Origin of the sequence: Harryflintia acetispora (assembly GCA_004340125.1) — a bacterium.
Taxonomy (GTDB): Bacteria; Bacillota; Clostridia; order Oscillospirales; family Ruminococcaceae; genus Harryflintia; species Harryflintia acetispora.
In genome coordinates, this window is record SLUK01000003.1 from 112806 (window position 1) to 167386 (window position 54581).

59 protein-coding genes and 1 tRNA gene (2 of these 60 cut by a window edge) are annotated in these 54581 nt (G+C 59.9%); 31 read left to right on the forward strand and 29 right to left on the reverse strand.

Annotation, left to right across the window (positions count from 1 at the left end; translation table 11 throughout):
- From EDD78_RS05165 to EDD78_RS05185, 5 genes are all read left to right on the forward strand, one after another.
- Positions 1 to 257: the end of a class I SAM-dependent DNA methyltransferase gene (locus EDD78_RS05165; protein ID WP_132084201.1), read on the forward strand. Its footprint begins 508 nt before the window's first position; 257 of the gene's 765 nt are visible here — the last part of the coding sequence; its start codon lies beyond the left edge, outside the window; it ends in the stop codon at positions 255 to 257.
- A 20-nt stretch (positions 258 to 277) separates the two neighbouring features.
- Complete coding sequence (gene hslO / locus EDD78_RS05170; RefSeq protein ID WP_132084202.1) at positions 278 to 1147, forward strand: Hsp33 family molecular chaperone HslO; 870 nt, start codon at positions 278 to 280, stop codon at positions 1145 to 1147.
- A gap of 158 nt (positions 1148 to 1305) precedes the next feature.
- A tRNA-Lys gene (locus tag EDD78_RS05175) sits at positions 1306 to 1381 on the forward strand.
- A 205-nt stretch (positions 1382 to 1586) separates the two neighbouring features.
- The gene (locus EDD78_RS05180; RefSeq protein ID WP_132084203.1) at positions 1587 to 2450 is read left to right on the forward strand and encodes a hypothetical protein; all 864 of its coding nucleotides are present in this window, start codon (positions 1587 to 1589) and stop codon (positions 2448 to 2450) included.
- A gap of 216 nt (positions 2451 to 2666) precedes the next feature.
- Positions 2667 to 3620: a M14 family metallopeptidase gene (locus tag EDD78_RS05185; RefSeq protein WP_132084204.1), complete on the forward strand. Its 954-nt coding sequence runs from the start codon at positions 2667 to 2669 to the stop codon at positions 3618 to 3620.
- 43 nt (positions 3621 to 3663) lie between these two features.
- Here EDD78_RS05185 and EDD78_RS05190 read toward each other — a convergent pair whose 3' ends face one another.
- Positions 3664 to 4644 (reverse strand): class B sortase, encoded by a 981-nt coding sequence (locus tag EDD78_RS05190; RefSeq protein ID WP_165873115.1) that lies wholly within the window; start codon positions 4642 to 4644, stop codon positions 3664 to 3666.
- 241 nt (positions 4645 to 4885) lie between these two features.
- Between EDD78_RS05190 and EDD78_RS05195 the strand changes: the two genes are divergently transcribed.
- On the forward strand, positions 4886 to 5437 hold the full coding sequence (locus tag EDD78_RS05195; RefSeq protein ID WP_132084206.1) for an inorganic diphosphatase: 552 nt from the start codon (positions 4886 to 4888) through the stop codon (positions 5435 to 5437).
- A gap of 40 nt (positions 5438 to 5477) precedes the next feature.
- Here EDD78_RS05195 and EDD78_RS05200 read toward each other — a convergent pair whose 3' ends face one another.
- A complete protein-coding gene (locus EDD78_RS05200; protein WP_165873116.1) occupies positions 5478 to 7811 on the reverse strand; it encodes a bifunctional diguanylate cyclase/phosphodiesterase in 2334 nt (777 codons plus the stop codon).
- 207 nt (positions 7812 to 8018) lie between these two features.
- Here EDD78_RS05200 and EDD78_RS05205 point away from each other — a divergent pair, with 207 nt between their 5' ends.
- Both EDD78_RS05205 and EDD78_RS05210 read left to right on the forward strand, forming a co-directional pair.
- Complete coding sequence (locus tag EDD78_RS05205) at positions 8019 to 8741, forward strand: hypothetical protein (protein WP_143533557.1); 723 nt, start codon at positions 8019 to 8021, stop codon at positions 8739 to 8741.
- 1 nt (position 8742) lies between these two features.
- Complete coding sequence (locus EDD78_RS05210) at positions 8743 to 9294, forward strand: NUDIX hydrolase (RefSeq protein ID WP_117507795.1); 552 nt, start codon at positions 8743 to 8745, stop codon at positions 9292 to 9294.
- A 60-nt stretch (positions 9295 to 9354) separates the two neighbouring features.
- Here EDD78_RS05210 and EDD78_RS05215 read toward each other — a convergent pair whose 3' ends face one another.
- Positions 9355 to 10632: a hypothetical protein gene (locus EDD78_RS05215; protein WP_132084209.1), complete on the reverse strand. Its 1278-nt coding sequence runs from the start codon at positions 10630 to 10632 to the stop codon at positions 9355 to 9357.
- A 432-nt stretch (positions 10633 to 11064) separates the two neighbouring features.
- Here EDD78_RS05215 and EDD78_RS05220 point away from each other — a divergent pair, with 432 nt between their 5' ends.
- From EDD78_RS05220 to EDD78_RS05235, 4 genes are read left to right on the forward strand one after another with little or no spacing between them, the layout of a single operon-like run.
- On the forward strand, positions 11065 to 11922 hold the full coding sequence (locus tag EDD78_RS05220) for a putative manganese transporter (RefSeq protein WP_195282808.1): 858 nt from the start codon (positions 11065 to 11067) through the stop codon (positions 11920 to 11922).
- A 12-nt stretch (positions 11923 to 11934) separates the two neighbouring features.
- Positions 11935 to 12348 carry a Fur family transcriptional regulator gene (locus EDD78_RS05225; RefSeq protein WP_079698946.1) on the forward strand — a complete coding sequence of 138 codons (414 nt, stop codon included), beginning with the start codon at positions 11935 to 11937 and terminating at the stop codon, positions 12346 to 12348.
- Positions 12349 to 12390: 42 nt separating this feature from the next.
- Entirely contained in the window at positions 12391 to 12924 is a 534-nt protein-coding gene (locus tag EDD78_RS05230) for a MarR family winged helix-turn-helix transcriptional regulator (protein ID WP_286170743.1), read from the forward strand.
- Positions 12925 to 12930: 6 nt separating this feature from the next.
- Positions 12931 to 13698, forward strand: coding sequence for a sulfite exporter TauE/SafE family protein (locus tag EDD78_RS05235; protein ID WP_079698947.1), 768 nt, complete (start codon positions 12931 to 12933; stop codon positions 13696 to 13698).
- Here the strand turns inward: EDD78_RS05235 and EDD78_RS05240 are convergent.
- From EDD78_RS05240 to EDD78_RS05265, 6 genes are all read right to left on the reverse strand, one after another.
- Positions 13695 to 14513: a hypothetical protein gene (locus tag EDD78_RS05240; RefSeq protein WP_132084210.1), complete on the reverse strand. Its 819-nt coding sequence runs from the start codon at positions 14511 to 14513 to the stop codon at positions 13695 to 13697. The two genes, EDD78_RS05235 and EDD78_RS05240, sit on opposite strands and share 4 nt — an antisense overlap.
- Positions 14510 to 15385 (reverse strand): hypothetical protein, encoded by an 876-nt coding sequence (locus EDD78_RS05245; protein ID WP_079698949.1) that lies wholly within the window; start codon positions 15383 to 15385, stop codon positions 14510 to 14512. The genes EDD78_RS05240 and EDD78_RS05245 overlap by 4 nt, the downstream gene beginning before the upstream one ends.
- Positions 15386 to 15479: 94 nt before the next feature.
- On the reverse strand, positions 15480 to 15773 hold the full coding sequence (locus EDD78_RS05250) for a hypothetical protein (RefSeq protein ID WP_132084211.1): 294 nt from the start codon (positions 15771 to 15773) through the stop codon (positions 15480 to 15482).
- A gap of 11 nt (positions 15774 to 15784) precedes the next feature.
- The gene (locus EDD78_RS05255) at positions 15785 to 16306 is read right to left on the reverse strand and encodes a hypothetical protein (protein ID WP_132084212.1); all 522 of its coding nucleotides are present in this window, start codon (positions 16304 to 16306) and stop codon (positions 15785 to 15787) included.
- Positions 16307 to 16324: 18 nt separating this feature from the next.
- Complete coding sequence (locus tag EDD78_RS05260; protein ID WP_132084213.1) at positions 16325 to 17470, reverse strand: phage major tropism determinant; 1146 nt, start codon at positions 17468 to 17470, stop codon at positions 16325 to 16327.
- Between the two features lie 169 nt (positions 17471 to 17639).
- The gene (locus EDD78_RS05265; RefSeq protein ID WP_132084214.1) at positions 17640 to 18020 is read right to left on the reverse strand and encodes a winged helix-turn-helix transcriptional regulator; all 381 of its coding nucleotides are present in this window, start codon (positions 18018 to 18020) and stop codon (positions 17640 to 17642) included.
- 358 nt (positions 18021 to 18378) lie between these two features.
- Between EDD78_RS05265 and EDD78_RS05270 the strand changes: the two genes are divergently transcribed.
- From EDD78_RS05270 to EDD78_RS05300, 7 genes are all read left to right on the forward strand, one after another.
- Positions 18379 to 19545 (forward strand): galactose ABC transporter substrate-binding protein, encoded by a 1167-nt coding sequence (locus EDD78_RS05270; RefSeq protein WP_079698953.1) that lies wholly within the window; start codon positions 18379 to 18381, stop codon positions 19543 to 19545.
- Positions 19546 to 19711: 166 nt separating this feature from the next.
- Entirely contained in the window at positions 19712 to 21211 is a 1500-nt protein-coding gene (locus tag EDD78_RS05275) for a sugar ABC transporter ATP-binding protein (protein WP_079698954.1), read from the forward strand.
- A 14-nt stretch (positions 21212 to 21225) separates the two neighbouring features.
- Positions 21226 to 22287, forward strand: a complete 1062-nt coding sequence (locus EDD78_RS05280; protein ID WP_132084215.1) for a galactose/methyl galactoside ABC transporter permease MglC — start codon at positions 21226 to 21228, stop codon at positions 22285 to 22287.
- Positions 22288 to 22424: 137 nt separating this feature from the next.
- Complete coding sequence (locus EDD78_RS05285; RefSeq protein ID WP_132084216.1) at positions 22425 to 24035, forward strand: response regulator; 1611 nt, start codon at positions 22425 to 22427, stop codon at positions 24033 to 24035.
- 36 nt (positions 24036 to 24071) lie between these two features.
- Positions 24072 to 25886: a sensor histidine kinase gene (locus tag EDD78_RS05290; protein ID WP_132084217.1), complete on the forward strand. Its 1815-nt coding sequence runs from the start codon at positions 24072 to 24074 to the stop codon at positions 25884 to 25886.
- Entirely contained in the window at positions 25883 to 26836 is a 954-nt protein-coding gene (locus EDD78_RS05295; protein ID WP_165873117.1) for a substrate-binding domain-containing protein, read from the forward strand. Before EDD78_RS05290 ends, EDD78_RS05295 begins: the two co-directional genes overlap by 4 nt.
- Positions 26793 to 27851 (forward strand): galactose ABC transporter substrate-binding protein, encoded by a 1059-nt coding sequence (locus EDD78_RS05300; protein WP_117507805.1) that lies wholly within the window; start codon positions 26793 to 26795, stop codon positions 27849 to 27851. Before EDD78_RS05295 ends, EDD78_RS05300 begins: the two co-directional genes overlap by 44 nt.
- 77 nt (positions 27852 to 27928) lie before the next feature.
- On the opposite strand, the gene EDD78_RS05305 is transcribed toward EDD78_RS05300, so the two are convergent.
- From EDD78_RS05305 to EDD78_RS05330, 6 genes are all read right to left on the reverse strand, one after another.
- Positions 27929 to 28324: a DUF2752 domain-containing protein gene (locus EDD78_RS05305; RefSeq protein WP_132084219.1), complete on the reverse strand. Its 396-nt coding sequence runs from the start codon at positions 28322 to 28324 to the stop codon at positions 27929 to 27931.
- A complete protein-coding gene (locus EDD78_RS05310) occupies positions 28321 to 28671 on the reverse strand; it encodes a DUF4234 domain-containing protein (protein ID WP_079698960.1) in 351 nt (116 codons plus the stop codon). The genes EDD78_RS05305 and EDD78_RS05310 overlap by 4 nt, the downstream gene beginning before the upstream one ends.
- 113 nt (positions 28672 to 28784) lie before the next feature.
- Positions 28785 to 28940 carry a FeoB-associated Cys-rich membrane protein gene (locus tag EDD78_RS05315; RefSeq protein WP_132084220.1) on the reverse strand — a complete coding sequence of 52 codons (156 nt, stop codon included), beginning with the start codon at positions 28938 to 28940 and terminating at the stop codon, positions 28785 to 28787.
- Between the two features lie 26 nt (positions 28941 to 28966).
- The gene (feoB, locus tag EDD78_RS05320; protein WP_132084221.1) at positions 28967 to 31126 is read right to left on the reverse strand and encodes a ferrous iron transport protein B; all 2160 of its coding nucleotides are present in this window, start codon (positions 31124 to 31126) and stop codon (positions 28967 to 28969) included.
- A 96-nt stretch (positions 31127 to 31222) separates the two neighbouring features.
- On the reverse strand, positions 31223 to 31444 hold the full coding sequence (locus EDD78_RS05325) for a FeoA family protein (RefSeq protein WP_132084222.1): 222 nt from the start codon (positions 31442 to 31444) through the stop codon (positions 31223 to 31225).
- Between the two features lie 12 nt (positions 31445 to 31456).
- Entirely contained in the window at positions 31457 to 31666 is a 210-nt protein-coding gene (locus tag EDD78_RS05330) for a FeoA family protein (protein WP_181966696.1), read from the reverse strand.
- 247 nt (positions 31667 to 31913) lie between these two features.
- Between EDD78_RS05330 and EDD78_RS05335 the strand changes: the two genes are divergently transcribed.
- The 4 genes from EDD78_RS05335 to rapZ all read left to right on the forward strand — a co-directional run bounded on the left by EDD78_RS05335 (position 31914) and on the right by rapZ (position 34566).
- On the forward strand, positions 31914 to 32288 hold the full coding sequence (locus EDD78_RS05335) for a metal-dependent transcriptional regulator (protein ID WP_079698965.1): 375 nt from the start codon (positions 31914 to 31916) through the stop codon (positions 32286 to 32288).
- Between the two features lie 91 nt (positions 32289 to 32379).
- A complete protein-coding gene (locus EDD78_RS05340; protein ID WP_079698966.1) occupies positions 32380 to 32769 on the forward strand; it encodes a metal-dependent transcriptional regulator in 390 nt (129 codons plus the stop codon).
- A 141-nt stretch (positions 32770 to 32910) separates the two neighbouring features.
- Positions 32911 to 33612, forward strand: coding sequence for a cysteine hydrolase family protein (locus EDD78_RS05345; RefSeq protein WP_132084223.1), 702 nt, complete (start codon positions 32911 to 32913; stop codon positions 33610 to 33612).
- A gap of 84 nt (positions 33613 to 33696) precedes the next feature.
- Positions 33697 to 34566: an RNase adapter RapZ gene (rapZ, locus tag EDD78_RS05350; RefSeq protein ID WP_079698968.1), complete on the forward strand. Its 870-nt coding sequence runs from the start codon at positions 33697 to 33699 to the stop codon at positions 34564 to 34566.
- Between the two features lie 46 nt (positions 34567 to 34612).
- Here the strand turns inward: rapZ and bilS are convergent, their stop codons facing one another.
- Positions 34613 to 35119, reverse strand: coding sequence for a flavodoxin family protein BilS (gene bilS / locus EDD78_RS05355; protein WP_132084224.1), 507 nt, complete (start codon positions 35117 to 35119; stop codon positions 34613 to 34615).
- Positions 35120 to 35397: 278 nt separating this feature from the next.
- On the opposite strand from bilS, the gene EDD78_RS05360 reads away from it, so the two are divergent.
- Positions 35398 to 37719: an AraC family transcriptional regulator gene (locus EDD78_RS05360; RefSeq protein WP_165873118.1), complete on the forward strand. Its 2322-nt coding sequence runs from the start codon at positions 35398 to 35400 to the stop codon at positions 37717 to 37719.
- Here EDD78_RS05360 and EDD78_RS05365 read toward each other — a convergent pair.
- The 5 genes from EDD78_RS05365 to EDD78_RS05385 all read right to left on the reverse strand — a co-directional run bounded on the left by EDD78_RS05365 (position 37716) and on the right by EDD78_RS05385 (position 43407).
- Entirely contained in the window at positions 37716 to 38606 is an 891-nt protein-coding gene (locus EDD78_RS05365) for a carbohydrate ABC transporter permease (RefSeq protein ID WP_079698971.1), read from the reverse strand. The two genes, EDD78_RS05360 and EDD78_RS05365, sit on opposite strands and share 4 nt — an antisense overlap.
- A 17-nt stretch (positions 38607 to 38623) precedes the next feature.
- On the reverse strand, positions 38624 to 39622 hold the full coding sequence (locus tag EDD78_RS05370) for an ABC transporter permease (protein ID WP_079698972.1): 999 nt from the start codon (positions 39620 to 39622) through the stop codon (positions 38624 to 38626).
- A 98-nt stretch (positions 39623 to 39720) separates the two neighbouring features.
- Positions 39721 to 41385 carry a type 2 periplasmic-binding domain-containing protein gene (locus tag EDD78_RS05375; protein WP_132084226.1) on the reverse strand — a complete coding sequence of 555 codons (1665 nt, stop codon included), beginning with the start codon at positions 41383 to 41385 and terminating at the stop codon, positions 39721 to 39723.
- 424 nt (positions 41386 to 41809) lie between these two features.
- A complete protein-coding gene (locus EDD78_RS05380; protein ID WP_132084227.1) occupies positions 41810 to 42607 on the reverse strand; it encodes an HAD family hydrolase in 798 nt (265 codons plus the stop codon).
- The gene (locus tag EDD78_RS05385; protein WP_132084228.1) at positions 42604 to 43407 is read right to left on the reverse strand and encodes a hypothetical protein; all 804 of its coding nucleotides are present in this window, start codon (positions 43405 to 43407) and stop codon (positions 42604 to 42606) included. Before EDD78_RS05385 ends, EDD78_RS05380 begins: the two co-directional genes overlap by 4 nt.
- A 195-nt stretch (positions 43408 to 43602) precedes the next feature.
- On the opposite strand from EDD78_RS05385, the gene EDD78_RS05390 reads away from it, so the two are divergent.
- Both EDD78_RS05390 and EDD78_RS05395 read left to right on the forward strand, forming a co-directional pair.
- Positions 43603 to 44040 (forward strand): hypothetical protein, encoded by a 438-nt coding sequence (locus tag EDD78_RS05390; protein WP_132084229.1) that lies wholly within the window; start codon positions 43603 to 43605, stop codon positions 44038 to 44040.
- A gap of 129 nt (positions 44041 to 44169) precedes the next feature.
- A complete protein-coding gene (locus EDD78_RS05395; RefSeq protein WP_079698977.1) occupies positions 44170 to 44313 on the forward strand; it encodes a molecular chaperone GroEL in 144 nt (47 codons plus the stop codon).
- On the opposite strand, the gene EDD78_RS05400 is transcribed toward EDD78_RS05395, so the two are convergent.
- Positions 44314 to 44559, reverse strand: a complete 246-nt coding sequence (locus EDD78_RS05400; RefSeq protein ID WP_079698978.1) for a hypothetical protein — start codon at positions 44557 to 44559, stop codon at positions 44314 to 44316.
- A 194-nt stretch (positions 44560 to 44753) separates the two neighbouring features.
- Between EDD78_RS05400 and EDD78_RS05405 the strand changes: the two genes are divergently transcribed.
- Positions 44754 to 44954, forward strand: a complete 201-nt coding sequence (locus EDD78_RS05405) for a hypothetical protein (protein ID WP_132084230.1) — start codon at positions 44754 to 44756, stop codon at positions 44952 to 44954.
- 110 nt (positions 44955 to 45064) lie between these two features.
- Here EDD78_RS05405 and EDD78_RS05410 read toward each other — a convergent pair whose 3' ends face one another.
- The 5 genes from EDD78_RS05410 to EDD78_RS05430 form a co-directional block, all read right to left on the reverse strand.
- Positions 45065 to 46381, reverse strand: coding sequence for a redoxin domain-containing protein (locus EDD78_RS05410; RefSeq protein ID WP_132084231.1), 1317 nt, complete (start codon positions 46379 to 46381; stop codon positions 45065 to 45067).
- A 37-nt stretch (positions 46382 to 46418) separates the two neighbouring features.
- Entirely contained in the window at positions 46419 to 47105 is a 687-nt protein-coding gene (locus tag EDD78_RS05415) for a TlpA family protein disulfide reductase (RefSeq protein WP_132084232.1), read from the reverse strand.
- A gap of 83 nt (positions 47106 to 47188) precedes the next feature.
- Positions 47189 to 47497 (reverse strand): thioredoxin, encoded by a 309-nt coding sequence (trxA, locus tag EDD78_RS05420; protein ID WP_079698982.1) that lies wholly within the window; start codon positions 47495 to 47497, stop codon positions 47189 to 47191.
- A 211-nt stretch (positions 47498 to 47708) separates the two neighbouring features.
- A complete protein-coding gene (locus EDD78_RS05425; protein ID WP_132084295.1) occupies positions 47709 to 48341 on the reverse strand; it encodes a flavin reductase in 633 nt (210 codons plus the stop codon).
- A gap of 254 nt (positions 48342 to 48595) precedes the next feature.
- Positions 48596 to 49228, reverse strand: coding sequence for a hypothetical protein (locus EDD78_RS05430; RefSeq protein ID WP_132084233.1), 633 nt, complete (start codon positions 49226 to 49228; stop codon positions 48596 to 48598).
- Between the two features lie 144 nt (positions 49229 to 49372).
- On the opposite strand from EDD78_RS05430, the gene EDD78_RS05435 reads away from it, so the two are divergent.
- The 4 genes from EDD78_RS05435 to EDD78_RS05450 all read left to right on the forward strand — a co-directional run bounded on the left by EDD78_RS05435 (position 49373) and on the right by EDD78_RS05450 (position 53567).
- Positions 49373 to 50623, forward strand: coding sequence for a Sapep family Mn(2+)-dependent dipeptidase (locus EDD78_RS05435; protein WP_132084234.1), 1251 nt, complete (start codon positions 49373 to 49375; stop codon positions 50621 to 50623).
- A 259-nt stretch (positions 50624 to 50882) separates the two neighbouring features.
- The gene (locus EDD78_RS05440) at positions 50883 to 52799 is read left to right on the forward strand and encodes an OPT family oligopeptide transporter (protein ID WP_079698986.1); all 1917 of its coding nucleotides are present in this window, start codon (positions 50883 to 50885) and stop codon (positions 52797 to 52799) included.
- Between the two features lie 64 nt (positions 52800 to 52863).
- Positions 52864 to 53226 (forward strand): PqqD family protein, encoded by a 363-nt coding sequence (locus EDD78_RS05445; RefSeq protein ID WP_242942142.1) that lies wholly within the window; start codon positions 52864 to 52866, stop codon positions 53224 to 53226.
- A complete protein-coding gene (locus tag EDD78_RS05450; protein ID WP_079698987.1) occupies positions 53226 to 53567 on the forward strand; it encodes a hypothetical protein in 342 nt (113 codons plus the stop codon). The genes EDD78_RS05445 and EDD78_RS05450 overlap by 1 nt, the downstream gene beginning before the upstream one ends.
- Positions 53568 to 53648: 81 nt before the next feature.
- Here the strand turns inward: EDD78_RS05450 and EDD78_RS05455 are convergent, their stop codons facing one another.
- Both EDD78_RS05455 and EDD78_RS05460 read right to left on the reverse strand, forming a co-directional pair.
- The gene (locus EDD78_RS05455) at positions 53649 to 54479 is read right to left on the reverse strand and encodes a TIGR03915 family putative DNA repair protein (RefSeq protein ID WP_132084235.1); all 831 of its coding nucleotides are present in this window, start codon (positions 54477 to 54479) and stop codon (positions 53649 to 53651) included.
- Positions 54461 to 54581, reverse strand: the 3' end of a protein-coding gene (locus EDD78_RS05460; protein WP_079698989.1) for a putative DNA modification/repair radical SAM protein. The gene runs 1196 nt beyond the window's last position; the window shows 121 of its 1317 coding nt (coding positions 1197–1317); its start codon lies off the right edge, out of view — the gene reads right to left on this strand; the stop codon is at positions 54461 to 54463. The genes EDD78_RS05455 and EDD78_RS05460 overlap by 19 nt, the downstream gene beginning before the upstream one ends.

Here is a 54581-nt window from a genome sequence, read left to right on the forward strand (position 1 = left end):
GGCAGAACGGGCAATGTGACCGGGGCAGGATCGACATCAGCCTAGACATCTTTGAGCTTGGCCGGGAAGGCTCCTGGGAGCGGTATGAGGAGCATTTTTGCGAGCAGGCCTACACGTATGAGGAGCTGCAAGAGGTTGGGGAAGAGGCAGGGTTCGAGCTGGTTGCGTGCTATCACGAGGACAGCTTCGAGCCGCCGCGCGAGGATTCTCAGCGGCTGGTGTATGTGATGAAAAACCGCACGCTCCATCACACCTGAAAGGAAAGGGTTACGGTTAAATGGGAAAGGTTATCAGAACGATTTCGCAGGATGGGGGCGTAATGTGCTGCGCCGTGGATTCGACCGACGCCGTTGCGCGCGCCGAGCAAATCCATCAGACCTCGGCCACGGTGACGGCCGCGCTCGGGCGGCTTTTGACCGCGGCCTCCATCATGGGGATGCAGCTCAAGGGCGAGGGTGACAGCGTGACGCTGCGCCTGGCCGGGGACGGCCCGGCGGGAACCCTGCTGGCCGTGTCGGACAGCAGCGGCAATGTGAAGGGCTATCCGCAAAACCCGGTGGTGGAGATCCCGCTCAACCGCTATGGCAAGCTGGACGTCGCCGGGGCGGTGGGCAAAAACGGGACCCTCTATGTCATCCGGGACATCGGGCTTCGGGAGCCGTATATCGGACAGACCCCCATCGTTTCGGGGGAGATCGCCGAGGACATCACCCACTATTACGCCGTGAGCGAGCAGATTCCGACCGTCTGTGGGCTGGGCGTGCTGGTGGAGCGGGATCTGAGCGTGCTGGCGGCGGGTGGGTACCTGGTGCAGCTGCTGCCGGGTGCGGACGAGGCGTGCATCGAAAAGCTGGAGGAAAACATCAATCGAATGGCGCCGGTCTCCACCCTGATCCATGAGGGGAAAACGCCCCAGGAGATCGCCTTCATGGCGCTGGACGGCTTCCTGCCGCAGGTGCTCGACGAGGGGAGGATGGAATACCGCTGCGACTGCTCGCGCGAACGGGTGGAACGGGCGCTGATCAGCCTTGGCAGGGACGAGCTGCTGGCGATGGCTGAGGAGCAGCCGCTCACCGAGGTGCGGTGCCACTTCTGCCCGCGGGTGCACCGCTTCAGTCCGGATGAGCTGCGCGGATTGGTAAAGTAGGGGATACCGGGTAAAAAACTGCATACAATATTCCTGTCTGCCGGCGCTTCGAAAAAGAAACCAGGGGATAAAATTGGGAGAATTGGTTGACAAGCTTTTCTTCCCTTGGTATAATAAATAAGTGCCTGGCGGGGCGTTGGTGCCCGGCAGGATGTTACGGTCCATTAGCTCAGGTGGTAGAGCACTTGACTTTTAATCAAGTTGTCCGGAGTTCGAATCTCCGATGGATCACCAGCTTAAAACCCCGTGAAACCGTTTTGTTTAGCGGTTTCACGGGGTTTTTTATTGTTTTTGTGAAAGGCGCTTTCATGTAGAATTAAAGTGGCACTTAATCTTTAGGTAGAAAAAAATAAGCGTCAGCGGTTATTTTTTGTCTTCTGTCTTCCACTGGTTGGCGGGCAAGTCTTACCCGTACAACTATATTTTGGAGGAGATTATCTTGTCAAGTACCAATAAAACCGAAATGGGGTTCAATCAGTGGTCTTTGGCTGACAAGCCTACGATGGAGGATTTCAACGCGGACAATGCGTTGACGGAACAGCTGCTGGGGGAGCGATATACCAAAGCTGAAATTGACCAAAAAATCAGAGGGGCCGATGCCGTCCCCACCTCATTAATTTTAAACAATTATCTGTATATTAACCAGCGAGGACAATCCAGTTATACTATTACGTCCGACAAGTGGACTTATTTTGCCGACCGGTGGCGGGCAAAGACAGCGAGCGGCACTGCCACTATCACCAGGAATCCCAAGGGTCGATGGGATATTCCAACCGGTGTCACGGTCCAGCAGGTGGTGGAAACAAATCAATCAAACTATTATAAAAACCGTACCGCTGTGCACGGTAGCATCATCAATGGGAAGTTCATCATCGAGCCGTTTACGATTACCGGTCCTGTGTTTTACGAGCATACGTTTGATTATGCTGCAGAATTGGCCTATGCGGACGTTATACTTGGGGAAACCATGACACAGGCTCTGCCTATTACAACCTGGAAAGATCAGTTTTGGTGTCAAAGATACTATCATCCTGTATATGCACACATTCCTGGATCCCCTGTCCTTGCCAATCAGACATCCTTTTTCCATGCTACTCCGATCGAAATGAGGGTTACGCCTGTTTTTATCGGGACTACTCAGCTCGTTGATTTAAATTGGACCAAAAAGGTTACCGATTACACATTGAAAATTATAAAAAATTACAATTATATCCGTTTTGATACAATAAAGAGTGATGGACTTGGTATTACGACAGCCAATTTAATTCCACAAGGTGCCTTGGATGCGGAAATTTATGACTAGGAAGAGTTTAGCGGGTAAAGAGCGCTGCGAAAGCCTCAATGGCTGCCCAATAAAGTATGAAACGGCACCGTAAATGCGACTGTTTTGCGGCTCTTAGCGTTATCACTACAATTTTTAAGGCGTTTTTGGTCACACCGTCCTCCCAACCCGTGCTATAATGGGTTCGGACCAGCGGTTGCCTATGGCAAACCGCAATTTACTTAGGGAGGGCTTGTTATGCAGCCATTGACGATCGCCTCGATCACCGCGCAGCCGGGGGAGAAAAAACAGCAGATGCTGGATGTGCGGGGTACCGCATTGAGTATGCCGGTTACTCTGATGTGCGGGGCGAAGGAAGGGAAAACGGTGCTCATCAGCGCGGGGGTGCACGGCGCGGAGTACCCGGGGATTCAGGCGGCCATCGAGCTTGCGCAGGAGCTGGACCCGAAGGAGCTTTGCGGAAATATCGTGTGGATCCATCCGATCAATACCCAGGGCTTCAAGGCGCGGGTCTGTTCCATTGTCCCCGAGGATGGAAAGAATCTCAACCGGGTATTCCCAGGTGATGAAAACGGCAGCACAACCGAGCGGCTCGCCTATATGCTGTGTCAGGAATTTTACAAAAAGGCCGACTTCTATCTCGACCTGCACAGCGGGGACATGCACGAAGAGCTGCACCCCTATGTCTATTTCCCGGGCAAGGCGGAGGAGTCGGTGACCGAGCGCTCCCGCGCGGTGGCGCAGCTTCTGGATATGGATTATATGGTTCGCTCGGGCGGGGTGAGCGAGGCCTACAACGGAGCGGCCGCCCTGGGCTGCCCCAGCCTGTTGATCGAGCGGGGTGGCCGGGGGCTGTGGAGCCGCGACGAGGTGGAGGCCTATAAAAAGGACGTACGCAATGTTCTGCGCCATCTCGGCGTGCTGCCTAGCGCTCCGGAGCCGGTCTCCCGCCATCCGCGGGAAATCGCCAAGGCTTATTATCTCAATGCCGGCGAGGGCGGTTGCTGGTACCCGCAGGTCAAGGCGGGGGAGAAGATCGCCAAGGGCCAGCTGCTCGGCACGGTTAAGGACTATTTCGGCAAAGAGATCGATTCCTTCTACGCCGAGGCGGACGGGGTGGTCCTCTATTTGACCGTTTCGCTCGCGATTAAGGACAAGGGTTCGCTGATTGCTTACGGCGAGCTCGATTAAAAAGAGCCCACAGCTTAAGCTGTGGGCTCTTTTAGCTTTACAATTAGAACTGCGGTTTTTTGAAGTTCACATTCTCGGTCGCGTTGACCGTCAGCTTTTCTCCCTTGCGCACCTTGCGCGCCATCACGACGAACCGCTGATCCGCGCGCTTGCCGTAGGCCCTGGTGCAGGTCGAGAGGGTAAGGATCTTATCGCTGCTCTTGACGTCCACCGAGAAGTTGTGCATGCTGCGGCTCATGGCCTCCTTGGCCAAAGAGACCACGTTGGCATCGGTCTTGATGTAATCGAAATGCAGGTCGGTGTAGAAGGCCGCGAAGATGGCCCAGTTGGCGTTGCCGTTCTTGTCGGCATACTCGATGACGGGATGTTCCTTCGCGAAATCGAGGTAGTGATAGCTGGTCAGCTGGCCGAACATCACATCGCTGGGATTGCCGATCCGGGGCGTGGCGGAATAGTTGGTCCAGTTGTGCCCATAGAGGATGGTGTTCTTCGAGCTGGCGGTGACGTCCTGGTCCGCCCAGATGACGCCGTTGTAGCTGTACTGCTTGTCGTACCCCTTTTCGAGGTAGTAGTCGTTGGTCGGGCCCTGGACCACGGCGTAGTCGATGTTGGTGCCGGGCACGGTGAGCCAGCCCATCACGTCGCTGTTTTTCTTTTTCCACTCCAGCATGCTGTCATAGCCGCCGCCCGATTTGAGCTTTGTGGGGGCGCTGATCTTGAGCGCCGCCTTGGTGGAACCGGAACCGCTCTTGGCGCCCACCTTGGCCGAGGCGACCTCGCCGCTGTCCTCATCGTCCACGATCCTCACGTTGAGGACGGGCTCCCCGGAGGAGGAGACCTTTTTGCGGGTCTGGCCGGATTCGATCCATTCCTCGCTCTGGGAGGAGTCCTCCTGCGGGGCGGAGCTCTCATCGCCCGCCGCGAAGGCGGGGGAGGCGCTCATGGTAAGCCCCATCAGCACGGCCAAAAAGCCGGACGCGAAGGGGATAAATCTTTTTTCGAGTGCGGGGATCGGGTTTGCCATTCGCATGTTCACACCTTTAAACCAAATTTTTACGCGGGTACGCCCCATTTTGGGCGCAACTGTCACCGCAACCATAAACCTGTTTTCATTATAGCATAAAAAAACCGGTCTTGTCCGCAAAAATACCAGATATTAGGAATAGAAATTTGTACAAATAATTTCCTCTCTCTTGTTAAAAACCACGAAACTATGGTATGATAGAAAAAATCATCCGCAACATCATACGGAGGAGACGATTGACATGTTCAATATATGGCACTCTATCGCAGAAGAGCGGATCAGCCGGGACGACTTTATCGCGGTGATCGAAATATCCAAGGGCAGCAAGAAAAAATACGAGCTGGACAAGGAGACCGGGATGATCATCCTGGACCGGATCCTCTATACCTCCACGCACTACCCGGCCAACTATGGCTTCATCCCCCGCACCTATGGGGATGACCAGGACCCGCTGGACGTGCTGGTGCTCTGCAGCGAGCCGCTCGAGCCGCTGACGCTGGTGCGCTGCTATCCCATCGGGGTGATCTCGATGATCGACAACGGGCGAAATGATGAAAAGATCATCGCCATCCCCTATAGCGACCCGACCTACAACGGCTACACGGGGATCGAGGAGCTGCCGGGGCACATCTTCGACGAGATGTCCCATTTCTTTAGGGTCTACAAGGAGCTGGAGAGCAAGGAGACGGCGGTCAACGAGGTGATGGGCCGGGACGCGGCCCGCAACGTCATCCAGTGGGCGATCAAGAGCTACCGCGAGAATTTTAAGGACGGCGTAAAGATCGGGAAATAACAAAGGGCTGCGAAGAACATGTTCTTCGCAGCCCTTTTCATTACTGGCGGGGAGCGCCGGCCGGGGCCGCGGGGGCTTCCGGTTGGGCGGGGGCGCCCAGCTGGGCGATCCACTTGCGGCTGCTCTCGGTATAGGCCGCGCCGGTGCGCACGTCGCGCGAAAGCAGCAGGTGGTAGAATTCCTCGGCGGGCATCGGCCTTGCAAAGACATAGCCCTGCGCCAGGTCGGAGCCGATCCCGCGCAGGAAGTTGGCCTGCTCGAAGCTCTCCACCCCTTCGCTGACCACGGTGAACTGCAGCTCGTGCCCCAAGGCCACCATCATGCGCACGATGCTGCGGGAGCGCTCGTCGGTCTCGATCCCGCTGAGGGCCTCGCGGTCGAGCTTGAGCACATCGACGGGCATCTTCTTGAGCATGTGCAGCGAGGAGTAGCCCACGCCGAAGTCGTCCATCGCCACGGTGAAGCCCAGGGTGCGCAGCTTGTTCATGATTTCGATCAGGTAATCCAGGTTGTCGTAAAAGGCGCTCTCGGTCAGCTCGAATTCGATCATCGAGGGGCTCAGTCCATGCCGTAGCACGGTGGTCTGGATAAAGGGGACCAGATCCTTCTGCCCGAGCAGCACCCGCGAGAGATTGAGGGAGATGCGCGGCACCGTCAGCCCCCGGTCCAGGTGTTCCCTGATCTGGCGGCAGATCTGCTGCAGCATGAAGCGGTCCACCTTGTTGATGAAGCCGTTGCGCTCGAACAGCGGGATAAACTTGCCCGGCGGGATCAGCCCCTTGATGGGGTGGCTCCAGCGGATGAGCGCCTCGGCGCCCACGATCTGGCCGGTGTGAAAATCAATCAGCGGCTGGTAGAAGGGCACGAACTGCCCGGTGCGCAGGGCGGCCTCCATCTCGCTCTCCAGGCTGGCCTCCTCGAGCAGGGTGCTGCGCGCCTGGTCCGAGAAGAAGGCAAACCGGCTCTCGTGCGAGCCCTTGGCGTTGGTACGCGCCATGCTGGCGCGGTTGATCATGTTGTTGATGTCGGTCTCGTTCTCCTGCACGCAGTAAATCCCCACCGCCAGGGTCAGGTTGAAGGCGGAGAAGTTGTTGATCGAAATGCGCCGCACATGGGAAAAGAGCCGCTCGACGAGCCCGACGATGTCCGCTTGCAGGTTGCTGTAGGAGGTCAGGATGACGAAGTGGTCCCCTGAAATATGCCCGAAGGGCTGGTCGGGGCGCAGGATTTCCCGCAAAATCCCGGCGATCTCGCAGAGCATCCGGTCGCCGATCTGGTGCCCGAAGGAGTCGTTGATCAGGCGGAACTTGTTGATGTCGAAATAGATCAGCGCGTAGTGGCGCTTGCCCCGGCGCTCGAGCAACGGCTCGGCGTCCATGATGAACTTGTTGGAATTGGGGCACTTGGTGACCGGGTCCTCGAGCGCCGCTTTGAGCATCAGCTTGCGGGTGCGGCTCTTCTGGGCCACCACCGAGATGACCAGCAGCAGGCAAGCCACCAGGATGAACAGGCAGGCGTAGAACGAGATGGTGATGATGTCGGTCGCCTGGCTGGCCACCGCTTCGCGGGAGACGGCCGAGATGATATACCAGCCGTTCACGTCCTTGATCGGCACATAGCCGAGATAGACGTCCTCCCCGTTGAGGCGGAAGGCGGCGATGCTCGACTTGCCGTTGAGGATGTCGATCGAGAAGCGGCGCACCTGCTCGGGGCTGGCGCTCTCGTCGATGAGCTGTAAAATATTTTTTGAAACCATCTGCGGGTCGGAGTGGAAGATGATCTCCCCGTTCTGGCTGACGACGTAATAGGAGCCCATCCCGTTTAAAAAGCTGCCGGAATACCGTGTGGAGACGACGCTGATGTCCTGGGTGCACATCAGCACCCCCTTGATGGCGCCGCCCTCTTTCATCGGCACGCTGTAGGTGACCGCCGCGTTGCCGGCGGTGTCCTCCACCTGGGGCTTGGACATGTTGGGCGTCCCCTGCAGGGCCTTGAGATAGTTGCGGCTCTGCGACAGGTCGACCGTCTGCCCGTCGCTGGTGTAGCCGCGGCCCGCGGTGTCGGTGATGGTAATGCGCGAATAGCCGTCGCTCGCGGCCTGCTTGCGCAGGAAGCCGGTCAGCTCCTCGTTGGGGGATTGCAGGTCGGCCGCGCCCAGGATCGAGCTGGCCAGCGACCCCACCCGGCGCAGGTCGGCCTGCACGCTCTGGGTGACCGCATCGGCGTTCTGCTCGGCGACCTCCAGAATGTGGGACTTGGTCTGCTCGGTGACCAGGGTATTGATTTGCGATACGTATGCATAGCTGAGGAAAACGATGATCCCCAACAGCAGGAGCATGGCAAAAAAATGGAATACCCGTTTAACCGCCTTCAAATACCCACACCCCCCAAGATGTTCGAATGCCGTGATTAAGCAGGTTCCTCACGAAAACCATCATACACGAATCCACGAGATATTGCAATTCCCTGCGGCAACTCTGTCGAAAAAAGATATTCGGCGCGGCGCGGCTTCGGTTTACAAAACGGGCCAAAAAAGGTATAATTATTACATCAAATGAAAAACAGGATGGGGGCGGACTGTATGGCGGCAAAGAAAAAACGGAAATACCATCTCAAGCCCGAGGCCAAGCGCCGTTATCTGCGGCTGCTCTGGTGCCTTGGCGGGGTGCTCGTACTCTGCCTGCTGCTGCGCCTGACCGTATTCCGTTCGACCTATACCCTGGGGGACTTCGATCCGAAGCAGCCCTTCAATGTCGCCAGCCAGGTGATGGAGGTCATCGACCCGAAGAAGGACGAGGACCTGGTGATTGTGGACGTTTTTATCAATACCGACAATAAATCGACCCTCACCTCGGTCCAGGTCCAGCTCACCGAGCTGATCTCGCAGAAGAAGTGCCGCGAATGGACGCTGGACATCGGCAAAAGCAAAGCGCGCCTCACAAAGGGGGAGACGCTCAAGGCGAACCTCTCCTCCCAGCGCGGGCGCTTCCCGCCGCTGGAGGAGAGCCTTAGCACCCTTTCGCGCATCCCGTTTCTGACCATCGCCACCTCGACCGACGCCAGCTCCAAGGAACACTATGAATACAACACCAAGAGCTACCGGCCCAATGTCAACCCCTCCTTCAGCGACCATGCGCAGGAGAGCGGCGCGTCGGTGATCTGGGTTTCCCGCACCGGGGCGGTCTCCAACTCCGACCCGACCTACATCCCCATTTCGGACTACATGGCCATCGACTGCTATTCGGCGATGAACGACGGCTCGGGTGAGCCGCGCCACCGGTTCGTCATCCTGCTGGAGCGCTAGGATGGATTACCGGGAAGCGATCATGGCCTTCGTCCCCGGCTGCGAGCAGGAGGCGGCGGACAAGCGGGTCATATGCGAGGCGGCCGGCCGCTGCGGGCGCACGATTCTCAGCAGGGAGTGCGAGGCTATGCACCTGACCGCCTCGGGTCTGGTGCTCGACGAATCCCATACGCAGGCGCTGATGGTTTGGCACAATCTCTTTAGCGCCTGGAGCTTCCCCGGCGGCCACGCCGATGGGGAAGGGGACCTTCTGGGCGTGGCGCTGCGCGAGGCGGTGGAGGAGACCGGGATCACGCGGGTGCTCCCCCTTCGGGAGGGGATCGCCTCGCTGGACATCCTGCCGGTCTTCGGGCATGTGCGGCGGGGGCGGTATGTGCCTGCCCACCTCCACCTGTCGGCGAGCTACCTGCTCGTCGCGCCGAAGGGCCAGTCGCTGCGGTATAAGGAGGACGAAAACAGCGCGGTGCGCTGGTTCCCGCTCGGAGAGCTTGCCGCGGCCAGCGGCGAGCCGCACATGGCGGCGGTCTATGAAAAGCTGATCGAACGTATATAAGAGTACAAGCAGGCCGCGCAATTAAAAATTGCGCGGCCTGCTTTTGCAGCCGGACGGGGACTAGCCGAGCTCCTCGGGCCGGTAGAAGATGTGCAGCAGGGGATGGTTTTGGTTGGGCTCCCACACCCAGGGCTTGGCGGGGTTATAGGGGCCGGTGACATTGGCGAAGGCAAAGCCTTGGTAGGTGGATTGCACCGTCATTTCGGCCGCCGGCTTGGCAAAGGTGCCGGGCGGGTTGTAGTTCCAAATGACCGAGGAGGGGCTATCGCTGCTCCACCACTCCTGGACCGCACTGCCGGCTCCGCGTCCGGTCTCCCAGTAGACGTTTTGGAAGGCGGAAGCATAGGTCCCGTGCCCCGAGATCCCGCCCAGGGAATCCTCGCCGGCGACCGTGTTGATCGCGTAGCAGCGGGCGAGACTGCCGGTAAAGTTCCCGCTGAGCCCGCCGGCATTGGCGGTTTTGGCATAGATGCTGCAGCTCGAGGAGAAGGAGTCGCGCACTGTGACGCCCACGGCCGTCGCGAAGAGCCCGCCCGAGCAGACATTGGCCCTCGTGGTGCCGTTGGCCGCCAGACACTGGTCGAGGGTGACGTTGCTTGCCGCACGGATCAGGCCGGCATCGTACTCCCCACCGGTACAGGTGAAGGTGTTGACGCCGAACCGCCGGAGGGTGGAGTTGGTCAGGTTCCCGAAGAGGGCGTTGCCGCTGCTGTGCCCGGTGCTGGTCAGGTTCCAGACATAGTGCCCGCAGCCGTCGTAGTTTATGCCGTCCGCGTCGATGGGGGTCCAGTTCCCCCAGGAGGAAAGGTCGATGTCCACGTTCTGGCGGAAATAACTTCCGGGGTGCTCCCGCACATGGGAGAGCTGTTTTGCGTTCTGGATGACGTAGGGGTTCCCCGCGCTGCCGTCGCCCAAGAGGTAGCCGCCCTGCGCCTCGGTGTGCCGCCCGCCGCAATATTGGGTGGTATAGGGGAAAGTGCGGCTGTCCTCGGTGTCCAGCCCGGCGCGCCGCGCGTCGGGCTGCGCCGTCACCCGGATGGTGTAGCGCTCGGCATGCTCGAGGTCGAAGGCGAGCGGGAGATAGAGCGTCTGCGTCACGCCGCCGGACAGGGAAGCCTGCGCGCGCACCAGGGGCGGCTGTGAGGTGTTTTCCCCCCGGAACACCTCGAAGGTATAGTCCGCCGTTCTCGGCGAAGGCGTGAAGGGCAGCTCGATCCCATAATCGGCGGTGTAGCCGTTATCAGGTGTTAAGTTCACCCGCCCGGCGGCGTCCGCCGGGAGTATGAGAGCAGCCAGCAGCACCCCCAGTGCGAGCGCGCAGCGTAGATGGTATTTCATCACGATATTCCCCCCGTGTCATAATCAAATAAAAATGACCAGCAGATAAGGCAGCTAACGGTCATCGGCCGGGGAGGCGGAAGAAGAAAATACCGGTTTTTCCTTGCAAAGGGCGGAAAAAAAGGATATAATTAGGACAGGACTGGAAGAGACTGGGGATTTTGCCCTGCTTTCTTCCCGAAAAGAGCGAAAAAGTGACCGTTAGCTGCCTTAGCTAACGGTCATTTTCATTCGCACTTGCCAGCCGCAAAAGCCTTCCTCTTCCGTGAAATGGAAGGGAAAACCCGGGAGGGCATGCCTTCTTTTGCCGCCTCGGGGTATGAGCGGGGCGCGGCTTGTCCAAACTGCCTGTAAAGGCAATTCTTGACAAAAAGTAAAAAACGCTTATAATTAGTAAATGCAAATAATTCGCATTTAGGAGGACCCCGAAATTTGGAAACCCTGTTTGAAATTATCCAGGACGCCCTGATCGATTCGCTGAAGATGCTGCCCTTCCTCTTCGGGGCCTACCTGCTCATCGAGTACCTCGAGCACCACTCCTCCGAGCGCATGGAGCGGCTACTCGCCGGTTCGAGCCGCTTCGGCCCGGTGAGCGGCGCGCTGCTCGGCTGCGTGCCGCAGTGCGGTTTTTCGGTGGCGGCGGCCAACCTCTACAGCGGGCGGATCATCACCCCCGGCACCCTGGTGGCGGTCTTTCTGTCCACCTCGGACGAGGCGCTGCCCATCCTGCTGGCGAACCCCGGAAACCTGGGCGTGATCGGCAAGCTGATCGCGATCAAGGTGGTGCTGGCCATTGCAGTCGGGATGGGGTTGGACCTGCTGCTGCGCGCCCGCCGCGGGAGCGGCGCCGGCGAACGCCGGGCGCATATGGAGCGCCTCTGCGAGCACTGCCACTGCGAGGAGCACGGGATTTTGCGCTCGGCGCTGCGCCATACGGTGGAAATCTTCGTTTTCGTGCTGATCGTTTCGATCGTCCTCGGCGGGGTGGTCGAGTGGCTCGGCCCCGAGCGGCTCTCGGCGCTGCTGCTGGGCGGCAGCCTGCTGCAGCCCGCTGTCGCGGCGCTGCTCGGCTTTATCCCCAACTGCGCGGCCTCGGTGCTGTTGACCAGCCTGTACCTCGAGGGGACCATCAGCTTCGGGGCGGTGGTCGCCGGGCTGTCCACCAGCGCGGGGGTGGGCTTCCTGGTGCTTTTTCGGGTCAACCGGGATCTTAAGGAAAATCTCAGGCTTTGCGGGGTCGTCTATCTCGCCGGGTTCGCGGCGGGGACCCTGATCCAGCTGCTGGCTTAGGAGGGGAGCGGGATGTCCGACAATCTGCTGCTGCGCGCCCATCTCAAGGAGACGCCCGGCCGCCGTGCGATCCTGCGGGTGCTGCGCGCGGCTGACGGCCCGCAAAGCGCCCAGGAAATCTGGGAGCGCTGTGGGGACAGCCGGGTCAACCTTTCGACCGTCTACCGCTTTCTGGGACTGTTGTGCAAAAGCGGTTTGCTGGTGCGTACCGCCCGGCAGGACGGTGCGGTGGACTATCAGCTTACCGGCGGCAGGCACCACCATCAACTGGTTTGCGCCCTGTGCGGCGAGGAGGTGCCGCTCGAGGGCTGTCCGCTGGGGGAGATGGCAAAGGAGCTCGAGGCGCGCACCGGGTTCGCGGTGACCGGCCACAGCCTCCAGTTTACCGGGATCTGCCCGCGCTGCCAGAAAAAAAGAAGCGACTGAAGAAAAAAACCCCGGCTTTGATAAGCCGGGGTTTTCTTGACAATGGCAATCATAATAGTTATAATTATAACCGTTCTGTTTATAACAAAGGGGGCGGCCGTTCTGCAATCCCACATCCTTGACTATGCCAACCATTTCAAGCGCTTCTATTCCCGGATGTTTCAGCCGCTGGCGCAGCGCTACGCGCTCACCCAGCTGGAGATCGACGTGCTGCTCTTTTTGCACAACAATCCGCAATACAACACGGCGCGGGACATCGTGGAAAAGCGCGGGGTGGCCAAGTCCAACGTCTCCGCCGCCGTCGAGGCGCTGCGGGAAAAGGGGTACCTCACCTCGGGCCCGGACCCGCAAAGCCGCAAGGTGCAGCGCCTGAGCCTGGCGCCGGAGTCGCGCGTGGCGCTCTCTGAGCTCGCCGCGCGGCAGGAGCGCTGCTTTGCCGTCCTGTTCGCGGGCTTTGGCGATAATGAGCTCAAGGAGCTGCGGCAGCTTTTGCAGCGGCTTGATCAAAACGTGCAGGCGGCGCTGCGGGGGATGGACGCGCTGCGGGCGGATTTCCAGACGGATCAAAAGGAGTAGAAAGATATGCTTTATGCAGTAGCCATCTGTTTTCTGGCGGGCCTCGGCGCGGGGCTGGGCACCGGATTTGCCGGGATGAGCGCGGCGGCGGTGATCAGCCCCATGCTGATCACCTTTCTGGGGGTGGAGCCCTATATGGCCGTCGGGATCGCCTTGGCGAGCGACGTGCTGGCCAGCGCCGTCTCGGCCTATACCTATGGGAAGAACAAAAACCTGGATATCAAAAACGGACTGGTGATGATGATCGCCGTGCTCTGCTTCACCCTGGTGGGCAGCTTTGTTTCCAGCCTGGTGCCCAGCACCGCCATGGGCGGGTTCTCCACCTTCATGACCCTGCTGCTGGGCATTAAATTCATTCTGCGCCCGGTGATGACCACCAAGAGCACCATGCAATCGGTCAGCGTGCGCAAGCGCTTCTGGCAGTCGGTGGTCTGCGGGTCGGCGGTGGGCTTCATCTGCGGCTTCGTGGGAGCCGGCGGCGGGATGATGATGCTCCTGCTGCTCACCAGCGTGCTGGGGTATGAGCTGAAAACCGCGGTGGGCACCAGCGTCTTCATCATGGCCTTCACCGCCTTCACCGGCTCGGTGAGCCACTTCGCCATCGGCGGGGCGCCAAATATGTGGTACCTGCTGCTCTGCGTGCTGAGCACCCTGCTCTGGGCGCGGATCGCCGCCAAGTTTGCCAACAAGGCATCTCCCGTCACGTTGAACCGGGCCACCGGTGTGGTGCTCACCGTGCTGGGGCTGGCGATTCTGGCGGTCAATTACCTCTAGAGGCCGCCAAAAAACCACAGCAGGAACGCCCCGGCGGGCAGTGCGAAGACCGCCCCGATCAGGGAGAGGCAGGCGCACATCCCCTTGAGCCCCTGGGACACTCGAATATAAGCCCTTTTGCGCGCGGGATGGTAGAGCAGCTCCAGCGTGTCGCCGGGGTGCAGGTCCATCCGGCCGAGGATCTGCACCGGCACGATGGCCTGTTCCTGCCCGGTCAGCTGCGCCTCATAGCAGGTTTTGGGCCGGATGACCGCAGTGATCCGGCCAATTTCGCGGTGCGCGCCCAGCCGGGGAAGATAATGAAGCAGGAAATAATAAGAGAAGGCCAGGAGGCAATAGGCACCGAAAAACAGGCACCAGTAGGCCACCTGCCGCGGCTGCGCCGAAAAGTACCCCATCAGGGAGGGGTAGCCCGACAGCCTGCCCCAGAGCGCACAGGAAAGGATGAGCAGGTCGGCCGCCAGCAGGAGGACCAGGGACGCGACGCTCTTGCCCTCCTTGAGCATGATCCTTTCGCTGCCCGGCTCCCAAAAGATGGTCTTTTCTTCCCCGACGGTCAGCCCGTCCCACTCGGTGCCCTTGACCTGGCAGCGCTTTCCTGCATGGGTGAAGGCGAAGATCGGGGTGGATTCGGTCCAGGATATTGGCGGGTGGTAGGTCCCGTCCGGGTCGTAATAATCCTTTTCCTTGTGTGTGGTACGGATTACCTTGACGATGGTGGCCTGCACCTCTATGCGCCCTTTGTGCAAGCGCGCGCGGTGCAGAAGAAAGATAATGAGGCAAAGCGCGGCGGCGATCAGGATGGAGAGCGTCATGCGGCCACCTCCTCATCCTTCGGGGCGCGCACCAGAACGTAGGTCCCGATAAACAGGAGCATGACGCCGATCACGCCGGTGACGAACAGCAGGACGCAGGACGAATCAGCGTCGAGCATGACGGCCGCCCTGCCCGCCGCGGGACTGTAGTAAAAGTTGTCCCGCAACCCCGGCAGATAATCCTCGGTGAAGATACCGCCAAGGTCGGTGACCTGGATAGGTTCCCCACCTTCGCCGGCGTCGAGCGGTAAAACGAGATACTCCCGGCCCGGCCGCACGACTTCGGTGACCTCGGCAGAGATTTCCCGGGCACCGAGCCGGGGCAGCAGCTGGGTACAAAGTGTGAAGGAGCATATTCCCAGTAGAAGAAGCCCAACCAGGCAGACGATGGTTCCATTCGGAGTGCCCTTCATGTCTATGCTGGCACTGGCGCTGTAGGACCGGAGCCCCCTTGGCGGCCGGTGGACGGATACCTTCACCTTGGTACCCCTGAGCAGGAAGAAGAGCCCCCATCCGCCGAGCACGAGCGTAAAGGGGAGTAGAAAGAAGATCAGCCCCCAGAAAGGTGGGTTGCTGCGCGGCCAGAGGGAACCGGTGCGCGGCAGGTAGTAGCCGAGCGCGGTCATCCCGGGGTAGTCGCCGTCCCGCTGCCCGGCGGCCTCCCGGCGCAGAGTACCGTCGTAGGTATACGCCCAGACGAGGGAACCAGTATCCTCATCCTGCACGGCGGTGATTGTCACCGGCTCGCCGGCGAGCTGCGGATAGAGCAGCTCCCGCCCCATGAAGAAGATGGCGATCCCAAAGGCGACGGCACACAGCAGCGGGAAAATCCCGAAGCCGAAGGTGTTTAGAAACCGATGCAGCCGCGTCATCCCAGATTCCCCCTGAATAAACAATTTTTCCCATTATATCACAAAAGAGAAAAACTTTCTAACAAGAAACATGCCTGGGGCGGAAGTGCTTTTATTAACTCAGGTCTTTGATACATTGAATCAGTCTTTCTTTGAGGGAATCAAACTCTTTCCTTAGTTTAATGTATTTTTCCCGATAGCTTTCAGTGCCGGCCTCCAGAGCCGTATGGTTTGCGGTATCTTCTTGATTCGCATCCCATACTTTCATGATTTTGTTGACGATTTCATCGGGCTGCTCGGCTTGTAGTGCCTGGCGGCCTGTCTCGCTGTTTTCATACGCTCGGGTTCCGTATTTGTCGGACTGGATGGATACAAAATCCTTGGTCAGCGTTCCTGTAAGTATTTCCATTTTTGTCCTCCTTAAGAATTAGTTATATACATTGCGGAAAAATTCGTAAAATAAAAATTGTCATTGATTTCCGACGCTTGCAATGAACCACCTGTCGTGTTGCTGGACTGGATGATTGCCAGTGAGGTGTAGTTTGCTATAGTTCCGGTAATGATGTGGCCGGCTGCAAGATTCGTATCGCGTATGACTGCAGAGGGCTGTGAAAAGCTTCTGATAGCGGCGAAAGGCAACCCGCCGATTTTTAAGGCGCCGCTCATTCCGCCTTTGCTTGATATCACAATCGAGCCTTTACATACAACAAGGGGACCAATTTTACAATAGAATCCGTCCCGCGCGGTATAGGTCGGATTACCCTCCGTTGTGCTGCCGTATAAAAAAGGTGTCCACTCCCCGGAACTGATAATGGATTTGTCTAATTTCTCTTCTAATATTTGGTCCGCCAGCAAATTATCCGCGTTGAAGTCCTCCATGGTCGGCTTGTCGGACAGGGACCATTGGTTGAAGCCCAATTCTGTTTTATTGATACTGGACAAAATAGCAAGTCTCCTTTCTTAAAGGCTGTTGCAGGCACAGCGGGTTCCAATTTCCTTATTTAAACCCCACGGATAGTAATTCATGCTGACGCTACGTGCGCCGCTGTTTTCCCCCCAGTTAATACCTCCACCAGCAAGCAATAAAGCGAGAGATCTATCATTGTATTCGTAGATATTTCCATGCCCTTCGGGAAATGGCGAAACTTTATCAAAACCCCAAGCACCATCATTTGTTGCATGAAAATGACCATTGCCATCGGTGTACGCCTTCCCAACGCGCGCACCGTCATCATAAGGAAATTTTCCACTTCCATTGAGCTTTGAATGCTCCGCGCGGGTAATAAATTCATCCAGCCACTCCCAAACATTCCCCACCGCGTCCCGGCAGCCGATGGAAGAGACCGCATTTGCTACATACCCGGTTTTCTGCCGCCCACTATTCGTCTTCGCCGTCCAGGCGTTTTCGTTGCTGTCGTCAAGCCCGCCGGGGCTTCCAAATGCCATCTGGCAAAACTCCTGATAGGTCAGCAGCCGTTTCCCCACCACGAGGGCGCGCTCCACGAATCCGTACCAGTTGAGCCCCTCCGTACCGGTCAACGGCAGTTGGTTGTAGGCCGATAGCAGACCTCCGTCCCCATCGTCGCTGGATTGGTAAATATCGACCCAGGTCCCGTTTCCCAGGTACACCATTCCCTTCGGGTCGCAAGCCGGGCGGTGCCCCTTGTACCATACGCTGCGAGGCAGGATGCCGTTGTAGACGTTGCTTTCCCACCCTTCGCCGCGAACCTCTCCCGCCAGATTGACCGGCCGCAGCTTTTCATCGACGCGGCGGCAGGTACCATAGTGGAACCCTCCTATTTTTTGGGCGCGGGCGACGTTGCCGTCGAGAGAAATAAAGAACCCGCCGTCCGTTTTGTAGACCGTGTAGTCCTTGCCTACATAGAACGAGCTCCCAACGTCGAGGTCCTCCGCACCGATCCGGGTGGTGCTGCCGTTCCAGGTCACGTTCAGCTTGTCCTCGCCGGCGGCCTTCATCGTCACCGAATACTGCTCCTTGAGCAGCTGGTCGGTCAACAGATTGTCGGCGTTGAAGTCGTCCATGGTGGGCTTGTCCGTCAAGGTCCATTGATTGAATCCCAGTTCCGTCTTGTTCATGCTTGCCATTGTGTTTCCCCCTAAAGTTTGATGTAGTGGATTAGGTCCTACATCAATGGGAGGAAATCGGCCTTGATTAACCGCCGGCGGTTATTTTTCTACACCGAAAATGACAGAAAAGGCTCTCAAACATCTTTTCAAGACGTTTGAGAGCCTTTTACACTTCCACCCATTGTGCTCATTTGAGGTGATAATCGCATTTCTGGCATTGCAGCAGGGTGTTGGTACTGTCTTCCCGGTGATAGGCGCCCGACCAACGGCAGATCGTCTGCAAAATCGGCACCACGGATTTTCCTTTTTCACTGAGACGGTATTCGACCCGCGGGGGGATTTCGTCGTACTGCTTACGCTCAATGATGCCGTCCCGGATCAATTCCTTCAGGGCGCCGGCCAGGACCGCGTCCGTGATGTTGGTCATTTCCCTGCGCAGTGCACTGTAGCGCAGGGTATCCTTCTCGGCGAGCACACAGATGATTCTGGACTTCCATTTCCCGCCAAACACGTCGAGCCCGTATTCGAGCGGGCAGCGGATGTCCTTTGGGGTTTTGGGCTGATACATGCGATCCCTCCTGTCTGACTTCATTATATAGGAAGGGCTCTCGTTTCTCAAGCTGCTATGAAATTAATAAGCGGCTCAATGTTTTTAGTGTGTTTTGAGAGAGACCATACGCCTGCCGGAGTTTTGCGATCGGGCCCGCCCGTTCCGCCTGTGGAGGGCGGTGAGCAGGGGGACGTCCTTGTAAGGGAAACGTTTCCCCTAAAACTTTCCAGGGAAACAACAAAGTTTTTTCATGAAAGAGAAAAGAATTTTCTATCGTTTTTCTTATTCGCGGGCGGTACAATAAAGTTGCCCCGCAGGGAGTGCCTCCCGCGGCGCGAATCAGGAAATCAACCCTTGATTTTAAGGAGGAAACAGAATGAAGAGAATTCTTTCACTTGCCATTGCCGGTATGCTCTCGCTGAGCCTGCTGGCCGGGTGCTCCGGTGGCACGACCACCACGTCGAGCTCCGAGGCCCCCGCTTCCACCCCTGAGTCCAGCACCCCGGCTGAGTCCAGCACTCCTGCCGAATCCACCCCTGCGGCCGATCTTTCGGACCTGAACGTCGGCGTGTTCTACTACAACTTCGCCGATGTGTACATCACCAGCGTGCGCGGCCACATGGATTCGCAGCTCGACGCGCTGGGCGTGAAGTACCAGAACTATGACGCCGCCAACATCCAGGGCACCCAGATCGACCAGATCAACACCGCCATCACCAACGGTGCCAACCTGCTGATCGTCAACATCGTCGAGACCTCTTCTCCCGATGCCGCACAGAAGGCCGTCGAGGCCGCCCAGGGCGCCGGGATCCCCATCATCTTCTTCAACCGCGAGGTTGCCGATGAGGTGGTCAACAGCTACGACAAGTGCGCCTTCGTCGGCACCGACGCCGCCGAGGCCGGCCACATGCAGGGCCAGATGATCGCCGAGTACCTGCTCGCCAACTACGAGGCCACCGATCTCAACGGCGACGGCACCATCTCCTACGTCATGTTCAAGGGCCAGGAGGGCAACGCCGAGGCCGAGTACCGCACCCAGTATTCCGTTGAGGACTGCGACAAGCTGCTCACCGAGGCCGGCAAGTCCGCCCTGACCTTCTATGACGCGGGCAACACCTCCAAGTACCTGGTCGACCAGACCGGCGCGTGGAGCGCGCAGGCCGCGACCGACTACATGAACACCATCCTCGCCGAGTACTCCGAGTCCAACGGCAACATGGTCGAGATGGTCATCGCCAACAACGACGGCATGGCCGAGGGCGCGATCTCCGCGCTGCAGGCTGCCGGCTACAACAAGGGCGACGGCGGCAAGACCATCCCGGTCTTCGGCGTTGACGCGATCGACTCCGCCAAGCAGAAGATCCAGGAAGGTATGATGACCGGTACCATCATGCAGGATGCCGAAGGTATGGCCAAGACCATCACCGCTCTGGTTGGGAACGTCAAGGACGGTTCCGAGCTGATGGCCAACACCGATTCCTTCAACGTAGACGAAGGCGTGGACAAGATTCGCGTACCTTACGGCGTGTACACCGGCGAATAAGCGAAATATTCGCGGCATTCGCCCCAGCACGGATCGCCACGGACGAGCGGGGTTGCCAGAAGTGGCAGCCCCGCTTTTTGCGTGGAACCCCTGCCCAAGCTGCACCCGTCCTTTTCAGGGCGGCTCGGGCAGGGGCTCCGCGGTACCTTTAGAGAGGAGGAAACAGATGGAGCAGCCGGTATTGCTGGAAATGAAGAACGTCAGCAAGGAATTTCCCGGTGTCAAGGCGCTCGACAACGTGTCCCTCACGGTGCGCCCCGGCACCGTCCACGCCCTGATGGGCGAGAACGGCGCGGGCAAGTCCACCTTGATGAAATGCCTGTTCGGCATCTACCGCAAGGACAGCGGGACCATCATCTTGGACGGGAAAGAGGTCAATTTTAAAAGCGCCAAGGAGGCCTTGGAAAACGGGGTCGCCATGGTGCATCAGGAGCTCAACCAGGCCCTGACGCGCAGCGTTTTGGATAACCTCTGGCTCGGGCGCTATCCCAAGGTGGGCGGGCTGATGGTCAACGAGCACGCCATGATGCAGCGCACCCGCGAGGTGTTCAGCCAGCTCGAGGTCAAGGTCGATCCCAAAACGATCATGTCCACCATGCCCGTCTCCCAGCGGCAGATGGTGGAGATCGCCAAGGCGGTCTCCTACGAGGCCAAGATCATCGTCTTCGACGAGCCCACCTCCTCGCTGACCGAGGTGGAGGTGGAGCACCTGTTCCGCATCATCAAGATGCTGCGCGACAAGGGGTGCGGCATCATCTATATCAGCCATAAGATGGAAGAAATCCTGCGCATCAGCGATGAGGTCACCATCATGCGCGACGGCGCCTGGGTGGCGACCCGCCCGGCGAGCGAGTTGACCATGGAGGAGATCATCCGCCTGATGGTGGGCCGGGAGCTGACCAACCGCTTCCCGCCCAAGACCAACGAGCCGGGGGACGTGATCCTCGAGGTCCAGAAGCTCTCGGGCAAGTATACCCGGCTCAAGGAGGCCTCCTTCGAGCTGCGCAAGGGCGAAATCCTCGGGATCGCGGGGCTGGACGGCTCAGGGCGCACCGAGGTGCTGGAAAACCTCTTCGGCGCCATGACCAAGGGCGGGGGGACCATCCGCCTGCACGGCAAAGAGGTGCAGAACCGCACGCCGGGCGAGGCGATCAGGAACGGCTTCGCGCTGCTGACCGAGGAGCGCCGGGCGACCGGCATCTTTGGGGTGCTGAGTATTAGGGAAAACACGGTGATCTCCAGCCTGCACGACTATCTGAAGTGGGGCGTGTACTTAGACGACAAAAAGATGGCCAAGGACACCGACTGGTCGATCGAGGCCATGCGGATCAAGACCCCCGGCCAGAAGACGCAGATCCGCTCGCTCTCGGGCGGCAACCAGCAAAAGGTCATCATCGGCCGGTGGCTGCTCACCAAGCCCGAGGTGCTGCTGCTGGATGAACCGACCCGCGGGATCGACGTGGGCGCGAAATATGAAATCTATCAGCTGATCATCAATCTGGCCAACGAGGGCAAGGGGGTCATCATGGTCTCCTCCGAGATGCCCGAGCTGCTGGGCGTCTGCGACCGGATTCTGGTCATGTCCGGCGGCCTGCTGGCCGGCGAGGTCGACGCAAAGAATACCAGCCAGGAGGAGATCCTCACCCTGGCGGCCAAGTATGTGTAAGGGGAGGCACCACTATGAGTAATAACACCGTCGCCAAGGTCAAGCGCGAAAGCGAGCCCTGGACCGCCAAGCGGGTGGGCGACCTTTTGATGAACAACGCGCTGTTCATCCTGATGTTCATCGCCATCGTCTATATTGCGATGAAGAACCCGAACTTTCTGACGGCCTCGTCCATCATCAACATCCTGTCCCAGACGGCGGCCTACCTGCCCGTCGCGCTGGGCGTTGCGGGATGTATCGTCCTGACCGGCACCGACCTGTCCGCCGGGCGGATCGTGGGGTTGACCGCGTGTATTTCCGCCTCGCTCTTGCAGGCGGTCACCACCAACAACAAGATGTGGCCGAGCATCGGACCGCTGAACATCTTTGTGGTCATCCTGATCGCCATGCTCATCGGCGGGCTTTTCGGCGCGTTCAACGGCTTCTTTGTGGCCAAGTTCAAGCTCCATCCCTTCATCGTGACCCTGGGCACCCAGCTGATTGTCTATACCCTCCTGCTGCTCTACGTCAAGATGGGCAACAACAAGGGCATGGCCATCTCCGGGCTGGATAAATCCTACACCGAGTTCGTGACCGGGCACCTGCCCTTCATGCAGGTGGGCGGCAACCCGATCCCCAACTATGTGATCATCGCCGTGATCGCCACCGCGCTGATGTGGTTTATCTGGAACAAGACCACCCTGGGGAAAAACATGTTTGCCCTGGGCGCCAATGAGGAAGCCGCGCGGGTTTCCGGCGTCAACGTGATGGCCACCACCATCCTGGTCTTCGCCCTGGCGGGCGCCATGTATGCGGTGACCGGCTTCGTGGAGGGCGCGCGCGTGGCCTCCAACACCGCCAACACCGGCTTCAACTACGAGCTGGACGGGATCGCGGCCTGCGTCATCGGCGGCGTGTCGTTCGTCGGCGGTATCGGTAAGATCCGCGGGATCCTCGTCGGCGTGCTCATGCTGCGCCTGATCTTCGTGGGACTGAATATGATCGGGATCAACCAGGACCTGTTCTATCTCATCAAGGGCGGGATCATCCTGTTCGCCTGCGCGCTGGATATGCGCAAATACCTGGTCAAGAAGTAATCCGTTTTGGGATTCGTGCGCATGAGGCTGCCGGATAAACCGGCAGCCTCATGCTGTATGGGGGCTAATTTTGATTATCTCTTGCAGAAACTGCGAAACTACTGGTATACTAATCATCATACGGGAGGGGATTGCGTATGGAAACATACCGGGTTCTGCTGGTGGACGACGAGGAGGAGATCCGCGAGGGGATCAGCCGCAAGATCGACTGGGCCTCCTTGGGCTTCGAGCTGGTCGGCGAGGCGGAGAATGGCGCCGAGGCGCTGGAGCTCTGCGAGCAGCTGCGCCCCGATGTGGTGCTCACCGACATCAAGATGCCCTTCATCGACGGGCTGGAGCTCTGCCGCCGCCTGCGCACCCAGCTGCCCGCGGCCAGGACGGTGGTCTTTTCCGGCTTCGACGACTTTGAATACGCCCGCCAGGCCATCAGCATGAACGTCTCGGAGTACATCCTCAAGCCGATCAACGCCCCCGAGCTGCGGGAGGTTCTGCAGAAGCTGCGCGGCCAGCTGGACCGCGAGCGGGCCGAGCGCCGGGATATGGAGACCCTGCGCCGGCAATATGAGGAGAGCCTGCCGGTGCTGCGCGAGCTGTTTTTCACCCGGCTGCTCGACGGACGGGTGCGCCCCGACCAGGTCCGCGAGCGGGCCGACCGCTTCGAGATCGGTCTGCCCGAGGGGGTTTGGGCGGCCGCGCTCATCCAGGTGGACGGCGCGGGGGAGGACGACCCGATCAACCGGGACGAGCTGCTCCTCGTCTCGGTGCGCGCGCTGTTCGAGGAGCATTTCTCCCTAAAGGACTGCACCTCCCATCTGATCCTCTACAACGACACGGTGGCCCTGCTGACCACTTTGCCGAGGTTTGAAAACCCCTATCCGCTGATCGCCGAGCTGGACCGGGTCTGCGCCCTTTCGCGCAGCTATCTGGACCTGACTCTCACGGTGGGGGTCGGCCGGCCCTGCTTCGGGCCGCAGCAGCTCCATCTTTCGGTCGAGGAGGCCCGCTGGGCGCTGGATTACCGGGTGCTCGCCGGGCCGGGGCGGGTGCTCTATATCGGCGATCTGGAGCCGGACGGATCGGTGCGCCTCTCCTTCGACGAGGCGGACGAGCGCGAGCTCTCAGCCGCGATCAAGCTCGGCGACCGGGAGCAGCTCCCGCCCCTGATCGAATCCCTGATCGCCAGGGTGCGGGAGGCGGGGCTCGCGCTGCCGCAGTGCCAGATCTTTTTCCTCGAGCTGCTCACCTCCTTAATCAAGCTGGCGCGCAGCGGCGGGGTGGAGCCGGAGGAGGTCTTCGGCGAGGGCTTCACCGGGATGGTGCAGCTCACCGACTTCCGCTCGCCCGAGGAGCTCGGGCGCTGGTGCTGCGAGCGCTGCCTGCGCCTTCAGGAGCTGCTGGGCAGGCGGCGGATCGATTCCGCCGGGCGCACCGTCGAGGCGGCCAAGGCCTACATCGCCCAAAACTTTGCCGACAGCGACCTGGGGGTGGATGCCCTGTGCGCCCACCTGCACCTGTCGCCCGCTTATTTTTCCACCCTCTTCAAGCGCGAAACCGGCATGGGCTTTACCGCCTATGTAACCGATGTGCGCATGGAGGAGGCGGTACGGCTGCTGCGCGAGAGTGGGGAAACGACCTACCGGATCGCCGAGAGGACCGGCTATCAGGACCCGAACTATTTCAGCTACGTTTTCAAAAAACATTTCGGTATGTCGCCCTCCAAGTTCCGCGCGGGGCTCAAGGACGGCTGAAACCACTGAATCAAATGGGGAAGGAGCGCCGGGAATATGCGAAAATTGATCCGTTCGCTGGCAAGCAGGGTGTCACGCTGGTACCGCTCGATGAGCATCCAGATGGTCATCTCCCTCTCCTTCACGGCGGTGGCGGTGGTGGGGATTCTCTTCATCGGCCTGTCCTTGTTCTGGCGCTTCTCCACAACCACCAACCGCCTGCAGGAGGACGGCAGCCAGCGGGTGCTCGCCCAGGTGAATTTGAACCTGGATGGCTATCTGCGCCGGATGATGCGCATTTCGGACACCATGTATTTTCGGGTGATCAAGTCCACCGACCTCGAGCGGGGGGACATCTCCCAGCAGATGAACCTGCTGTATGAGGAGAACCGCGACGCGCTCGTTTCGATCGCCCTCTTTGGCGGCGACGGTTCACTGGTGAGCGCCACGCCGCTGGGCTCCCTCAAGCCCCAGGCTGCCCCCGCGCAGCAGCCCTGGTTCACCGCCGCCACCCAGAGGCTTGAAAACCTGCATTTTTTCACCCCGCAGGTGCAAAACCTCTTTGAGGACCCCAGCTACTCCTACCGCTGGGTGGTGTCGCTGAGCCGCCATGTGGAGCTGACTAGGGCGGGCAGCACCGAAAACGGCGTGCTGCTCGTGGACATGAGCTTCGGCGGGATCGAGCAGATCTGCCGGGATGTGGAGCTGCCGGGCGGCGGCTACCTCTACCTCATCGACGGGAACGGGGAGCTGATCTACCACCCCAAGCAGCAGATGATCTACGCGGGGCTCGAGGAGGAAAACAACCTTGCCGCCGCCGGCTACCGCGACGGCAGCCACCGCGAAAGTTTCGGCGGGCGGGAGCGGCAGGTAACCGTCAAGACGGTGGGCTACACCGGCTGGAAGCTGGTGGGCGTGGTCCCGGTGGCGGGGCTTGCGTCCAACTCCTACCAGATGATCCTCTTCGGCGCGTCGCTGATCCTCTTTTCGGTCTTTTTGCTGGCTTTCCTCAACTTCCGCATTTCCGAGCACATCTCCAAGCCCATCCGCAATCTCGAGCAGACGGTCAAGCAGCTCGAGGCGGGCAAGGAGGTCGAGATCGAGGAGGACGGCTGCTACGAGGTGCGCCGGCTGGGGCACGCCATCCGCTCGATGACCTCGACCATGCGCCACCTGATGGAGGACATCATCCAGCAGGAGGGCGAGAAGCGCCGCTCCGAGCTGGAGGTGCTCCAGTCGCAGATCAACCCCCACTTTTTGTATAACACCCTGGATTCGGTCATCTGGATGACCGAGGCGGGGCGGTACCCCGAGGCCATCCAGATGGTCACCTCCCTGGCGAGGTTGTTCCGTATTTCGCTCAGCCGGGGGAGCAGCATCATCCCCCTGCGCGACGAGCTCGAGCACGCCGGGCACTACATGACCATCCAGAAAATGCGTTATAAGAACCGTTTCGAGGTGCAGATTCATGCCGACGCGGACACCGAAGGGCTCTACTCCCTCAAGCTGATCGTCCAACCGATTCTGGAGAACGCCATCTACCACGGGATGGCCGCCGCCGACGGGGACGGGCTGATCACCGTGCACGCCTACCGCGAGGAGGAGGACCTGCTCATCGACGTGAGCGATAACGGACTGGGCATGCTCCCCGAGATGGCCGGGCAGCTGCTGGACGGCAGCAAGCCGGTCCCCAACCGGGGCAAGGGCTCGGGGATCGGGGTGCGCAACGTGCACAGCCGGATCCGGCTCACCTTCGGGGAGCGTTACGGCCTTGTCATCATGAGCGAGCCGGATATGGGCACCACCGTGCGCATTCGCCAGCCGGCCCTGGACGAGTCGGCAGCCGGCCGGTGGAAGGAGGCACAGCCGTGAAGATAGGACGCAATCTGATCCAGCTGGTGATCCTCTGCCTGTTGGGCGTCTCGGTGGCGCTCACCCTGGTGCTGCCCGAGCTCCCCGGCATCGAGAGCCGCCGCCGCACGCTGGAAATTTCGGTGCTCATCCGCGAGGCGGATACCGCTTTGTGGTCCAACGCCAGGCTGGGGATGGAGCAGGCGGCCGTGGATCTTGGGGCGGAGCTGCGCTTCCTGCCCTTGGCGCAGGACAACGACTACGCTTCCCAGGCGGCGCTGCTCCAGCGGGAGGCGAAGGGCGGGGCCGACGCCGTGATCGTGGTCCCCGCCGATCCCGAGGGGCTCGCCGCGTTTTTGGAGGAGCAGTCCATCGAGCTGCCGGTGGTGACCATGGAGTCGCCCATGCCCGGAGGCAGGGCCTGCTTCACGCCGGAGAACGGAGAGATGGGCCGGGCGCTGGCCGGGGCATTTCTGGAGGACCGCCGCGGGGAGCGGGTATTGCTGCTGGATACCGCCTCACGCAGCACCGGGGTCGCGCAGCGTCTGCAAGCCTGCCTGCAGACGCTGCGGGAGGCGGGGGTGCCCTTCGAGGTGCAGAAGGCCGAGGCGCAGAGCCTGCAGCGGGAGCTGCCCGGGCTGCTCGGGCAGACCGGCGCTGGCGCCGTGATCGCCTTCGATTATGCCGCCACCGAGGCGTTGGCCTCGGTGGCACAGGAGTTGCCCGAGCAGCCGCTGCTCTATGGGGTGGGAGCCACCGGGGCGATCGCGGCCTGCCTGGAAAAGGGCACCATCGCGGCGGCGGCCGCCTGGAGTGACTACGCGGCAGGGTATTCGTCGGTGCAGGAGGCGGCCCGCCGTTCAAGGGGCGAGAGGAGCCTGAATACGCCGCAGCTGGGCTTCCGAATTGTGCGAGGGGAGAATCTGTATGAACCGGACAATCAAAAGCTGTTTTTCCCGGTTATGTATTAAAGGGCTGGCAGTACTTCTGCTCCTTGCCATCCTGCTGGGCGGCTGCACGGGAGGCAGCGAGCGGGAGGAGAGCGTCCTGCGCCTGGGGATCGCGGTTTACCAGCAGGAGGACACCTTCATCTCCACCGTGGTGCAGCATATGGAGCGCCTGGCGCGGGAGGAGGAACTGGAAAAGGATATTAAGATCAGCCTGACCATCACCGATGGGCGCAGCAACCAGACGGTGCAGCTTGAGCAGATGGACCGCTTCCTCGACCAGGGGTGCGACGTGATCTGCGTCAACATCGTGGACCGCACGGCGGCCGCCGTATTGATCGACAAGGCCGAGGAGGCCGCAGTACCCCTGATCTTCTTCAACCGCCAGCCGGTCGAGGAGGACATGGAGCGCTGGGAGCAGGTTTACTATGTGGGGGCCAAGGCCGCCGAATCGGGGCGGCTGCAGGGGCAGATCGTGCGCGACCTGTGGCAGAATGAGCGCGGTCAGGTGGACCGCAACGGCAACGACGTGCTCGAGTATGTCATGCTCGAAGGTGAGCCCGGCCATCAGGACACCCTGCTGCGCACCAAGTATGCCATAGACGCGCTGACCTCGGTGGGAATCCGGGTGCGCAAGCTGGCCAGCGAGTCGGCCAACTGGAACCGTGCGCAGGCCGCGCAGAAGATGTCGCTGTGGCTGGAGGAGCAAGGCGGGGACATCGAGGCGGTCTTCGCCAACAACGACGACATGGCCCTGGGCGCGATCGACGCCTGCCTCTCCGCCGGCCTTAGCGCCGAGAGCATGCCTCTGGTGGTCGGGGTGGACGCAACCCCGCCGGCGCTCGAGGCCATCCGGGCCGGGACCCTCAAGGGCACCGTGCTCAACGACAGCGAGGGGATGGCAAAGACCATGATCGACCTGTCGCTGGCGCTCAGCCGCGGGGAGGACCCCGCATCGGCGGCGAAGCTGGAGGAAGGGCATTATATCTGGCTGCCCTACCGCCGAATCGAAGCGAAGGACCTCTCCCGGGAGGAATGACCGCACAGCTTGATAAAAGAGTCCCTGCGCGCTCCCGCTTTGCGGGAGCGCGCAGGGACTTTGCATGTTTGAGAGATTCAGTGGGGCGCGAGGAAGGACAGGGCGGGAAGGTTTCGCAGCACCCCGAACAGGAGGAGCAGCGCGATCATCACCCAGAGCAGGGAGGACAGCCACCGCGGCGTCGCCCACTCGCCGGTGCGCAGGTAGTGCCCACCGCGCCACAGGAAGAGCAGCGCCAGCGCCGGGAGCAGGAGGCAGAGCGCCGCGTTCGCGCGAAGGGCGGCGGCAAGATCGAGGCGCAGCAGGGCCAGCGACATGCGCGAAACCCCGCAGCCGGGACAGTAGAGCCCGGTGAGCGCATGAAAGGGGCAGGGGATCGAAACGGGGGTATACAGCAGCAAAAAAGCGTACCCCGCCGCGCCTAGGCAGAGCAGGGACGCTTTTTTCAGCAGGTTTTGCAGCCGGTCTCTCATTGATAGATGGGGCCGTCGATCAGCTTGTTGATCTCATTTTGCATGAGCGCCCAGCCGGCCAGGGGGAAGATCAGCTCCAGGATCAGGTAGAGCACGCCGCTGTCGCTGCTGGGAATGCCCCGCGCCCTTTTCACCATATCCAGCTTTTCGCCCATTTTGTAGGCCCAGTATATCCCGTAGATGTTACAGGTGATGAGCGTCAGCAGGAAGGCCATCCCGCCGGAGGTTTTGTGATCCCCTGAAAGGGCGTTTGCCTCGTCGGTCAGGCAGATGAACCAATAGATCCCGTAGAGGTTGCAGGTGAGGATGGATAGAATGATGCACACTGGAATACTTCTCTTTTGCATAACGCTTCCCCTTATGTATAGTATGAATTGATTGTATAAAATCCCAGCGGCTTTGTCAATCGCCAATGAAAACAAAACTTACCCCCTGCCGCTTCCGGCAGGGGGTAAGTCGGTTACTTTGTATCCATCTGCCGCTGACAGTGGCAGCAGCCACCGCTTTTGCCGCCCGGACAGCCGACGCATTCACCGCGCTTGGCCTTGCGAAAGGCGTAGCGGACGGCGAAAAACATGGCCAGCAGCAAAAGACCGAATATGATCCAGGTTACCATAAGGACTCCTTCCTTCTGCGGGGCGGTTATGCATGCGCCCCCGCGACGGCGGGTTTACGGGCCGTTTTATTGGGATTGTAGCTGCGCAGCAGCCCCCAGAGCAGCGCTGCCACACAGATCAGGGCCAGGACCTGGCCGATTCCGAAGGACACGCCATAGAAGAGGAAGCCGCCCAGCTGGTTGATGATGAAGCCCATCACGTAGGCCATGACCGTCATGTAGCCGATGGCGAACCAAGTCCACTTGGCGCTCATCATCTCCCGGCGGATGGCGCCGATGGCCGCGAAGCAGGGCGCGCAGGTCAGGTTGAAGACCATGAAAGCCAGGGCGCTGGCACTCGTGGCGAAGAGCGTCGGAACCATACTGAGCAGGGCCGGGTCGTCCTCGCCGACCTCGCCCAGGCCGAAGAGCACGCCGAAGGTGCCGACCACGTTCTCCTTGGCCACCAGCCCGGAGACGCTGGCCACGGCCGCCTGCCAGTTGCCGAAGCCCAGCGGCAGGAAGACCGGGGCGATCACGCCCCCGATCGCGGCCAGCAGGCTGGCGTTTTCATCCTCGACCATGTAAAGGCCCTCGGGGCCGAAGCCGAAGCTCTGCAAAAACCAGATGATCCCGCAGGCCACGAAGATGACGGTGCCGGCCTTGATGATGAAGGCCTTGCCGCGCTCCCACATGTGCAGCAGTACGCCCTTGGGGGCGGGGAAGTGGTATTGGGGCAGCTCCATGACGAAGGGGGAGGGGTCGCCGGCGAACATCTTGGTCTTCTTGAGGATGATCCCGGAAATGACGACCATAAAGATCCCGAAGAAGTAGGTCGCCGGGGCCATCCAGGTGATGTTCGGGAAGACCGCGCCCGCGATCAGCGCGATGATCGGCAGCTTGGCGCCGCAGGGGATGAAGGTGGTGGTCATGATGGTCATCCGCCGGTCCTTCTCGTTTTCGATGGTGCGGGTGGCCATGATCCCCGGCACGCCGCAGCCGGAGGAGATGAGCATGGGGATGAAGCTCTTGCCCGAGAGGCCGAACTTGCGGAAGATCCGGTCCATGATGAAGGCGACGCGCGCCATGTAGCCGCAGTCCTCCAGGATGGAGAGGAAGAAGAAGAGGATGAACATCTGCGGCACGAAGCCGAGCACCGCGCCCACGCCGCCGATGATGCCGTCCACGATCAGCCCCTGCAGCCAGCCGGCGGCGCCCACCGCCTCCAGCCACCCGCCGACGGCGGGCTGGATGGTCTCGGCAAACAGGGTGTCGTTGGTCCAGTCGGTGACGATGGTGCCCAGCCACGAGACCGAGACGAAGTAGACGATATACATCACGGCAGCAAAGATGGGCAGCGCCAGCCAGCGGTTGGTCACCACCCGGTCGATCTTGTCCGAGGTGGTCAGGCCGCTTTGCCTTTTGCGCACGCACTGGCTGACCAGCTTACCGATGAACTGATAGCGCTCGCCCGTGATGATGCTTTCGCTGTCGTCATCCAGCTCGGCCTCGAGCCCGGAGACGATCTCCTCCAGGCGCTTTTTGCCGTCCGCATCCAGCTCCAGCTTTTCGAGCACCTTTTCGTCCCGCTCGAACAGCTTGATGGAGTACCAGCGCAGCCTTTCCTGCGGGACCGTACCGTCGATCAGGCTTTCGATCCCGCTGAGCGCTTCCTCGACCGGCTTTGAGAAGGTGTGTCCAGGGTGGGTCTTGACCCCGGTGAGCGCCATCTGCACAGCGCGCTCCGCCACCTGGCGCGAGCCGGTCCCTTTAATCGCCGAGGTCTCGATTACCTCGCACCCGAGCGCCTGTGAGAGCTTTTCGACGTCGATCTTATCGCCGTTCTTTTGCACAATGTCGATCATGTTCAGCGCGATGATCACCGGCAGCCCCATCTCGGTGAGCTGGGTGGTCAGGTAGAGGTTGCGCTCGATGTTCGAGCCGTCCACCAGGTCGATCACCACGTCCGGGTGTTCGTCCAGGATGTAATTTCGGGTGACGACCTCCTCCAGCGTGTAGGGGGAGAGGCTGTAAATACCCGGCAGGTCGGTCACGACCACATCCTTGTGAGTGCGCAGCCTGCCCTCTTTCTTCTCGACCGTGACCCCCGGCCAGTTTCCCACATACTGGCTCGACCCGGTCAGGTCGTTGAACATGGTGGTTTTGCCGCAGTTTGGATTTCCTGCAAGCGCGATTTTAATAGCCATTCTCTGTGTTACCTCCTCTGCGGGGATTGCCCGCTGGCCTGTGAAGCCTTTGAAGTCGATGGTTAGTGTTTGCTAACTTATGGCGGTAAAAATACCTCAGTCCACCAGGATGTTTTCCGCCTCGTTCTTGCGGATGGACAGCTCGTATCCGCGGATGGTGATCTCGACCGGGTCGCCCAAGGGAGCCACCTTGCGCACATAGATGCTCGTACCCTTGGTGATCCCCATGTCCATGATCCGGCGTTTGAGCGCGCCCTCGCCGCCGAGTTTCTGAACGGTGACGGTCTCGCCGCATTTGGCGCTTCGCAATGTTTTCATGCTGTTTCCTCCTCAAATCATGATCCGGCTGGCCATGCTCCTGCTCAGCGCCACCCGGGTATCCTTGACGTTTACGATCAGGTTCCCGCCCATCTGCGAGATGACGGTGACCGCGCCGCCCTCCACAAACCCCAGGCTCTCCAGAAACCGGCGGGTCTCCTCCTTCCCATGGATTTCCTTCACGGTGCCGGGCTCTCCCGAACGTGCCATTGTCAGCGGCATAATAGGAATCCTTCCTTTCTTTCATACGGCATGTGGTTAGTGGTTGCTAACTTTTTACTACAGTTGCAGTTTACCATTGCTAACCAAAAAAGTCAAGAGACTTGAGAATAAAACGGAACTATGCTAAAATGAAGAAAATTGCAGCCGGATCAATTTGGCGAAAAGCGATAAAATTGTTGAATCCGGTTAACATTACAGATACGGGCACTCGCTTTCAGGTTACGCGCGGGAAAGGAATGGTTGTGGCATGAAGATTCAGGAATCCGCTGAAAACTATCTGGAGACGATTCTGGTGCTGCGGCGCGAGAAGGGCGCGGTGCGCTCGATCGACGTGGTGCAGCGGATGAATTTCAGCAAGCCGAGCGTCAGCCGGGCGATGAGCCTGCTGCGTCAGAATGGCTATGTCACCATGGACAAGGAGGGCTTTCTCGAGCTGACCGACAGGGGCCTGGAGATCGCCGAGCGCATCTATGAGCGGCACCGCCTGGTGACCGAATGGCTCATCCGCCTGGGCGTCACCCCCGAGGTGGCCGAGGCCGATGCCTGCCGGATCGAGCACGACATCAGCGAGGAAACCTTCGTGCGGCTCAAGGAGCACATCGGCCGCGCCGCCCAGGAATGACCGGAAACGGAGGGGGTTGACATTTTAGTCCTCCCGGTGTTATGATATGCCCGAAGGTTAGCTACTGCTAACTTAGAAAGGGGTGGCTCATATGCGTTCGGCCTGTGCCGCGCGGTATCTGCTGGCAATCTACGAGCTCAGCGACGGGGGCGCGGCGGTGCGCTCGGTCGACATCGCCCGGAGGCTGCAGGTCAGCCGGGCCAGCGTGGTCAAAAGCCTTAAGCTGTTGGCAGAAGCCGGGATGATCCAAAAGGAGTATTACGGCAATGTGCAGCTCACCGCGCTGGGGGTGCGGGAATCCAACCGGATCTACACCGAGAATACGCTGCTGTGCGCCTTCTTTCGCGATTATCTGCACATCAGCGGCGAGGCCGCCGAAAGGGATGCGGCCGCCTGCCTGTGCGCGCTCACCCGGGAGGGCAAGGAGCGTATGATCGAGCTGGCGCTGCGCTGCCGCCATGCGCGCGCCGGGCGGGAATAGGCGGCGGAAGGGCCGGGGATTAAAAGTCCCGGCCCATTTTATCCCTTGCGGGTTCGACACAGGAGAGATTTTGTGGTAAACTGTCGGTAGCACAGCCGACGGGATACCGGAGTATACCCGCAAAAACGAGGAGGAACCGACATGCCCCAAAACCCTACCAAGAGCGCATTGATCGTCATCGACATGGAAAACGCTTTTCTGGACCCGTCCTCCCCCTGCTGTATCGCGGGGGCGCTCGAGACCGTCGGGCGCTGTGAGCGGGCGGTGCGGTTGGCGCGGGAGAAGGGAATCCCGGTCTTTTTTGTCAAACGGATTTACCGGGCAAACGGCAGCGACGTGGAGCTGACCCGCTACCGCACCTGGCAGCGGGGGGAGCGGATGATGGCGCACGGCAGCACCGGGGCGCACGGCGCCACGGTCCCCACCGGCCTTAGGCCGCAGGAGGGGGACTACACCATCATCAAGCCGCGCTGGAGCGCGTTTTTCATGACCGAGCTGGATTTGATCCTGCGCCGGCTGGGGGTGCGTACGGTGATTCTGACCGGGACCACCACCCCCAACTGCGTGCGCACCACCGCCTACGATGCGAACGCGCTGGACTATCAGGTGGTGGTCCTCGAGGACTGCACCTCCTCCCAGACCCCGCAGATTCAAAAGGCGAATATTGAGGACATGCGCCGGATGGGGGCCGTGATCCTCACCTGCGAAGAGTTTTCGGGATATGAGGAAAACACCCTGCCGCCGCTGCAGGAGCAGCTATGCGCCGAAATCGAAGGCTGCCCCCGGCCGCCCGAGGCATATGCCGACACGCCGCAGGGCAGGGCGCTTTGCGATCTGTGGTAGCACGGGCGGCGGATTTTTGAATGACGCCGCGGCCAATAGGCCATGATAAGGGGAAGCGACAAAGGTAAGGCCGGGAGGGACCCTATGGAATTTATCATTGTGACGGGAATGTCGGGCGCCGGGAAATCCAAAGCCATCGACGTGTTAGAGGACATCGGTTTTTTCTGCGTGGACAACGTCCCTCCGCAGCTGCTCGGGCGGTTTGCCGACCTGCAGAAGCTCTCGGGCGGGACGATCAATAAGATCGCCGTGGTGGTGGACGCGCGGGGCAGGGAGATGTTCCGCGACTTCCTCTCCTCGCTGCGGTCGCTCAACGAGACGGTGGAAGGCTATAAAATCCTCTTTCTCGATGCGTCGGACGGCGTGCTGCTCAAGCGCTACAAGGAGGGCAGGCGCAAGCATCCGCTGCTGGGCGGGGATACCTTGACTTTGCAGGAGGCGATCGCCGCCGAGCGGGAGCTGCTGCATGAGGCGCGCCAGCGGGCGGACTATGTCGTCGACACCTCGCTGATGGCCCCCTCCCAGCTGCGGGAGTACCTGATCGGCACCTTTTTGCAGAGCACCCATCAGGCCATGCTGGTGCGCTGCATGTCCTTCGGCTTCAAAAACGGGCTCCCGGCCGAGGCGGACTTGGTTTTTGACGTGCGCTGCCTGCCCAACCCCTTTTACGTCCCCGAGCTCAAGGAGCACACCGGGCTGGAAGCGCCGGTGCGCGACTATGTCTTCCAGTGGCCGCAGAGCCAGCAGCTGGCACAGCGGCTGTGCGACCTGCTCGATTTTCTGATCCCGCTCTATCTCAAGGAGGGGAAGAGCCAGCTGGTGGTGGCGATCGGTTGTACGGGAGGGCGGCATCGCTCGGTAGCCTTTGCCGAGCGCCTGAGCGGGCATCTGCAAAAGAAGGGCCTGCGGGTGGTGACCAGCCACCGGGACAAGGACAAGCCGAATCAATACTGAGAAAATGGCAAGGGCCCGCAGATGATAGTCTGCGGGCCCTTTTTGATCAGTTCCCCGTCAGTCCCGCGGCAAAGGCCGCGGCCCTTTTGAGGTCGCCGGAGTCGGGATGGGAGCGCGCCTGCTCGAAGTTTTCCAGCAGGGCGCGGCTTCGCGTATCCTCCGCCTTTTCGGCAAGGGCGGCGCGGTAGCGCGCCCCGACCGCCTCCGGCATCCTCCCCTGGCACAGAAAGCCCCCGGCGAAGCTGCTGTCTTCGGGCAGCAGGGAGCGCACCCGCGCGAGGATCTGCTCAAAGTATTCCGGCGCGCCGCCGAAGCCCGCCGTGCCGAACAGAGCCACCCGCTTGCCGGAGAGGGTGGCAAGAAAGCGGGTGAAGGCTTCGCTGCAGCTTCCCTTGTCCGTCCAAAAGCCCGCGAGGATCAGCCCGGCTTCCAGCGCATCGGGGGAGGGCGGTCCGAAGTAGAGGCAGTCTTTACCTGGCAGCGCGTCCCGGATGGCCTCGGCGATCAGGCGGGTGTTCCCGGTGCGGCTCACATAAACGATGGAATAGGTCATGGCTTGAAATCTCCTTTCCACTAACAGTATACCGCATGGGTCAAGAGAAAAACTCATTTGCGTTTTGCGGGTGTGCGTGATAAAATAATAGTATTGTATAAAATTTTTGGAATGCGATTGGGAAAATTATACATTTTGTAATATACGGAATTTTTGTTGGAAAGCAATAAAAAAACAGGCCCTGCTTCAGAGGCCTGCACAAAAATTCGTTCGGGATGGCGGCATCATTAAAACTATAGTTTGCGCACATGCGGCAAGCATACGGGAGGGAAAGCTGTTTGGAGAGCAAGAAGCGAAACAGCCTGTTTACAACCTGGGTCGTATCCTATCTGGCGGTCCTGCTTCTTCCGCTGCTGTTTAGCTGGATGGTCTACCATACGGCCTATGGCATCATAGAAAAAAACATCTCCAAGATCAACCAGATCACCCTGGCGCAGACCAACGAGTCGATCGACCGGGTGTTCGGCGAATTGATGAGCACCGGGCGTCAGATCCTTTCGGACGAGAAGGTGCTCTCGCTGATGTACGCCCCCTCGCCGCTGACTCCGGCCAAGCTGCAGCGGATCGGCACCCTGCAGTCCGAGCTGACCAAGAAGAGCGCCTTCGGCAGCTACATCAAGGAGATTTATGTCTATTTCCCCGCCGCGCAGGTGGCGGCCTCGACCGGCGGGATCCTCAAACAGGAATCGTTTGAGCATACGCTGAAGGAACGCTTCTGGACCGATTTTTCCACCTTCGCCTCCTGGTCGGGGGCCGAGGGAAGGCTGACCGTCAAGCTGCTGCGCGACCCGCAGTCATCGGATGGCGGGGCGCAGAAGGTCGCGGTGCTGCTTTCGGACGGGCTCTATACCGGAGAGCCGGACGCGGTCTGTATGTTCATCCTGGACGCGCGTTCGATCGAAAACCTTCTCGAGAGCTACCATGTGGGGGAGCCCGGGCTCAACCAACAGGTTTGGGCCATCGCGCCGGACGGGCGGTATCTGGCGCCGGACGCGGGCCAGGTGCTGCCCGGGGAAATCCTCTACGATGTCGGATTGCACGACGGGACCGAGATCGTGAACATCGGAAGCAGCAAGCAGGCGGTCGTGGTTTCCACCTCGGCAATCACCGGCTGGAAGCTGCTCTCCCTGAGCTCGGTGGAGCACTATGCCGCCCAGCTGCGGCAGATCCGCTACATCTATTTCGCCTTTTTGATTTTCTGCCTCTTTGCGGGGGCGGCCATTTCGCTGTACTTCTCCAAGAAGAATTATACCCCGGTGCGCCGGATGAGCGATATGTTCCTCAAGCGTCTCTCCAGCGCGCCCGCGCGCTCGGGGGACGATTTCTCGATCCTCGAGCAGGGCCTGGGCGAACTGCTCAAACAAAACAAGGACTACGAGGAGCAGCTCGACCACCAGAAGAAGGACCTGCGCCAGCTCTGGCTGGTGCAGATGCTGCGCGGGAAAATCCACAGCGAGCAGACCTTCCGGGCGGTCTGCACCGACTACCAGCTCGACTTCACCAGCGAACGCTTCCTGGTGATCGGGGTCATCATCGAGGACAGCAGCGCGCTCTTCGAGGAGAAGGCCATTTCGGAGGACGAGGATACGCTGACCATGGTCAATTTCATGGTCGCCTCGGTGCTCGAGGAGCTGCTGCAGCAGGACTATGCCGGCTACTGCTGCGACTATGCCGGGACCCTCTACTGCGTGGTGAACCTGCACGGCGAGCCGGGGGAGGGGACCGACGCGCAGCTGCAGGAAATCTGCCGCAAGGCGGTCAGCTTCACCGAGAGCCGGTTCGACATCCGTATGCAGTGCTATCTGAGCGCGGTCTGCGAGGGGATGCGCGGTATCCACGAGGCCTACAAGGAGGTCAGCTGGGGGCTCGAGCAGATGGAGAGTTTCCACATCGAAACGCGTACCGCCAGCCGGGAGGACATCCGCTATGAGGCGCCCGAGGAGCCGGAGGCGCCGCTTTCGGTGATGAGCCAGCAGCTGAGCGCGGCGGTCGCCGCCGGGGAGCGCGCCGAGGCGCTCTCCCTCTTCGGCGCCATCCTGGGCGAGCAGATGGCCGGGCAGGAGCGCTCCTTCTTCTATGCGCGGCTGTACACCTTCTCCACCCTCGGCGAGGTCTACCGCTCGGTGCTGCACCTGCCGGCGGGCGAGCAGCTCCATGCGCTGGCCGCCGCGGTGGAGGGCGCGAGGACCATGAACGAATTAAGGGCACTGGCAGAGGATACCTTCGCATCCATTCACCGTGCCCTCACGCAGCACACCGAAGCCGGCTCGTCGCCGGTCCAGGTGGTCTCTATTATGGAATATATCGATCAAAATTATTCGGACCCGAATCTGAGCGTCGCGTCGATCTCCGAACAGTTCTCGGTCAGCCAGAGCTATCTGCTGCGGCTGTTTAAGAAGTCGGTCCACACCGGCGTGCTGGAATACATCAGCCAAAAAAGGGTGGACGAGGCGAAGCTGCTGCTCAAGGGGACCCCCGGCACTGTGGGCGAGGTTGCCGCAGCGGTCGGCTACAGCAATTCCCTCGCCCTGATCCGTGCCTTCAAAAAGCTGGAGGGGGTCACGCCCGCGACCTACCGCAAGATCACGGCCGGGCATTAACCCTTGATCGAACCGATCATGACGCCCGAGACAAAGTATTTCTGCACGAAGGGATAGATCACGAGCATCGGGATGATCGAAATCATGATGGTGCAGTACTTGACTAAGGGGCGGAAGCGGTCGATCGCGGTCGGGTCGGAGTTCTCGCTGACGATCGAGTTGTTCGAGGTCTGCAAAATGATCTCGCGCAGGGTCAGCTGCAGCGGGAAAAGGTCTCTTCTCCTCTGCAAGTAGATCGAAGCGTTGAACCATGCGTTCCAGTTTTTGATCGCGTAGAACAGCACGATGACCGCCAGCACCGCCTTGGAAACCGGCAGCACGATCTGGAAGAGGATGCGCAAATGCCCCGCGCCGTCGATCTTGGCCGCCTCGGTCAGCGCGTCCGGGATGGCGGCGAACGAGGTGCGCATGACGATGATGTTGTACACCGACACGGTGCCCGGGATGATCAGCGCCCACATGGTGTCGATCAGGTTCAGATTGCGCACGATCATGTAGGTCGGGATCAATCCTCCGCTGAAGATCATGGTAAAGGTCAGCAGGAAAAGCAGCGGCTTACGGAAAAAGAGGTCCTTGCGCGAAAGCCCATAGGCCGCCAGGATGGTGATCGCCATCGCGAAGAGGGTGGCCCCCGCCACGTAGATGACGGTGTTTCCATAGGCGCGCAGGATGTTCGGGTTGTCGAGCACGAACTTGAAGCCGCCCAGGGTGGCCTCTCCCAGGGGCTTGAGCGCCAGCTGGCTGTTTGCCTGCAGTACGTCCGGGTCGCTGATCGAGCTCATGGCCACATGCCAGACCGGGAGGATGAAGACCACCGCCAGAATGACAAGGAAAATGGTGTTGAATACGGCGAAGATTTTTTCGCCGGTCGTACGTCTGTCTCCCATCGTGTTCTTCCTCCTTTCTACCACAGGCTGGTTTCGCCGACCTTCTGGCTGATCTTATTGGCAATAAAGATCACGATGAAATTGATCAGCGAGTTGAAGAGCCCCACCGCCGTGGCGTAGCTGTAATCTCCGTTTTGCAAACCGATCCGGTAAACGTAGGTCTGGATGATGTCGGCCGTCTGATAGGTCGAGGGGCCGTACATCAGCAGCACCTTCTCATAATCCAGGGTCATGACCTCGCCCAGGCGCATGATGAAGAGGATGACGATGGTAGGCATGAGCCCCGGCAGGGTGACGTGCAGCGTCTGCTTCCAGCGGCCCGCGCCGTCGATCTTGGCCGCCTCGTAGAGCTCCTGGTCGATCCCACTCAAAGCGGAGATGTAGATGATCGAGGAGTAGCCGATGTGCTGCCAGACGTTCGAGCCGATGAACAGCGCGCGGAAGGCTTCGGGCTTGCCGAGCAGGTTGCCCCCGTCGCCGCCCAGGAGGACGGAAAGCTGGGTGAGCAGGCCCTGGCTTTTGGTGAAGTCCTGTAAAATACCGACCACGACCACCACCGAGATGAAGTAGGGGAGGTAGGAGATGGTCTGGACCGTCTTTTTAAAGCGCTGGTTGCGCACTTCGTTGAGCAGCAGCGCCAGAATGATCGGAACCGGGAAGGAAATGAGCAGTCCGTACATGCTCAGCAGCAGGGTGTTTTTGAGCAGACGGAAGAAATAGATGGAATTGAAGAATGCGAGAAAATGCTTGAACCCGACGAACGGGCTGCCTAAGAAGCCAAGGCGGAAGGAGAAGTCCTGGAACGCCATGGCGATACCGCCCATGGGCAGGTAGTGGAAGATGATGAAATAGGCGATGACCGGAAGAAGCATGAGATAGACCGCATAGTTCTGCTTTAAATCCCGCCGGATAAGGCGGTTGCGGTCCTTTTTTTCCAGCTCCTTGCGGGCCTTGAGCTCGTCAGCCGCTTTTGCGGTCTGGATGGTTTTTGGCTTTGCCGCGGTTGCAGTTGGCATGGTATGGCCCCCTTTACAAAAAACGGTTGTGGGTGAGTCAAAAAGAATAGGGGAAAAGGGAGAGGCGAACCCTCTCCCTTTTCTCACAAAGGAATCCCTTATTCGCCGGGACGGTTGTTGTAACGGTCGAGGGCGGCCTGCTGAATGGCGATGGCGTCGTCGATGCCCATTGCTTTGATCTGCTCGACGAAGGCGTCGTACTCATCCAGGCTCTTGGTGCCGGAGATGAAGCTCACGGTGTTCTCGTCCACGAAGGTCTTGATGTCGGCCATCAGGGAGGAGTAGGTGGTGTTCTCTTCCGCGGTCATGGTGATGTTGATCGGCATCATCCAATCATCCGGCTGGCTGCACCAGGCGTCCATGGACTCCTTCTGCAGCGGCAGGAAGATGTCGGTCTGGTAATCCGGAATCTTCAGAGGAGCATCCTTGACGGCGTACTTGATGAAGAACGCGGTCGGGGAAACGCCCTCGGGATTGCTGTAGCGGAAGTCGTAGCTGAGGATGCGCTTGCCGTCGACCATGTTGAAGCTTCTGCCGTCGTCGAGGCCGTAGTTGGCGTCCAGAGCCACGTCATAGTTGTAGTGGTAATCCATCCACTCGATCGCCTCGACGAGGTGCTCGCTGTTGGCGGAGAAGGAGTAGACGGAGCCGGTCTGGAAGTCGTCGCTGCGGATGTGGGTGGTGTCGCCCGCGTTCTGCACGGGAGGCGCAACGCCGACCAGGCGCAGGTCTTCGTTCTTGGCGCCGCGCTCGACATAGTTCTTGTCGCAGCGGGTGGTCCAGGTGACGCAGGCGCCGATGTTGTCGTTGAACATCATCTCGTTGTCGATCGAGGTGAAGGAACCGGTGCGGGCCATGAAGTCAGGATCGATCAGGCCTTCGCTGTACCACTGGTTCATCAGGGTGACGTACTCCTTGTAGCCGGCTTCGACCGGGCCGTACTTGACGGTGCCGTCGACCTGGAAGAACTCGGGCGCAACGCCGAATCCTGCGCTCAGCTCGCCGAACTGCGGAATACCGGTGTTCTGCAGATAGAGGGGAGCCTGGCAGCCCAGGGATTTGAAGCCGGCGAGCATCTCGTGCCAGTCGTCATAGGTGACCGGGCGATCGAGGCCGAGCTTGTCGAGGAAGTCCTGACGCACGGCCAGGCCGCTCTCGGTGATGCATACGCGGTCGAACAGCTGGTACATGCCGTAGCGCTTGCCGCTGTCGGTCACGACGTCTTTTTTAAGCGACGGATTTTTGTCCAGGAAGCCCATGTAGTTGGGCATATACTGGGTGTAATCGTTGAGCTCCGCGAAGAACCCGTCGTCGATGGCCTTGTCCTGGCCGCCGCGGTAGAGCATGTTTCTGCTCAGCAGCTGCATGACGATGTCGGGCATATCGTCGGAAGCGAACAGCAGGTTATAGGCATCGGTCTCGCTGCCCTCGGCGGGAATGATCCAGTTGATATGTACGTTGGTCTTCTCCTCCAGCGCCTGATAGAACTCGCCGTCGTTGGGGTCCTTGAGCTCGGCCAGGTCCTCGGCATAGGGCCACCAGAAGTTGAGTTCGATCTTTTCCGCGCTGATCGGCAGGGGGGTCTCGGTGATCCCCTCGGCGGCGGGCTCGCCCTCGGGGGTAGCCTGCGAAGCGGCGGAGCTCTCACCGGCCGGCGCGCTCTCGGCGGGCTCTGCTTCGGTCTTGCTGCCGCAGCCGGCCAGAGACGAGAGCAGCATTGCCATGGCGATCAGGGCCGCGGATATTCTGCTTGCCTTTTTCATTTTAATACTCCTTTGCAAATTTATTTCACCCAGCCTCTCCTAATATAATAAGAAGGGCCGGGCTACACACACCTCAAAGTTGCTGGAAAAAACAGGGCAACTGCCACAAGGATTGTGCCGCCCCTGGCAGTGCGCTTGGTGATTTTGTCAATATATAGAGTATCATTCGCTCCCTCCCCGTCGCAAGTGACAGTTTGCGGCTTTGGATTATCAATATCCGAACGGGACCGCCGGTCGTGTGGCATTTTTGTCGGAAGCAAGCGGATGGCCTGATTGTGAACAAGTTAACAAATTTGTTATCAATTTATGAACAATTATCATTTTTGGAACCAAAAGATTCAGAAAATGAAGAGAAACGGGCCTGTATTGCTGCGGTTTTGTCACACAATACAGGTCCGTTTCGTTTTTTGGCAATTATTCCGGTTTAACCCTCCGGGCTAAAGACGTACGTCTCGATCGCCTGGATTACGCCGTATTCGCGGTTGCTTTTGGCGCGGTAGGCGGCATGCCGAAAGATGTCGGGGTGGCTGTTCTCCATGGCGAAGCTGTATTTGGCGCTTTGCAGCATCCCGACGTCGTTGAAATAATCCCCGAAGGCCATCGTCTCGTCGGGGGTGATCCCGAGGCGCCGCTGCAAATCCCGTAGGGCGACGCCCTTGTTGATCCCGGCGTCCATGACGTCCATGCAGGTGCCGGCCGAAATCTGGAGGGACAACCCGTCCCCGAATACCTTTTGCAGGGCGGGGTAGGAGTTGTTTTGGGGCTCGTGTATGTCGTCCACGCTGACCTTGAAGATTTCATCCTCCACCTTTGTCAGGTCGCTCACGATCTTGCTTTTTTGATAAAAGCTCAGGATCTCGGGCGGCAGGTTCTCGACGGAGGGGAGCACGTAGCATCCCTGCAGCCCGCACAGGCTGACGAAAACCCCGGGCAGCGAGCCCAGCACCCCGAGCAGCCGCAGCAGTTTTTCGCGTTCAATGGTGTGCACCGCGGCCAACTCGCCGCCCTCCACCAGGTAAGCGCCGTTGTCGCAGATGAAGTCGGGCTGCACCGGGCTGTCCTGGAAGATGTCCTGCAGCCCGATATAGGGGCGGCCGCTGGCCACGACAAAATGAATATCCTGCTCCCGCAGCCGGGCAAGCAGGCCCCAAAAGCCGGGCGGCAGCTGGTCCTGCCCATCGAGCAGGGTGCCGTCCATGTCCGAGGCGATCAACCGTATCATCGGCCCGCCTCCTTTGCCAGGACCCCGTAAAAGTGCAGGATGTTGATGTCCTCCGGGATGTAGTCGCCGTGGTTGCCATGCCCGGTTTCGTCGATGTGGGTGCCGTGATCGGGCGCGAAGCAAAGGAGCGTGTCATGCGCGCTCCAGCACGACTTCGCCCTGGCGGCGAGGCGGTCGAAATCGGCGATGTGCCGGCGCATGGCGGCGAGGCTGTCAGCACTCTCGGGCACGGTGTCGTGGATGGCGTCGTCATAGTCCTGGTTGTAGCAGACGATGCAGTCGTATCGGTCCTCTCCGATCAGTTCCAGCGCCTTTTCCACCACCGCGCCGTCGTCCGGGAGGATATGGTAGTCGATCTTTCGCCCGCCGAAGATGACGGCCAGGCTGCTGTCCTGCACCGCGACCAGCGCGGTCCGCTTTCCGGCGGCGGACAGCGCGTCGAAGAGGGTCGGGGTCTTCACCACCGGCTTTTCGTATTTCTGGATCCCGTGTACCTGGGGCCTAGCGCCGGTGTACATGCTGGCAAAGCAGACCGGGGTGACGGCGGGCATGACGGTTGCGAGTTCCAGCTCGATGGGCGCCCAGGCGCGCACGGGAGCGAAATCCCCAGCATACTTCTGGCAGAGCCACATCCCGAGCGCGTCGGGGTTATAGATGAGCAGCCGGTCACAGGAAGTGCGTCCCGCAAGGACAGGCCGGCAGAGCGCGTCGAGCGCGGGCCCGGCCGAACTGGGCGGCGGTACGTCCATGCAGCGGCACCAGGAAGCCGCAAGACCGGTCAGAGGCAGAGTATTGAACATGATAAGTCCCCCTTTGTCATTGATATAGCCGCAGGCGGGCCAATAGATGCTAAATGGCCGTTATGCAGCTATTATAGCATAATTTTGCCCCGGAGGACAGCTTTTGCCTCCCTTGCTTGTCCGTCGGTTTTGCGCTATGATAGGGGCGGAAATCTATTTGCCGGGCGTATGCCCGGCAGAGAATGGAGGGATGGCATGAAGGAGCTGGACCAGTTTTCCTATGCCTGCGGGGTGATCGACGCATTCAACGAGGTGGTGCGCGCCGGGGTCAAGCGAATGGCGCTCGCCCATCCTTGCCCTAGCCGGGAGGAGCGGGACTCCTACCTCCCGTTTGCCGAAAAGATTTGCAGCCAGTATGGCACGCGTTGCTACGCCGAGGACGAGCCGCTGCTCACCGATCTCTTTCCGGTGACGCTCAACCGGGGAACCTACAACCTGATTTTTTACAAAAACGAATCGGATTTGGAAGAATACCTGGCGCTGAAGGCGCAAAAGGCGCGGCTTTGCGCCGCCGGAGCGTACCGGGATGAAGCGCGCAGGGAGATCGCCGAGGGCTTCGGGCGGCTGCTCTCCTATACCGATGAGGCGATCGGGCGGCTGATTGAGGAAAACAAAGAAAAGGAAATTATTTAAAAGTCATGGCCGCGTCCCCGGGGACGCGGCCATGACTTTGCATGAAAGAATCATAATCTCAGCGGAAAGGGCCATGCTAATAAAAGAAGCGCCGCAAGGGCGCAAACTTTTAAAAACGGGGGAATTTGCATGTCCCATGTGTCCGAAAAGGTCCGTCCCTATTTTGAAAACCTGTCGATCGACCTCAAGAATGAAATCCTCAAGAGGAATGTCGAGATCAACACCCTGCTCGACCTGATCAAGTGCCTTGAAACGATCGTGGACGAGGGCTGATCAAAACGGCGCTCGCTCGCGCAGCCAAGCGATAGCGGCCGTAAGGCCGTCCGCATCGGCTGGGAAGGTCTCCTCCTCGCGGATGGTGCATTTTTCAAAACAGAGGTCGTCCTCCCACCAGGCGGCGTGAAGATCGTCCTTTAAATAGAGCTTATACCGGAAACCATGGCAGCCGCCGGTATAGTCGTTCCCGCTGGAAAAATAAGTGAAGCCCGGGATGTCAAACATCCTGTCCTGCTGCGCCAAGGCGCTCCCTCCTTGCTTGTTATTGCGTTTGTCGCGGTGCGCCCGAGGCGCATGATACCTGCTGCCAGTGTATCACATTTTGAGATGGGAATCCAAGCCCCTGACCAAAAAACGGCAAGTATGCCTTCTGTCCGCCTGTGCACACTAAGCGCGGGAGGAAGCTCCCAAAGATGGACGGCAAGGAGGCGATTTTAGTGCCGAGAGTCAAGCGGAATGCGCCGGTCAGTCTTCAGTCCCTGCTCCAGCAGTGTCCGGGAGCCAGGGCCTATTACAATACCCTGCCCGAACACATCCGCCAGCTGGTGGCCCGCAATGGCGAGCGAATCCAGACGGTGGCGAAGCTCGAGCGGTATGCCCAGAACCTGCTGGAGGCGGATGGAATTTCCGGCCTGTAAAAATAAGTGAAGGGGGCCCTCTCATTTCATTAGGGCGGAGGTATGCGTTGCGCCCCCTTCAAAGTATTGGAAGCTTTGCTTTCAATACTTACATATGGATGGCTTTTGTGTTACTTGTCTTTTTTGCCGTCGGACACCGCCTGGTCAAGGGCGTTTTTGAGGATGTCCTTGGTCAGCGCCCCGGGGGCGTAGCCCAGCAGGTTCCCTTCCATATCGAGCAGCACGGTGGTGGGGTAGGAGTTGACGCCGTAGTTGTAAAACACCTCTCCATCGAGGTCCATCACCACCGGGTAGGTGTAGCTGCCGTTTTCCAAAAACTTGGTGATCCCCTCCAGGGTTTCGCTGTCGTGGGCGTTGGGATTGTCGCTGGTGCGGGGGTTCGCCACCCCGAGGATGACGACGTCCCTCTCGTTGTTTCCGTATTCCTCATACAACTCCTGCAAGTCGGGCATCTCCTTCTTGCAGTAGGTGCACCAGGTGGTCCAGAAGTTGAGCAGCACCACCTTGCCCTGATAATCGGAGAGGGTGTGCTCGTTGCCGAACTGATCCGAAAGGGTGAAGTCAGGCCCGGGCACCGTCTGAGGCTCGGAAGAGGAGCCGGAGGAACTTTCAGGGGACCCGCCTGAGGGCTCCTGCGCGTCCGGCGCGCTCGGGGAGGGATCGGAGGTGTCTTGCGAGGAGCTGGCGGAGCCGAGGCTCAGGGAGCTCAAATATCCGCTTACCCCGTTCATCCAGCCGGTGAAGGTGATGATACCGATTAAAATCAGCAGCACGCCGCCCGCCTTGACGGTGTATTTGAGCAATTTCTGCTTGCCGCGCAAAAACTCCAGCACCTGGGTGGTGAAGAGCCCCAGCAGCAGGAAGGGGATGACGAAGCCCAGCGCATAGACCAGCACCAGCAGGTTTCCGGTCATCGCGCTCTTGGCGCCCGAGGCCATGATCAGCACCGACGAGAGGGCGGGGCCCACGCAGGGAGTCCAGGCAAAGCTGAAGGTGAAGCCCATCACAAAGGCAATCAGCGGGTTGACTTCTTTGATGTTGAGCCGGGGGTGCAGCTTGTGTTCGCGCTGCAGGAATTTGAAATCGAGGAAGCCCACCTGGAAGAGCCCCAGCAGCACGATCAGGATACCGCCCAGCCGGGTCATCAGGGTGCGGTGCTCGCCGAAGAAGCTGCCGATCGCCGTGAACGAGAGCCCCAGGATGAAAAAGGCGAAGGAAATTCCCAGTACGAAGAAGACGGTGTGGAAGAACACCTTCTTGCGCTCGTAGCGGATAACCCCGTTTTCATCGGTGTGCTTGGCATTCCCGGCCAGGTACCCGATATAGACCGGGATCAGCGGGATGACGCAGGGGGAGAAGAAGGAGAGAATCCCCTCCAGAAAGACAAGCAGGAAATTAACCTGTCCCGCATCGATAAGATTTGACATATGAATCATTCCTCTCTGGGCGTTTCGTGCCGGTTTGCTATGAATGTTGGGCGAGCCGGTAGCGTTCCAGCTCGGCCTTGATGATCGCTTCCCATTCAGCCTCGCCGCGCGGGCCGGTGTAATCCTGCTCCGAAAGCATTTTGCCGTCCTCCCCCACGAAAAAGACGGTGGGGACGGTGGTAACGTCCTTTAATTTGATCGAGATCAAATCCTGCGAGGGGAAGAGCTGCAAATCGCTGCTGCCCGAGAGCTTCTGGATATCGGATATCAGCGCCCCGGCGTTCTCCACCGGCTCGCCGTAGGGATCAACCGCATCCATCGGCACCCCGATCACCTGGAGCCCCTCGCCGGTGTACTTCGCGGCGAGCTCACCGAGGACCCGCATGTCCTCGACCTCGGTGCCGCAGTAGCTCGCCCAGAGGTGGAAGAGGGTCAGGCGCCCCTCGAGCACGCTCTCATTCACCTCGTTGCCCGCGGTGTCTTGCGCCACAAAGCGGCTGAAGTCGTCCGGCCCGTCCTCCCGCAAGGGAATGAGCTGATAATCCAGCTCGCTGCGGCAGCCGGGATTGAGCTTGCCGTCCTCCTGCGCAAGCAGGCCCGGAGCAGCCGAGATGGTGGGCTCCGGCAAAGAGGAGGAGTCCGGCTCCTTCGCCCCGCCGCCTGGGGCAGGAGCGCAGGAGGCGAGCAGAAAAGCCGCCAGCAGGGCGGACAAAATACGTTTCATAATAGTTCCTTTCTGTGCGGGCAGCCTCCCTATTATAAAGGAACGCGGGCGGTTTGGCAATCCACCGCCCGTTTTCCGGCTGCTTATTTGAGCATCTGCAGGATGGAGGACTTGGGTTTGAAGCCGACCGAGGTGGCGACCGTCTCGCCCTCCTTGACGATCATCAGGGTGGGGATGCTCATCACCCCGAAGCGGGCGGCCAGCTCGGGCTGCTCGTCGATGTTCACCTTGCCCACCTTGACCTCGTTATGTTCCTTTGCGATCTCGTCCACGATGGGGGAGACCATCCGGCAGGGCCCGCACCAGGGGGCCCAAAAGTCCACCAGCACGGTTTTTTGCGAGGAAAGCACCTCGGCATCGAAGTTTTCTTTGGTTAAGGTCGTAACAGACATATGAATTTCTCCCTTCACTATATGTTATTATTTTGATTACAGTTTTATTATACGCATTTCCTTCATTTTCTTCTGTGACTAAGTCACAGAAGGCGATTTATTACCAAAGCCGGCTTGTCCCGAGGCCGGCGGCTTACCACAGGGTACGCGGCGCCCGCGGGCGGCTGCAAAAGAAAAAGCCGGGGCGCGCGGCCCCGGCCATATGCTGCTGTTAAGCGAGGATAAAGTTCTCCTTGCCCACCCCGCAGATGGGGCAGACGTAGTCGTCCGGCAGCTCTTCAAAGGGAATCTCCCCGTCGTAGACATAGTGGCAGACGGCGCAGGTCCATTTCTTCGGGGCCTTCGGGCGCTCGGCGGAGCCCAGCGTCCCGCCGGACTTGAGGATCCGGTAATCGTCGTAGGTCAGGCTGGCGGCTTCCGAGCGGCTCTCGGCCCCGAGGACGGGGCAGATAAAGAGCAGGTGGGTGTCCACATCCACCGTCTGCGCGACCTGCAGGCGCACCACGGCGTTGACCCCGTCCTTCAGATAGGGGTTGCCGCTCTCGTCGGTCTCATAGGCGATACCCTCAAATTTGGGCGCCTCGCGCCCCGAGCGGTAGCCGAAGCGCTTGATGGTTTCCATGGTGCACTCCTGCGAGAGGATGGAGAGGGAAAGGCTCCCTTTTTTTTGGATCAGCTCGCTGGTATAGGTGTTTTTCTGCATGGTGACGACCAGGCGCGGGGGCTCGGCAGTCACCTGCGAGGCGGTGTTGATGATGCATCCGTTTAACACGCCGTCCTGCTCGACCCCGGCGACAAAAAGTCCGTAGGAGATTTTAAACAGGGCGTCCAGATCAAGATTCATGGCAGGGTTACCTCCTTGTGATTCATTTTATTGTTTGTGCTTTGCGGATGGAATATGTAAGCATCTTACCACACAACCGGCACTTTGAAAAGAAAAAACCGTCCACGAATCCGCGGACGGTTTGGGAAAATAAAATATGGGGATATGGGAATCCCCAACAATCATATTTTAGCAAAACAGGTCTGTAATATTTTGTAGAATTATGGGTAATTGTCCGGAGCAAGACATAAAAAGTTGATAAAAGCCGCTTTTTGTCACGGTGCCGCCTGGAGCTCCAGGCTCATGGCGACCTGCCGGGCCTGCTCGTCGGTGAGCGAATCCTCTGCAAACTGAATACCGACGTAAACCTTGAGCTCCTTGTCATAGCAGAGCACGCCCGGCACCTCGACCACCGGCACCTCCGCCAGTGCGCCCGGATGCTTGTCGATCTCCTGCGGGTCCTTATAGCTCACCGTGCAGACCGCGGCTTCGCCGGTTTCATCCGATTTGACCGGCTGATAGGGCTCCCACTGACAGAGGCTGCCCAGGCGCAGTTCGGGGTAGACTGTTTTATAGTAGTCCTCCCTTGGCACCTCGCCTTCCACCGGGGTGAAGGTGTTAAAGCCGATGAACCCCATGTACCGCCCGTCCCGGTAGAAATCCACCTTGGTATAAAACGGGCCGGCGCCTTCCCGGTCCTGTTCCTCGGGCAGGCGGGTTTCCCAGCCGCCGGGCAGCGACAGCGCCGCGATAAATGGCGCGGTGCCGTAGATTTGCGCGTTCGATTCGTTTTGCCCTTCCTGATAGGCGGGGAAGGAAATCGAAACAGGGTTGGAGCCCTTATCGCTGCAGCCCGCCCCGAACAGGGCAAACGCGGCGCAGAGCAGCAGGCAGATCGTCTTTTTCATGCTAACCTCCTGTCCCCGCCGGAAGAAGCATGCCCAGCGGATACCCATTATTTTACCACGCATCCCGGCCCCTTACAAGGAGGGGTGCATTTACAAACCCCATAAAACCCAATATAATAAGGAAAAGAAAAAGGAGTGAACGCTATGGAATTCAAACTGGATGAAAAAAGCCTGATCGAGGACATCAGGGGGCTTTTGCAGATACAGAGCGTCAACGGCGGCTGCGACGAGGGCGCGCCGCTGGGGAAGGGCGTGAGCGACGCGATCGATTACGTCGTGAGGCTGGGCGAGCGCTTCGGCTTTCGCGGCAGGAATATCGACGGCTACTGCGGCTACGTCGAGATGGGCAAGGGCGAGCGGATGGTCGCGATTTTAAACCATGTGGACACCGTCCCCGTCGAGGGCGAGTGGTCCTGCGACCCGTTTGACGGCACGGTGCGCGACGGGAAGCTCTATGGCCGGGGCGCCTGCGACAACAAGGGCCCGGCCCTGGTGGCGCTCTATGCGATGAAGGCGGTGGCCGACAGCGGCCTTGCACTGGGCAAGCGGGTACGCCTGATCGTGGGCGGGGACGAGGAGAGCGGCGCCTGGAAATGCCTTAGGCGCTACAAGCAGACCGAGGAGCTGCCCGAGAGCGCTTTCTCGCCCGACGCCGACTATCCTGTCACCTTCGCGGAGAAGGGGATTTTGCACATCCTGATCAGGCGCGAGCTCGGTCCCGACGTGCCCGCGATCGAGCTGGAGTGCGGCAAGCGGGTCAACATCGTGCCCGCTCACGCCAGTGCCGTGGTAAACGGCAAAACCTATGAGGCCCAGGGCAAGGCCTCCCACGCGATGGCGCCTGAGCTGGGGGTCAACGCCCTGCTCGGCCTCTGCGATGAGCTGATCGCCGACGGGGTGGACCATCCCTTCCTGAAGCTCTGCCAAATGGCCAATGCCGAGGATCTCGGGATCGCCCTTTGCGACGAGCCCTCCGGCAAGCTGACCATCAACCCCGGGGTCGCCAGGGTGGACGGGCATACCGCCGAGCTGCGCTGCGACATCCGCTATCCGGTCACGGCAAAGAAGGAGGACATCCTCGCGCGTATCAGCGAAGCCGTCGCGCCGCTGGACTTTACGGTGGAGGAGTTCCAGCACGTCGGCCCGCTCTATGTGGAGAAGGACTCGAAGCTGGTGACCACCCTGCAAAAAGTCTACCGGGAGATCACCGGGGATTCCCGCGAGCCGGTTTCCACCGGTGGGGGAACCTATGCCAGAGCCTTCCAGAGCGCGGTGGCCTTCGGCATATTCCTGCCGGGGGAAGAGAATATGTGCCACAAGGTGGACGAGTACTGGTCCCTGGATTCGATCCGGACCAACTTCCAAATCATGGCAAATGCCATTAAAGAATTGTAAAAATGGCATGAAAAATCTCCTTTATTCACAATTGTTTCATAAAAATGTGAAAAATGGACATTTTATGTTGGCGTGCTAAAGCAAAAATGATATAATATTGTTCGAGAATGAAAAGTTCTTAATCTATAGGTTTATCAACGGCAGTCTTTTTCAGAATTAGCATATAAAAATGCAGGTCCCCGTTTGGGGGACCTGCACAAAATTGTGTGGCGTTTTTGGGGCTGGGTAAACCTATAAGAAAGAAAAGGAGTGGTAGAGAGTGAGTGAAGAGAAAAACTTCAAACCGTTTGTCTCCGCGGACAGGGTTATGCCGGAATTTACCGTGACGTCGATTCTGCTCGGTATCCTGCTGGCCGTCCTCTTCGGCGCGGCAAACGCCTATCTGGGTCTGCGCGTGGGCATGACCGTATCGGCTTCGATCCCGGCGGCGGTCATCTCGATGGGCATCATCCGGATGATCCTCAAAAAGGACTCGATCCTGGAAAACAACATGGTGCAGACCATTGGCTCGGCGGGTGAATCGGTCGCGGCCGGCGCGATTTTCACCCTTCCGGTCATCTTTATGTGGATGAAGGAATGGGGCGAGGGCGCCCCGTCGGTCGTTGAGATCGCCCTGATCGCCCTGACCGGCGGCGTGCTCGGCGTGGCCTTCATGGTCCCGCTGAGAAAGGCGCTGATCGTCAAGGAGCACGGCGTGCTTCCCTTCCCGGAGGGCACCGCCTGCGCCGAGGTCCTCCTCGCGGGCGAGGAGGGCGGCTCGAAGGCCACCACCGTTTTCGCGGGCCTTGGCCTGGCGGCGGGCTATAAGCTCATCACCGACGGCTTCAAGGTCTTCCCGAGCGAGGTACATTACGAGATCACCCCATATAAGGGCTCCGGCTTCGGGGTGGATGTGCTCCCCGCGCTGCTGGGCGTGGGCTATATCTGCGGGCCGAAGATCAGCTCCTACATGTTCGCCGGCGGTATCCTCAGCTGGCTGATCATCATGCCGCTGATCAGCCTCTTCGGCGGCGACATGGTCATGTTCCCGGCCACCGTGCCGATCAGCGAGCTGGATTCCTTCGGAATCTGGGGCAACTACCTGCGCTATATTGGCGCGGGCGCGGTCGCGGCGGGCGGCATCATCAGCCTGGTCAAATCCCTGCCCCTGATTGTCAAGACCTTCGGCCAGGCGATGAAGAGCTTCACCGACAAGATGGCCTCGAGCGGCGAGCGCACCGATCAGGATATGCCCATGCCGATCCTGATTTCCATTGTCGTCGTGATGGTGCTGGCCATCTGGCTGGTTCCGGTCATCCCGGTAAACCTCCTGGGCGCCGTCATCATCACCGTGTTCGGCTTCTTCTTCGCCACCGTCTCCTCGCGGCTGGTCGGCCTGATCGGCAGCAGCAACAACCCGGTTTCGGGTATGGCGATCGCGACGCTGCTGCTCTCCACCATCGTGCTCAAGGCGACCGGCATGATCGGTGAGCCCGGCATGCTCGGCGCGATTGCGATCGGCTCGATCATCTGCGTGATGGCCGCCATCGCGGGCGACACCTCGCAGGACCTCAAGACCGGCTACCTGCTGGGCGCCACCCCCAAGAAGCAGCAGTACGGCGAGCTGATCGGCGTCGTGGCTTCGGCCATCACCATCGGCGGCGTGCTCTACCTGCTCAACGCGGCCTGGGGCTACGGCACACCCGAGCTGCCCGCCCCGCAGGCCATGCTGATGAAGATGGTCGTCGAGGGCGTCATGAACGGCAACCTGCCCTGGACCTTGGTGATCGCCGGCGTTGGAATTGCGGTTGTGGTCGAGGTGCTGGGCATCCCGGTGCTGCCCTTCGCGGTCGGGCTCTATCTGCCGATCCACCTGAGCGTTCCGATCATGGTCGGTGGCGTGATCCGCTGGTTCTTTGAGCGCCGCAAGAAGGGCACCGAGGCCGAGCGCAAGGATGCGATCGACCGCGGGATCCTCTACACCTCCGGCATGATCGCGGGCGAGGGCATCGTCGGTATCCTGCTGGCGGTCTTCGCCATTATCCCGATGAAGGGCGCGGCGGCGAACTTCGGTGCGTTTATCGACCTGTCCGCGCGCGGCTTCTCGCTGGGGAACATCGGCTCGCTCTTCTTCTTCGCGCTGCTGATCCTCTCCCTGCTCAAATTTTCCATCTGGCACAAGGCGAAAAACAAGTAAGCGGTAAATCGGGGGCGCCGGACGTAAATGTTTGGCGCCCCATGCTTCTTTTGCAAAGGACGTGATGACGCTGTCTCCCAAGAAGGAAAAAAAGAATTTCCTCGAATTCATCCCCGCGAAGAACCCCGCCTATCCCTGGCACAAGAACGAGCAGGGGAAGGCCGTGGTGCAGATCGGCCACAAGGGGTTTTATGACAAGATCGCGCAGAAGTTTTTTAAGACCCCAAAGGTGAGCGACATCGAGCTCGACGAGATCGGCACCTTCGTTTGGGAGGCGATCGACGGGAGCCGCACGGTATATGAGATTTCAGGGCTCACCGCCGGACACTTCGGGGAGGAGGAGCGGAGTATGCTGAATAGGGTCGTCAAATACTTTGCGATCCTGCGCGAGCACCGCTTCGTCACCTATCGGGAGGGCAAGGAATAATGCTGAAATATCTGCCCTACGTCCTGCTCATTGCGGCGGTGACCGCCGTGCTCTATGCCTGGGGGCTCTACCGTTCGAGCCGGCAGGAGCGCGACCTGCTCGACGTGCTCTACGGCAAGGGAGAACGCCTGGTGCTGCGCGAGCTGAAAAAGGGCGAGCGCTCGAAAAAGGAGCTCACCCAGGCCCTCGGCGGGATCAAGGCCTCCCTCTTTTACAGCAAGAACCGGGTGCAGGTCCAGGACCCCAAGGCATTTGCCGACAATCTGCTGAGCGCCATGTGCGATAAAAAGCTGATCGTTGCCGGCCGCAAGGGCGGGAGCGACTATTACCGCCTTCCCTGACTGTGTGAAGGGGAATGACTTTACAGATCGAGAAGCCTCAACCGAAAGGTTGAGGCCTCTTTTATTGCATAAAAAGCCGTGTTACCGACCGCCCTGCCCATCGCCCTGGGGGAGGGAGCCGTGCGCGGCGCCCACCGAGGCACGCGCCTCCCTGTTTGCGAGCGCCGAGGGGTAGAACTCGACCATCCGGTTCCAGAAGCGCTTGGGCATATGGTTCATCCGGCAGCGGGGATTGTAGCGGCTCTCGATTGAGATGGCGTCATAGAACCCCTGCCAGAGCTGCTGGTAGCGCAGCTCCCGCTCGTCGGCGGGGGCGAGCTCGAAGTGCTCCACCGGGGCGATTTTCCACTCATAGGGCTGATAGAAGAGGGCCGCGCCGTGGGTGGCGTCGTAGATGAGGAAGTGCTCCTCGGGGTACCGCGAGCAGAAATGGGGCTGCATGAGGGGGAGCAGGAAGTTTTTCGGCTCGACGATGGCGGCGAGGGAGCCGCCGCGCTCCTCGAAGCGCAGAAACTGGAGCATGCGCTGCAGCTCATTTTTGAGGTGGAGCACCCCGCCCTGCAGCGCGTGCACCGTCTCGTTGCCGAACATGCTGCACGCCGCCGCCCCCACCCGGTAGCCCAGGCGCAGGAATTTGAGAATAACGAGCTCCTTGCCTTCCAGGCAGGAGTAGTACCCGTGCAGCGCCAGCTCCTGCGCCATGGGGGAGATCTTCGCCCCCACCGAGCGCCAGACCCGCCCTGCCTTTTCGGGGTCGGTCTCGATCGACTTGGTGGGGTAGAGGGTATATACATAGGTCTCGGGGGAGAAGATCAGCACCGGCAGCTCATGGGCGTAGTAGCTTTCGTGTACGCAGCAGAGCAGCCCGTCGAAGCTGCCGTCGTAGAGGTACGCTATATCCTCGCCAGGCATGACGTCAGCTCCTTTCGCATGGCCTGTATTTCCGCAATGTTGGAGTCCTCAAAGAGGGAGAGCTGGTCGTTTTTCTCCCCGGGCAGCATGTCGAGGCAGCGC

What these genes read in the sequence shown, in the direction of transcription:
- hslO (WP_132084202.1), top strand. Translation starts at nt 278, where the DNA reads ATGGGAAAGGTTATCAGAACGATTTCGCAGGATGGGGGCGTAATGTGC.
- EDD78_RS05185 (WP_132084204.1), top strand. Translation starts at nt 2,667, where the DNA reads ATGCAGCCATTGACGATCGCCTCGATCACCGCGCAGCCGGGGGAGAAA.
- EDD78_RS05190 (WP_165873115.1), bottom strand. Translation starts at nt 4,644, where the DNA reads ATGGCAAACCCGATCCCCGCACTCGAAAAAAGATTTATCCCCTTCGCG.
- EDD78_RS05195 (WP_132084206.1), top strand. Translation starts at nt 4,886, where the DNA reads ATGTTCAATATATGGCACTCTATCGCAGAAGAGCGGATCAGCCGGGAC.
- EDD78_RS05205 (WP_143533557.1), top strand. Translation starts at nt 8,019, where the DNA reads ATGGCGGCAAAGAAAAAACGGAAATACCATCTCAAGCCCGAGGCCAAG.
- EDD78_RS05210 (WP_117507795.1), top strand. Translation starts at nt 8,743, where the DNA reads ATGGATTACCGGGAAGCGATCATGGCCTTCGTCCCCGGCTGCGAGCAG.
- EDD78_RS05215 (WP_132084209.1), bottom strand. Translation starts at nt 10,632, where the DNA reads ATGAAATACCATCTACGCTGCGCGCTCGCACTGGGGGTGCTGCTGGCT.
- EDD78_RS05225 (WP_079698946.1), top strand. Translation starts at nt 11,935, where the DNA reads ATGTCCGACAATCTGCTGCTGCGCGCCCATCTCAAGGAGACGCCCGGC.
- EDD78_RS05230 (WP_286170743.1), top strand. Translation starts at nt 12,391, where the DNA reads ATGGCAATCATAATAGTTATAATTATAACCGTTCTGTTTATAACAAAG.
- EDD78_RS05235 (WP_079698947.1), top strand. Translation starts at nt 12,931, where the DNA reads ATGCTTTATGCAGTAGCCATCTGTTTTCTGGCGGGCCTCGGCGCGGGG.
- EDD78_RS05240 (WP_132084210.1), bottom strand. Translation starts at nt 14,513, where the DNA reads ATGACGCTCTCCATCCTGATCGCCGCCGCGCTTTGCCTCATTATCTTT.
- EDD78_RS05245 (WP_079698949.1), bottom strand. Translation starts at nt 15,385, where the DNA reads ATGACGCGGCTGCATCGGTTTCTAAACACCTTCGGCTTCGGGATTTTC.
- EDD78_RS05250 (WP_132084211.1), bottom strand. Translation starts at nt 15,773, where the DNA reads ATGGAAATACTTACAGGAACGCTGACCAAGGATTTTGTATCCATCCAG.
- EDD78_RS05260 (WP_132084213.1), bottom strand. Translation starts at nt 17,470, where the DNA reads ATGGCAAGCATGAACAAGACGGAACTGGGATTCAATCAATGGACCTTG.
- EDD78_RS05265 (WP_132084214.1), bottom strand. Translation starts at nt 18,020, where the DNA reads ATGTATCAGCCCAAAACCCCAAAGGACATCCGCTGCCCGCTCGAATAC.
- EDD78_RS05270 (WP_079698953.1), top strand. Translation starts at nt 18,379, where the DNA reads ATGAAGAGAATTCTTTCACTTGCCATTGCCGGTATGCTCTCGCTGAGC.
- EDD78_RS05275 (WP_079698954.1), top strand. Translation starts at nt 19,712, where the DNA reads ATGGAGCAGCCGGTATTGCTGGAAATGAAGAACGTCAGCAAGGAATTT.
- EDD78_RS05280 (WP_132084215.1), top strand. Translation starts at nt 21,226, where the DNA reads ATGAGTAATAACACCGTCGCCAAGGTCAAGCGCGAAAGCGAGCCCTGG.
- EDD78_RS05285 (WP_132084216.1), top strand. Translation starts at nt 22,425, where the DNA reads ATGGAAACATACCGGGTTCTGCTGGTGGACGACGAGGAGGAGATCCGC.
- EDD78_RS05290 (WP_132084217.1), top strand. Translation starts at nt 24,072, where the DNA reads ATGCGAAAATTGATCCGTTCGCTGGCAAGCAGGGTGTCACGCTGGTAC.
- EDD78_RS05300 (WP_117507805.1), top strand. Translation starts at nt 26,793, where the DNA reads ATGAACCGGACAATCAAAAGCTGTTTTTCCCGGTTATGTATTAAAGGG.
- EDD78_RS05305 (WP_132084219.1), bottom strand. Translation starts at nt 28,324, where the DNA reads ATGAGAGACCGGCTGCAAAACCTGCTGAAAAAAGCGTCCCTGCTCTGC.
- EDD78_RS05310 (WP_079698960.1), bottom strand. Translation starts at nt 28,671, where the DNA reads ATGCAAAAGAGAAGTATTCCAGTGTGCATCATTCTATCCATCCTCACC.
- EDD78_RS05315 (WP_132084220.1), bottom strand. Translation starts at nt 28,940, where the DNA reads ATGGTAACCTGGATCATATTCGGTCTTTTGCTGCTGGCCATGTTTTTC.
- feoB (WP_132084221.1), bottom strand. Translation starts at nt 31,126, where the DNA reads ATGGCTATTAAAATCGCGCTTGCAGGAAATCCAAACTGCGGCAAAACC.
- EDD78_RS05325 (WP_132084222.1), bottom strand. Translation starts at nt 31,444, where the DNA reads ATGAAAACATTGCGAAGCGCCAAATGCGGCGAGACCGTCACCGTTCAG.
- EDD78_RS05330 (WP_181966696.1), bottom strand. Translation starts at nt 31,666, where the DNA reads ATGCCGCTGACAATGGCACGTTCGGGAGAGCCCGGCACCGTGAAGGAA.
- EDD78_RS05335 (WP_079698965.1), top strand. Translation starts at nt 31,914, where the DNA reads ATGAAGATTCAGGAATCCGCTGAAAACTATCTGGAGACGATTCTGGTG.
- EDD78_RS05340 (WP_079698966.1), top strand. Translation starts at nt 32,380, where the DNA reads ATGCGTTCGGCCTGTGCCGCGCGGTATCTGCTGGCAATCTACGAGCTC.
- EDD78_RS05345 (WP_132084223.1), top strand. Translation starts at nt 32,911, where the DNA reads ATGCCCCAAAACCCTACCAAGAGCGCATTGATCGTCATCGACATGGAA.
- rapZ (WP_079698968.1), top strand. Translation starts at nt 33,697, where the DNA reads ATGGAATTTATCATTGTGACGGGAATGTCGGGCGCCGGGAAATCCAAA.
- bilS (WP_132084224.1), bottom strand. Translation starts at nt 35,119, where the DNA reads ATGACCTATTCCATCGTTTATGTGAGCCGCACCGGGAACACCCGCCTG.
- EDD78_RS05365 (WP_079698971.1), bottom strand. Translation starts at nt 38,606, where the DNA reads ATGGGAGACAGACGTACGACCGGCGAAAAAATCTTCGCCGTATTCAAC.
- EDD78_RS05370 (WP_079698972.1), bottom strand. Translation starts at nt 39,622, where the DNA reads ATGCCAACTGCAACCGCGGCAAAGCCAAAAACCATCCAGACCGCAAAA.
- EDD78_RS05375 (WP_132084226.1), bottom strand. Translation starts at nt 41,385, where the DNA reads ATGAAAAAGGCAAGCAGAATATCCGCGGCCCTGATCGCCATGGCAATG.
- EDD78_RS05380 (WP_132084227.1), bottom strand. Translation starts at nt 42,607, where the DNA reads ATGATACGGTTGATCGCCTCGGACATGGACGGCACCCTGCTCGATGGG.
- EDD78_RS05385 (WP_132084228.1), bottom strand. Translation starts at nt 43,407, where the DNA reads ATGTTCAATACTCTGCCTCTGACCGGTCTTGCGGCTTCCTGGTGCCGC.
- EDD78_RS05390 (WP_132084229.1), top strand. Translation starts at nt 43,603, where the DNA reads ATGAAGGAGCTGGACCAGTTTTCCTATGCCTGCGGGGTGATCGACGCA.
- EDD78_RS05395 (WP_079698977.1), top strand. Translation starts at nt 44,170, where the DNA reads ATGTCCCATGTGTCCGAAAAGGTCCGTCCCTATTTTGAAAACCTGTCG.
- EDD78_RS05410 (WP_132084231.1), bottom strand. Translation starts at nt 46,381, where the DNA reads ATGTCAAATCTTATCGATGCGGGACAGGTTAATTTCCTGCTTGTCTTT.
- EDD78_RS05415 (WP_132084232.1), bottom strand. Translation starts at nt 47,105, where the DNA reads ATGAAACGTATTTTGTCCGCCCTGCTGGCGGCTTTTCTGCTCGCCTCC.
- trxA (WP_079698982.1), bottom strand. Translation starts at nt 47,497, where the DNA reads ATGTCTGTTACGACCTTAACCAAAGAAAACTTCGATGCCGAGGTGCTT.
- EDD78_RS05425 (WP_132084295.1), bottom strand. Translation starts at nt 48,341, where the DNA reads ATGAATCTTGATCTGGACGCCCTGTTTAAAATCTCCTACGGACTTTTT.
- EDD78_RS05430 (WP_132084233.1), bottom strand. Translation starts at nt 49,228, where the DNA reads ATGAAAAAGACGATCTGCCTGCTGCTCTGCGCCGCGTTTGCCCTGTTC.
- EDD78_RS05435 (WP_132084234.1), top strand. Translation starts at nt 49,373, where the DNA reads ATGGAATTCAAACTGGATGAAAAAAGCCTGATCGAGGACATCAGGGGG.
- EDD78_RS05445 (WP_242942142.1), top strand. Translation starts at nt 52,864, where the DNA reads ATGACGCTGTCTCCCAAGAAGGAAAAAAAGAATTTCCTCGAATTCATC.
- EDD78_RS05450 (WP_079698987.1), top strand. Translation starts at nt 53,226, where the DNA reads ATGCTGAAATATCTGCCCTACGTCCTGCTCATTGCGGCGGTGACCGCC.
- EDD78_RS05455 (WP_132084235.1), bottom strand. Translation starts at nt 54,479, where the DNA reads ATGCCTGGCGAGGATATAGCGTACCTCTACGACGGCAGCTTCGACGGG.